This window comes from Caproiciproducens lactatisolvens (assembly GCF_052443335.1).
In the GTDB taxonomy this organism is placed as follows: domain Bacteria; phylum Bacillota; class Clostridia; order Oscillospirales; family Acutalibacteraceae; genus Caproiciproducens.
Genome location: NZ_CP195750.1, coordinates 1,611,403 through 1,669,073, shown reverse-complemented (window position 1 = coordinate 1,669,073; position 57,671 = coordinate 1,611,403). Strand labels below are relative to the sequence as shown.

Below are 57,671 nucleotides of genomic sequence, written 5' to 3'. Positions count from 1 at the left end.
GTGATTTTCAGTTATAATGAAGCAGGCATGCTTTTGACCCGCAAATTTATCGGCCGTTCGGACGAGGTCATCGTACTGATGCTCCTCGACAGCAAAAACCGGCTGATTTACTGCGGTGTGGTCAATGAAGGCACTGTCGCCACCGCCAATATTTATATCAAGAAGATTGTCCGGCTTGCGGTGGAATATAACGCGGCTTACGCGATTCTGTCACATAATCATCCGAGCGGAGACTGTCTGCCGTCAAAACAGGATTTAAGCTCCACACAGTGGGTCTATGAAGCGCTGAACATTGTGGAAGTGAAGCTTATCGATCATATTATCGTGAGCGGGAACGATTATTTTTCAATCGCGAAAAGCGGAATCATGCCGGGGATTTTTGATGTCGGATTTGATACGGAGTAAAAAATGGATTTTAAATTAGTTTCACAATATCAGCCGAAGGGAGACCAGCCCAAGGCGGTTCAGCAGCTTGTTCAGGGATTGCGGACCGGGTACCGTGAGCAGACGCTGCTTGGCGTGACCGGTTCCGGAAAAACCTTTACCATGGCGAATGTCATCGCGCAGATGAACCGTCCCACTTTGGTTCTGGCTCACAACAAAACGCTTGCCGCTCAGCTTTGTTCCGAGTTCCGGGAGTTCTTTCCGGAAAACGCGGTCGAGTATTTTGTATCCTATTATGATTATTATCAGCCGGAAGCCTATATTGCGACGACGGACACCTATATTGAAAAGGATTCCGCGATCAATGATGAGATAGACAAGCTGCGCCATTCGGCTACCTCGGCCCTTTCGGAGCGCCGGGACGTCATCATCGTTGCCAGCGTGTCCTGCATTTACAGCCTGGGCGACCCGATCGATTACCGTACCATGGTAATTTCCCTGCGCCCGGGGATGGAGAAGAGCCGGGACGACTTACTGCGCAAGCTCGTTGAGCTTCAGTATGAACGGAACGACATCAATTTTATCCGTAATAAATTTCGGGTCCGCGGCGACGTGGTGGAGATTTTTCCCGCTCAGTCGAACGATACGGTGATCCGTGTGGAATTCTTTGGCGACGAAATTGACCGGATCAGTGAAATCAACGCGCTGACGGGGGAACTCAAGGCTGTCTTAAAGCACGTTGCTATTTATCCGGCGTCCCATTACATTGTCCCGCGGGAAAAGATGCAGCGCGCCATCGGCGATCTTGAACGGGAAATGGAAGAACGGGTCGCGTTTTTCAAAGCCAACGGCAAGCTGATTGAGGCGCAGAGAATTCAGGAACGTACCCGGTACGACATGGAAATGCTGGCCGAAATCGGATTCTGCAAAGGGATTGAAAACTATTCGCGCGTTCTGTCCGGACGTGCGCCGGGCAGCTCGCCGTTCACCCTTCTGGATTACTTTCCGAAAGACTTCTTGCTGTTTGTGGACGAGTCCCACGTGACGCTGCCGCAGGTCCGCTCCATGTACGCGGGCGACCGGGCCAGAAAACAGTCGCTGGTCGATTTCGGTTTCCGCCTTCCGTCCGCGTTTGACAACCGTCCGCTGAATTTTGACGAGTTTTACGGCCATGTCAATCAGGCCGTCTTCGTCAGTGCGACGCCGGGCGATCTGGAAAAAGAAAAATCGGCTCAGGTCGTGGAACAGGTGATCCGACCGACCGGACTGGTCGACCCCGAGATTATCGTCAAACCGACGGATGGGCAGATTGACGATCTGATTTCCGAAATCAACATGAGAACCGCCGACGGAGAGCGCGTCCTCATTACCACCCTGACCAAAAAAATGGCGGAAGACCTCACCTCCTATCTGGAGGGAATGGGAATCCGCGTCAGATATATGCATCACGATATCGATACCGTGGAACGGATGGAAATTCTCCGTGACCTGCGCCTGGGAGAGTTTGACGTGCTGGTCGGGATCAACCTGCTGCGGGAAGGGCTGGATATTCCGGAGGTTTCGCTGGTAGCGATCCTGGATACGGACAAAGAGGGCTTCCTGCGTTCCGAGCGTTCGCTGATTCAGACAATCGGCCGCGCCGCGCGCAACGCAAAGGGACAGGTCATTATGTACGCCGATACGGTGACTCCGTCCATGGAGTCCGCTATCCGTGAAACGGAACGCCGCCGGTCCATTCAGACCGCGTATAACCGGGAACACGGGATTATTCCCAAAACCATCACGAAAAAGGTTTCCGATATTCTGGAAATCTCCACCCATAAAGAGGATGAGAAGGGAAAGAAGCAGAAGCGTCTGAGCCCGATCGAGAGAAAACAGATGATCGAACAGCTCACAAAGGAAATGAAGGCGGCTGCGAAGCTGCTCGAATTCGAGCACGCCGCTTATCTGCGTGACAAAATCAAACAACTGAACGGTGAAAAATAGCCGGCGAAACGCTACGGAGGAAATTATAATCAATGACAGCAAAGAACATTTTTGTTAAGGGCGCAAGGGAACATAATCTGAAAAACATCGATATCGAGATTCCAAGGGACAAACTGATTGTTTTCACGGGACTTTCCGGCTCTGGAAAGTCCTCTCTCGCTTTCGACACCATCTACGCGGAGGGGCAGCGCCGCTATGTGGAATCCCTTTCCTCCTATGCGCGCCAGTTTCTGGGGCAGATGGAAAAGCCGGATGTGGATTACATTGAGGGGCTTTCTCCGGCCATTTCCATCGATCAGAAGACAACTTCCAAAAATCCCCGTTCCACGGTCGGAACGGTAACGGAGATTTACGACTATCTGCGCCTTTTGTACGCGAGAATCGGAATCCCGCACTGCCCGATCTGCGGACGGGAAATCAAGCAGCAGACTGTTGACCAGATTGTCGACCGCATCCTGAATCTGGAAGAGGGAACAAAGATTCAGGTGCTTGCTCCCGTGGTGCGGGGACGCAAGGGCGAACATACCAAAGAGTTTGACGCCGCGCGCAAAAGCGGCTTTGTCCGCGTGCGTGTGGACGGCAGCCTCTATGATCTGTCGGAAACTATTCAGCTTGAAAAAAATAAGAAACATACGATCGAGGTCATTGTCGACAGGCTGGTCATCCACCCCTCGATTCACTCCCGCCTGTCCGATTCCATCGAGACGGCTTCCTCGCTTTCCGGCGGAATTATCGTAATCAATGTCGCCGGGGGAGACGATATCACCTTTTCCCAGAACTACGCCTGCCCGGAGCACGGCATCAGCGTGGAGGAGCTTACTCCGCGCATGTTTTCCTTTAACAATCCGTTCGGCGCGTGCCCAAAATGTACGGGACTGGGTGTCTTTATGAAAATCGATCCCGACCTGATTATCCCGGACAAGTCCCTTTCCATCAGCAAGGGCGGCCTGAAAGCCAGCGGATGGGCGATGGAAGGCAGCACGATCGCCTCCATGTACATGACGGCGCTGTCCAAACACTATCATTTTTCTCTGAATACGCCTCTTGGAAAGCTGCCGCCGGAAATCATCGATGTCCTCCTTTACGGTACGAAGGGCGAAAAAATACAGATCGAGCGCAGCAACGAATACGGAAGCGGAATCTATAAAACCGAATTTGAGGGAATCATCAATAATCTTGAGCGGCGTTTTCGTGAAACGCAGAGCAACTGGATCAAAGAGGAAATCGAATCCTATATGAGCGCGATTCCCTGCGATGCCTGCCATGGCAAGCGCCTTTCCCCAATCAGCCTTGCCGTAACCGTGGGCGGCATCAATATCAGCGATTTCTGCGACAAATCGGTCACGCAGGCGCTGGATTTCATCAATCGTCTGGAGCTTTCCGAACGGGACACGATGATTGCGAGCGCTATTTTGAAGGAGATCAGAAGCCGTCTTGGGTTCCTGCAGAGCGTGGGGCTGGAGTACCTTACCCTTTCGCGTTCGTCCGGTACGCTTTCCGGCGGAGAAAGCCAGCGTATCCGTCTGGCCACGCAGATCGGCTCGTCTCTGATGGGAGTCCTTTACATTCTTGACGAACCGAGCATCGGTCTGCACCAGCGCGACAACGATAAGCTCCTTGCCACGCTGAAGCGGCTGCGCGACCTGGGAAACACCGTCATTGTTGTAGAGCACGACGAGGACACCATGCGCGCCTCCGACCATATTGTGGATATCGGCCCGGGCGCGGGCATTCACGGTGGCCATGTGGTATTCAACGGGAGCGTGGACGATATTGTCAACTGCAAGGAATCCATTACCGGGCAGTATCTGAGCGGGGTGAAAAGAGTCGAGGTTCCCGCAGAACGCCGCAAGGGCAACGGAAAAAAGCTGAAAATCATCGGCGCGTCGCAAAACAATCTGAAAAACGTGAACGTGGATATCCCGCTTGGGGAATTTGTCTGTGTCACCGGTGTATCCGGTTCCGGAAAATCTTCGCTGATCAATGAAATATTATATAAATACCTGGCGGCGGAACTGAACGGAGCGAAATCCCGTCCCGGCGCTTTTAAAGAAATCAAGGGGCTCTCGGAGCTGGACAAGGTGATTGAAATCAACCAGTCGCCCATCGGCAGAACGCCCCGTTCCAACCCCGCTACCTATACCGGCGTCTTTACGGATATCCGCGAGCTGTATGCCTCCACACAGGACGCCAAGCTGCGCGGGTTCAATTCCGGCCGGTTCTCCTTTAATGTGAAGGGCGGCCGCTGTGAGGCCTGTCAGGGCGACGGTATTATCAAAATTGAGATGCATTTTCTTCCGGATGTCTACGTTCCCTGCGATGTTTGCAAAGGGAAACGCTATAACCGTGAAACGCTGGAGATCAAGTATAAAGGCAAAAGCATCTATGATGTGCTGGAGATGACGGTGGAAGAGGGTCTGGAGTTCTTTTCCAGCATCCCGCGGATTGCCCGCAAGCTGCAGACGCTGCAGGACGTCGGACTGGGCTATGTCAAGATCGGCCAGCCGGCGACGACCCTGTCCGGCGGTGAAGCGCAAAGAGTCAAGCTGGCCACAGAGCTTTCCAAGCGCTCCACGGGCAGAACGATTTATATTCTGGATGAGCCTACCACCGGTCTTCATATCGCGGACGTCCACAAGCTGATCGAAGTGCTGCAGAAGCTGGTGGACGGCGGAAACACCGTAGTGGTCATCGAGCATAATCTGGACCTGATCAAAACCGCCGACTATATCATTGACCTTGGTCCGGAGGGCGGGGACGGCGGCGGTGAGGTCATTGCAAAGGGAACCCCGGAGCAGATCGTAAAAGTAAAGGAATCCTATACCGGGAAATATCTGAAAAAATTGCTGTGAGCATAAAAAAGCCTTCCGCGGAGGATGAAAAATCCCCGTGCGGAAGGTTTTTTGTTTTCTATGGATTTATTCCGCGCTGTCTTCCTGCAGTTCCGTCCTTTTTTGATTCCATCTGAAAAAAGACGGCTTTGTTTCCGAAATCAGAATGGAAAGCAGAATCAGTAGAGATCCGGCTAAGATTTTGGGCGTCAGCGCTTCCTGTAAAAAGATAATGCCGAAAACCGAGCCGAACAGAGATTCCAGCGACATAATCAAAGAAGCTCTTGCGGGCGGGGTGTATTTTTGACAGACGGTTTGCAAAACCAGTGCGATCAACGTGCTGAATACGCCGATGTATAAAAGAGACAGGACGGAGTCGGTTCCCAGGCCGGCGGGGAACGTTTCCGTGCAGAGAGCCACTGCCAGGCCAATCACTCCGGTAACGGCAAATTGCGTGTAGGAGAGCAGAATAGGATCATTCTTTTCGGTTAAAATACTGGTACCTACGATCTGTGAAGCAAAAGCGATTCCGCACAGCAGAGAGAGAATATCCCCGATGTTTATGGTGAACCCTGCGTGCAGCGATAAAAGCCCGATTCCGGCAATGCATATTAATGCAGCCGCTATATTGTACAAATCCGGCTTTTTATTGCGCAGCAGCCAATAAAGGAACGGCACCACCACAACATAGACGGCCGTTAAAAACGCATTGTTGCCCGCCGTTGTATATTTTACGCCGGTTGTCTGCAAATAATAGGCGATAAAACTCAGGACCCCGAGGACGGCACCCGACTTGATACAGTCGGCGTCTATTTTTTTCAGCCTTTTGAAGAAAAAAACAGTCATGAGCAAAACGGCGATCCCGAAACGGATCGCAATGATGTAGCTCGTCGGAACGGCGCCGGTAGCGTTTTTTACGACGACAAAAGCGCTGCCCCAGATGATTGTGACGAAAACCAGCCCCAAATCCGCGGCCAGTGCCTTATTTTTAATTTTCAATAATGCCACCTCGTTTTTATGTTCCCGGATATTATAACATTATTCTGTTTTTATCGCAACAGAAAAGCGACCGATTCCGGCAGGACACAGCATGAATTTTGTATGTTCATAAATAATTTAGAATATTATTTCTTTGCTAAAGCAGAGGATTGTGATATAATAAAGCTTGATTTTAACCGAGTTTAATATGGAGATGAATAATCGAATGACAGAAATAGAACAGCGCTCCGTTTGTGACGGCGTCAACTTCAGAAGCGTCCGGGATATCAAATTCAAAACGGTGCGCATGTCCGTTAATTTTTTACTGCCCCTTCAAAAAAAAGCTGCGGCTTCCAATGCCATTCTGCCTTTCCTTCTCAGCCGCGCCAGCAGGGAATATCCCGACTTTACAAAACTGGGCGAACGTCTGGCCGAGCTTTACGGAGCGGATCTGAGTGCCGACGTTCAGAAAATCGGCGACGTCCAGATGCTGTCTCTTTATGCTTCCGGAATTGCCGACAGGTATGCTTTGCAGGGGGAGAGCACTTCGACTGAGCTCTCAAAGCTGCTGTGCAGCGTTCTGTTTGACCCGCCGTTTGAAGACGGCCTTTTCCCGAAGGACGGATTTGAGCAGGAACAGCGCCAGACCATTGAACTGATCGACTCTGAATTCAATGACAAGCGCACCTATGCCAGACAGCGCTGTGAAGAAATCATGTGTAAAAACGAGCCGTACGGCATCAGCCGTTATGGCAGCAAGGAAGATATCAGGAATCTGAAACGTGAGGAACTGACCGGAGTATGGCGCTATCTGATTCAGAACGCAAGGATCGAAATCATGGTTCTGGGCGACTGTGATCCCAAGCCCGTTTATGAAGGGTTTTATAACGCTTTTCAGAAGCTTGGCAAAAGATCCACGGTGGAGTGTCCGACTGTCAATGTCAAAAAAGCGGATCAGGCCAATGAAGTCACCGAAAAAATGGATATTGCCCAGTCCAAGCTCGTTCTCGGCTTCCGCACCGCGGCCTCCCTTCGGGATGTGCAGGTGGAGGCGGTCAAGCTGATGGTTGCCCTTTTTGGCGGCACCCCGAACTCCAAGCTGTTTCTGAATGTCCGCGAAAAGCTCAGCCTTTGCTACTATTGCAGCGCGCTGTACGTTTCCATGAAAGGAATCATGCTTGTACAGAGCGGCGTTGAGACGAAGAATATTGAAAAGGCCAAAGAGGAAATTTTATTCCAGCTGGAAGAAATAAAAAAGGGCAATTTTGACGATAATGAAGTCAATGCGGCAAAACTCAGCATGTGTAACAGCTACCGCTCTCTTTCCGATTCCCTTGGCGGGCTGGAGGCGTGGTACCTGTCGCAGACGTTTGCCAATTATGTCAAACGCCCGGAGGAAGCGGCGGCGCTGATCAGCGCCGTTACGCGTCAGCAGATTATCGACGCCGCTAACAATGTCACTCTTGACACGGTGTATCGCTTGGTCGGAAACGGGGTAGAAAAAGAATGAATGTAATGAAGGAAATCAAAAGCTCACGGATCGGCGACCGGTATTTTGAGATCAACCATTCGTCCGGGCTGAAAATCTTTGTATATCCGAAAGAGAATTACAGCTCCACTTATGCCGTATTCGGTACCAAATACGGTTCTGTGGACACCTGCTTTAAAACTTCGGAAGAAACCGAGCTGAATACGGTCCCCAACGGCATCGCGCATTATCTGGAGCACAAGCTTTTTGAAAGCGAGGATGGGGACGCCTTTGCCCGCTACGCAAAAACGGGGGCTTCCGCAAACGCCTATACTTCTTTTGACAAAACCTGTTACCTGTTTTCCTGTTCGGAAAAAGTATACGAATCGCTGGAAATCCTTCTGGATTTTGTTCAGTCCCCTTATTTTACCGAGCAGACCGTACAGAAGGAGCAGGGCATTATCGGCCAGGAAATCAGGATGTACGACGACGACCCGCAGTGGCGCGTGATGTTCAACCTTCTGCGCGCCATATACCATAAGCATCCGGTCAGGATCGATATTGCCGGAACGGTCGAAAGTATTGCGGAGATTACGCCGGAGTTGCTTTATAAGTGCTATCATACCTTCTATAACCTCAACAATATGGTGCTGTGTGTCGCGGGAAACGTCGACGTTTACAAGGTGCTGGAGCTTTGCGATAAAATGCTGAAGCCCTCTAAAAACGTCACCATCGACCGCTTTTTTGAAGAAGAGCCCGAGGGGGTTGTGGAGAGCAGGGTGGAACAGAAGCTTTCCGTGGCCGCCCCGATCTTTCAGCTGGGCTTTAAGGAAAAGGCGGGCAAGAACCGCCTGTCTGCCCGCGAAATCGCGGACACGGAAATCCTGCTGGAAATCCTGGCTTCCGACGCGTCCCCGCTGTTCCGCAGGCTGCTGGACGCCGGGCTGATTAATCAGTCCTCCTTCTCCTATGAATATTTTGAGGGACCGGGTTATGCGTCGGTGATCTTTTCCGGGGAATCAAAGGACCCCGATGCCGTTGCGCAGGAGATCAAAAAAGAGGTTGCCGGGCTGCGTGAACACGGACTGGACCCCGCGGCTTTTGAGCGCTCCAAAAAAGCGGTTTACGGCCGTATGGTCTCGTCTTTCAACAGTGTGGACAACATCGCCAATACCATGGCCTCACTGGCGTTTACCGGCCATGAACTGTTTAACTATATCGATACGATTGCTTCGGCGGATATTCAGTCCGTGCAGAACAGGCTCAATGTCCAGCTCAGACCGGAGTATTCCGCACTTTCCATTGTAAGACCGGTTGAAGAATAAGCTTTTCTTTATTCTTACCGCCAGAACATCCCACGCGAAGTTTTGGCCGGGGTCTAATCTGTTTTTGCGCGTGGAGAAATGGTGGAGTATATGTTAAATGTTCAATTTCCGGGACTAGGCATTCACTTTACAATCAATCCGGTTGCATTTTCAATCGGTTCGCTTACCGTCAGATGGTACGGTGTGATTATTGCGGTCGGTTTTTTACTGGCTTTCCTTTATGTGATGGCAAGCTGCAAAAAATTTAATATGGATCAGGACAGGCTCATCGACGCCGTGATTGTCGGTATTATCGGCGGAATCATCGGCGCAAGGGCCTACTATGTCATTTTCGATACCAGCGACCAGTATCTGAGAAATCCGATCAGCGCCCTTTATATCTGGGAGGGAGGACTTGGAATTTACGGCGGAATCATCGGCGGCCTGCTCTGCGGCGCGCTGATCGCCAAGCTGCGCAAAATCAGCGTTCCGGCCATGCTGGACCTGGCCTCGCTCGGCTTCCTGATTGGACAGACGATCGGCCGCTGGGGCAACTTTGTCAATCAGGAGGCGTTTGGCCGCGAAACCACTCTGCCGTGGGGCATGGTCAGCGAAAATACTTCCGCCATTGCGAACGGCCCTGTGCATCCCTGCTTCCTTTATGAATCCTTATGGTGCCTTCTGGGCTTTGTCCTGCTACATATTTTCAGCCGCAGGTTCAGAAGATATGACGGACAGGTTTTTCTTGGCTATTTAATCTGGTACGGCGTCGGCCGGTTCTTTATTGAAGGACTGCGTACGGACAGCCTGATTACCCCGGTTATTCCTCTCAGGGTCTCACAGGTAGTTGCTGTAATAACGGTTTTAACCGGTATCGCATTGTTGATTGTTTTCCGCAACAGAACCGCTCTTACCGGATGCGGTTCCCCGAAAGTCATGGCTCTGAATGCCGTGGTGGATGAAGTACCGGAAGAATTGATTGACGACGATACAAGCACTATTTTTGACACAGACGCTTCTGAAGATACGTCGGACGGCGCGGTACAGGAAGAGCCTGCTGCGTCCGAACCAGTCGCGGAGCCGGAAGAACCCGTTTCAGCTTCTTCCGAGGATACGGCGGAAGAAACCGAGAAATCATGATTTTGGAGGCAGGTTATGGCGAAATACATTGACGGGAAAGCGGTTGCGGCCGAAATTCGGGCTCAGCTGGCCCTTGAAGTTGAGAAAATGGTCCGGTTCGGCGTAACGCCGGGCCTTGCCGTGGTGATTGTCGGAGACGACCCCGCGTCAAGAACGTATGTAAACAATAAAAAAAAGGCCTGCGCTCAGGCGGGAATCTATTCCGAAGAATACGCCCTGCCCGCGTCCGCCTCTCAAAAAGAAATCATGGACCTAGTCGCGAAACTGAACGCTAAAAAAGACATTAACGGTATTTTGGTTCAATCCCCGCTGCCGGACGGATTGGATGAAAAGGCAGTGGTGGAAGCCATTGATCCCGAAAAAGACGTGGACGCTTTCCACCCTTCCAATGTGGGCAGAATCATGATCGGAAACTATCATTTCCTGCCCTGTACTCCCGCGGGGGTCATTGAGCTTCTCCGCCATGAAAAGATAGAGATCGAAGGAAAAAACTGTGTCGTAATCGGGAGAAGCAATATTGTCGGTAAGCCGATGGCCATGCTGCTCCTGCATCATAACGGGACGGTGACCATCTGCCACAGCAGAACCAGAAATCTGAAGGAAGTATGCAGACAGGCCGATATCCTTGTCGCGGCGGTCGGCAAACCGAAATTTGTTACCGCGGATATGGTGAAACCGGGTGCGGTGGTGATCGATGTGGGAATGGACCGCGACGAAAACGGAAAACTGTGCGGAGACGTTGACTTTGCCAATGTGGAGAAAACAGCTTCTTACATAACTCCTGTTCCGGGCGGTGTCGGTCCCATGACGATTGCGATGCTCCTTAAAAATACAGTTGCCGCGGCGAAGCGTCAGAACGGGATGACTCTGTAAAATGCGGAATCCCGGTATACTGCGTCCGGCGGCTGCCAGTTGAGGTACGGAATGGACAACCTTTTAAATCAAATTAATTTTCCGGAAGACTTGCAAAAGCTTTCCCTGGATGAACTTTATGAATTGTGCGATGAAATTCGCGAAAAAATCATTAAGACCGTTTCCAACAACGGAGGACATCTGGCTTCCAACCTGGGGGTCGTTGAATTAACGGTTGCGCTGCACCGTGTTTTCAGTTCCAAGGACGACAGGATTGTCTGGGACGTCGGGCATCAGGCCTATACCCATAAGATTCTGACCGGCAGGCGCGACACCATTTCCACCATTCGGATGCAGGGCGGTCTTTCCGGCTATCCGAACCGCATGGAAAGCAGTTACGACGCTTTTAACGCGGGGCACAGCAGCACCTCTATCTCCGCAGCGCTGGGAATCGCCAACGCAAAGCTTCTTGCCGGAGAGCCAGGCCACGTTATTTCTCTGATCGGCGACGGCGCGCTGACCGGCGGTCTGGCTTATGAAGGCCTGAACAATGCCGGACGCTTCAAGAAGAATTTTATTGTCATTTTGAATGACAATAAAATGTCTATTTCGCGCAATGTCGGTTCCATCGCCCGCTATTTGGCGCACATTCGCACAAAGCCCGGTTATTTCAAGGCAAAGGGCAATATTGAAACCGCGCTGAACCGGCTTCCTCACGTAGGAAAGCCGCTGCATCATTTTCTTTCGAAATCAAAGGCTGCTTTAAAGCAGATATTATATAACAGTACCATTTTTGAAGATATGGGCTTTTATTATTACGGGCCGTTTGACGGTCATGATTTGGGAAAGCTGATTGATGTTCTGGAAAATGCCAAGAATATCAATCATCCGGTTTTGCTCCATGTGATTACCCGCAAAGGAAAGGGCTATCCGTATGCGGAGCAGAATCCGGGAGCTTTTCACGGGATATCCAGCTTCGATATTAAGACGGGAAAATCCGCCCCCGCCGGTGAGAATTTTTCCAGTGTTTTCGGCAACCATCTTTGCGCGCTGGCAGGTAAGGATGAAAAAATCTGCGCGATTACCGCAGCGATGCAGATGGGAACCGGTCTGACGGGGTTTGCAAAGCAGTTTCCCGGCCGTTTCTTCGATGTGGGGATTGCGGAAGAGCATGCGGTAACCTTTGCCGGCGGTCTTGCCGCGGGCGGCATGCTTCCCGTATGCGCGATTTATTCCACGTTTTTACAGCGCGGCTACGATCAGATTATTCATGACGCAGCCATCCAAAGGGTAAAGGTGACGTTTGCCATTGACCGGGCGGGTGTTGTCGGCGACGACGGCGAAACGCATCAGGGTATTTTTGATGCGGCTTTTCTGAGCACCGTTCCCGGGATTACCGTTTATTCTCCGGCTTACTATGACGAGCTTTATTTTTCTTTCCAGCAGGCGCTTTACCAGTGCGAAGGCGTTTCCGCCGTGCGCTATCCGCGCGGAAAGCCAATGTTTAAGCCCTTCGACTTTGAGAGTACCGGGAAAGCTTACGACATTTACGGACAGGATGAGGCGGAGCTGGTGATTGTGACCTACGGCCGTTTGTTTTCCATGGCCTGCAAGGCCGTCACATCGCTGAAAGAGTCCGGGATCTCTGCGAAAATTATCAAGCTGAACCGGATTACTCCGGTGGACAGGGATGCGGTAGCGGAAGCTGCGGCCGCAAAAAAAGTCTTTTTCTTTGAAGAGGGAATCCAGCAGGGAGGAATCGGGGAGCATTTCAGCTATCTGCTGTCCCAGAGCGGGTACCGCGGCGAGTTCCGCTTACGCGCGATCACCAGCTTTGTTCCCCATGCGACAATGCTGCAGTCGCTCAGCGCTCTTGGCCTTGACGACAAGGGAATGGTAAATATGATATTGACGGAGTACAAAAAGTGATAGAGAAAAAAAGACTGGACTGCCTGCTGTTTGACCAGGGCCTTGCCGAAAGCAGGGAAAAGGCCAAGGCAATGATCATGATGGGCAATGTCTATATCGATCATCAGAAGTCCGACAAGCCCGGGACTATGCTTCCGGTCGATACGAAAATAGAAATCCGCGGGGAGACCATGCCCTATGTGAGCCGCGGCGGCTGGAAGCTGGAAAAGGCCATGTCTGTTTTCCCGATTGAACTGAAAGAGAAAATCACGATGGATATCGGCGCTTCTACCGGCGGTTTTACGGACTGCATGCTGCAGAACGGCGCGAAAAAGGTCTATTCCATCGACGTCGGCTACGGGCAGCTCGCGTGGAAGCTGCGTACGGACCCAAGGGTCGTGAATCTGGAGCGCACCAATGTCCGTTACCTTACACGGGAGCAGGTGCCGGACGACATCGATTTTTTCAGCGTGGACGTCTCTTTTATTTCCCTTTGCCTGGTCCTTCCCGTCGCAAGGGAGTTCATGGCGGAAAACGCGCAGGCCGTCTGCCTGATCAAGCCCCAATTTGAAGCGGGGCGGGGGAAAGTAGGCAAAAAAGGCGTGGTGCGCGATCGGGCGGTTCACCAGGAAGTGATTGAAAAAATAACCGGCTTTGTGCTGGAACACGGGTTTTCCGTTCTGGGCCTGACTTATTCCCCGGTAAAAGGGCCGGAGGGGAATATTGAGTATTTGGTTTACCTTCAAAAATCGGAGAAACCGGAAAGTGCTCCGTTGAACATAGAAGCATTGGTGGAAGAATCCCATCATACATTAAACGGTGGTGAATAATTTGAAAATAGCGATCATGCCGAACCTAAGCAAGCACAACGCACAGCTTCATACCACGCGGGTGGCGGAAACGCTGCAGAAATTCGGCGCGGAGGTATGCATGCGGTTAAACCTGAAAAGCTGTTTTCCAAATTCACACATTGTCTTTTACGATGACTTCGATAAAATGATGTCCGACTGCGACGCCGTCATCGCCGTTGGCGGCGACGGAACCATTATCCACTCTTCCCGGCATGCCGCCGTGGCGGAAAAGCCGATTTTAGGCATCAATGTGGGGCGGCTCGGTTTTGTCGCCGGGCTGGAAACGGACGAGCTTGACAAGCTGAAAAGACTGATCGACGGGGACTATACCATCGAAAACCGTATGATGCTGGAAATCCGGCTGGTCAATCAGGGGAAAGAGGAAACCCATTTGGCGCTGAACGACGCGGTAATCGCCCGCGGAGCGCTTTCCCGGATCCTGGATATCACCGTTCACTTCAATGATAAAAATGTCTGTGAATACAGGGCGGACGGCCTGATTATTTCCACTCCCACCGGCTCGACCGCGTATTCCCTTTCCGCCGGCGGCCCCGTGATCGACCCGAGCATCAACTGTATTCTGCTTTCGCCGATCTGTCCGCATTCCCTGCTGACAAGGCCGGTTATTTTCGGGCCGGACGCTAAGCTGAGCGTAACGGCGTGTTCCCACTATAAAAGCGAGATTATTTTGTCCGTGGACGGAGACACTTTTATTCGGATTGCGGATAATCAGAAAATTAATTTTTGCCGTTCGGAGCGTATGGTGAGAATTATTAAACTAAAAGACGATAATTTTTATGAGGTAGTGAACGAAAAATTAGCCGAGAGGAGAAATTGAATTGAAAACACGACGACACGCAAAAATCCTTGAATTGATTAACGAATACGCGATTGATACTCAGGAAGAACTGCTGCGCCGCCTGCGCGAAGACGGTTTTGAAGTAACCCAGGCCACCGTTTCCCGCGATATTAAAGAGCTCAGGCTGATCAAGACTCTGTCCCACGACGGAAAATACAGATACTCCACCGGCAGAAGCAACACGGCCGATTACTCCTCTAAATTTTATTCCCTCCTTTCCGATTCTGCAGTGCAAATTGACTACGCATGCAATCTGGTGGTAATCAAATGCCACGCGGGCATGGCGCAGGCTGTTTGTGCGGCAATGGACACCATGCACTGGCAGGGCGCCGTCGGCACTCTGGCCGGGGACGATACCATTTTTATTGCGATGAGGGACGAAGACCATGCACAGCAGCTGGTTGCTGAACTTAAAAAAATGGTTGGGTGATTGCAATGCTTTCTCAGCTTTACATCGAAAATATTGCTGTGATTGAAAAGACCGGGATCGATTTTCACCCCGGCCTGAACGTTCTGACCGGAGAAACCGGAGCCGGAAAATCCATTGTTATTGATTCCATCAACGCAATTTTGGGGGAAAGAACCTCGCGTGAGCTTGTGCGGACCGGGGCTCATTCCGCTTTTGTCACCGCCGTTTTTTCCGACCTTGGGGAACAGGCCGTCCATAAGCTGGCGGAATTCGGCTATGCGCCGGAAGAAGACGGTTCCGTCATGATTCAGCGCGAAATCCATACCGACGGCAAAACCGTGTGCCGAATTAACGGCCGCCCGGCAACCGTATCCGTTTTGAAAGAGATCGGGGTCGTGCTGATCAGCATTCACGGCCAGCACGAGAGCTACGACCTGCTGTCGCCCGATTTACATATCCGGTACATCGACCGCATGGGCGTGTCCGAGGCACTGCTCTCGGAGTATCGCGCCGCTTTCAGCAATATGCAGCATATCAAAAGCGCTTTGGACGCTTTTGATATGGACGAGGCGCAGAAAGCGAGGCAGATTGATCTGCTGACCTATCAGGTCAACGAACTGGAGGCCGCCGGTCTGCGGGCCGGCGAGCAGGAAGAACTGAATAAAACCCGTACCCGCTATTTAAACAGCGAAAAGATTGCCTCGGCGATTCATACGGCGCAATCGGCCCTGAACGGGGAAGAAAGCTTTGACGGAGCTTTGTCCGCTGTTGTTTCGGCTTCGGACGCTCTGTCCGAAACGGAAAAATACCTGCCGGAAATCCATGAGCTTTCCGAAAGAATCAAAAACATCCGCTACGATCTGGAGGACTGCGGCGAAGAGCTCCGCGGTTTTTCCTCGGAGCTGGAATATGATCCCGCAGACCTTGAAAGGATAGAGGACAGGCTGGACGTCCTTTATCGCCTTGGCCTGAAGTACGGCGGCTCCGTGGAAAATATGATCGGTTTTCTCGAAACATCGAAGGCCCAGCTGGAGGACATCCAGCTTTCGGATGAAAAAATCCTGCAGATGACAAAGGAATATCAAAAGGCGAAGGCGGAAGCGGAAAGACTTGCGAAAAAGATTTCCGGCTGCCGCAGAGAGGCGGCACGGGCCTTTACGAAAAGGGTAAAGGAAGAGCTCCGCTTTCTCGATATGCCGAACATCGATTTTCAGGTACAGCAGGAGGACTGCCCACTGAATCCGTTCGGCTGCGACAAGCTTCAGTTCCTGATTTCGGTGAATGCGGGCGAACCGGCCAAGCCGATCGCAAAAATCGCTTCCGGCGGCGAGCTTTCCCGCATTATGCTTTCCATTAAGACGGTGCTTGCCGGGAAAGACGACATTGACACGTTGATTTTCGACGAGGTCGACACCGGCATCAGCGGAAGCGCGGCGCAGAAGGTCGGTTTAAAGCTGCATGAGGTCGCGGGCCACCGTCAGGTGATCTGCGTAACGCATCTGGCGCAGATAGCCGCTTTGGCCGACACACAGTTCTTAATCAAAAAGCAGGTCCGGGAGAACAGAACCTTCACCGACGTGGCTGAGCTGGATTACGAGGGAAGGAAACAGGAACTGGCAAGAATTATGGGCGGGGCGCAGATCACGCCGCTGCTGCTGGAAAATGCGGCCGAAATGCTCAGGCTTGCCAAAAAGCATGGCTCGTCTTGACAATGCGGAGGGAATTGGGTATAATGCAGTATAATGACATTGATGGGAAGAAGTAAGCCAAAAAGACGGCAAAGAGAGCCTGCGGCTGGTGTAAGCAGGCGCGTGATTTGGCTGAAATACATCCCGGAGTCGCCAGATTGAACGGTTTCTATTAGATTTGGCCGTGAAAGCGCACGTTATAGCGCGTGGGTATTTTTGTACCCGTAAGGCCGTATCCGCGAGGCTACGGTGAACTGAGGTGGTACCGCGGTTGATTCCGCCCTCTGCAAATAAGCAGGGGGCGTTTTTTATCCCCCTGAAATGGAGGATTTTTTATGGGAGTTTTCGAAGAACTCAAAGCAAGGGGCTTGATTGCCCAGATGACGGACGAGGAGAAGATTCAGGATCTTCTCAACAATCACAAAACCACATTCTATATCGGGTTTGATCCGACAGCCGACAGCCTGCACGTAGGTCACTTTGTGCAGATTATGGTCATGGCGCACATGCAGAGAGCCGGCCATACGCCGATTGCGCTGTTCGGCGGCGGAACGGGCATGGTCGGCGATCCTTCCGGAAAATCCGATATGCGCAAAATGCTGACCAAAGAGGAAATCGACCACAATATCGCCTGCTTCCAAAAGCAGATGTCCCGTCTGGTTGATTTTTCGGAAGGCAAAGCGATTATGGCCAACAACGGCGACTGGCTTCTGAATCTGAATTATATTGAGTTTTTGCGTGATGTCGGCGTGCATTTTTCCGTCAACCGCATGCTTGCCGCGGAATGCTATAAGCAGCGTCTGGAAAGGGGACTCTCTTTCTTTGAGCTGAACTATATGATTATGCAGAGCTACGACTTTCTGGAGCTGAATCACCGGTACAACTGCCAGCTGGAGCTTGGCGGCGACGACCAGTGGAGCAATATTATCGGCGGCGTCGAGCTCATTCGCCGCAAAGAGGGGAAGGAAGCCTACGGCATGACGTTTACCCTGCTGACGACCAGCGAGGGCAAAAAGATGGGCAAAACCGAAAAGGGCGCCGTTTGGCTGGACCCCGAAAAGACCACGCCGTTTGACTTCTACCAGTACTGGCGAAATATCGGTGACGACGACGTTATCAAATGCCTGAAAATCCTTACGTTCCTTCCGCTGTCGGAAATCGATGAGCTTGCGAAGCTGGAGGGCGGGGAGCTCAACAAAGCCAAGGAAATTCTTGCGTTTGAGGTCACTAAGCTGATTCACGGCGAGCAGGAAGCGTTAAAGGCGCAGGAAGGTGCGCGCGCGCTGTTCGGCAGCGGGGAAAACACGGACAACATGCCTTCCACGGATATTACCGCGGCCGATTTTTCCGACGGGGAAATCGGCGTGCTTGATCTGCTGGTCCTGACAAAGCTGGCGCCTTCCAAAGGAGAGGGAAGGCGTCTGATCGATCAGGGCGGTATTTCAGTCGATAGCGTGAAGATCCTTTCCAGCACGGAGAAACTTTCCCTGAACCGTTTCGAGAAAAAATATGTGGTGATTAAAAAAGGGAAAAAGGTGTTCCACAAAGTCAATCTGGTTGATTAACGCAAAAATTTGCTTTGCCCGCCGCCGAAATTTCGGCGGCGGGCTGTTTTGATTGATTTTCATCCGGCAATTCCTTATAATAGGTACATTGACAAATGTTGGAGGATTCATCCAGATGAAAAAAAACGGCTCTTTGTTGTTGGCGCCCGCTTCGGTGGTGGTGATTATGCTTTCGGTGTTTTTTGTAAACAGGATGTTTCCTTTTGGAACTAACACTCTCTCGTGGTGCGACATGAACCAGCAGGTCATCCCTTTTCTGATGGATTTTCAAGATATCCTGTCCGGAAAAGCAAACATGTTTCTGAATTTACAGAACGCCGGGGGCATGAGCTTCTGGGGCGTATTCCTGTTTTTTATCAGCAGTCCGTTCAGCTTTTTGGTTGCCTTTGTCGATAAAGCCGATTTCTATCTCTTCATGAATATTCTGGTCCTGCTGAAAATGATGGCATGCGCGTTTACGGCAAGCGTCTTTTTTTGTTTTCAATTCAAAAGGCTCGGTGTGCTGCAAAACACGGCGATCTCCATGATGTATGCCTTCTGCGGCTATACCATGTTTTACTACCAGAACCACGTATGGCTGGACGTCATGTACCTTTTCCCGATTCTTCTGATCGGCCTGATCAAGCTGGCTGACGAAGGAAAAATCCTGTGGTATGTCCTGTCTTTTTCAGCGATACTGACAGTGAATTTCTATCTGAGCTATATGGTGTCGGTTTTTCTGGTGCTGGCATCCGGAGTCTATGTCTGTTTCTTCGCGAAAAAGGGGACACGCCGGAAAAATATTTTGCTTCTGGGAGTTTCCACCCTGATTACCGCTTTGATTACCGCCGTGGTCTGGCTTCCCTCCTTGATGCAGTATACGGCTTCCGCCAGAACCAGCGACCTGTTTACGAGCTTAAGAGTGGGTGGGCTGATTTCCAGACTGGACACGACGTTTACCGTGATTCTGTGCTCGGGCGCGATCTTTGCCGCGCTGATTGTCTATTTGTTTTTTGCGAAAAGGCTTCCGCCGAGTACGAACTTTGTGTTTTTCCTGTTTGTCCTGACTATGATACCGGTTTTCATAGAACCGATCAATAAAATGTGGCAGACCGGAAACTATCAGGCTTTTCCGGTCCGCTACGGATATATCACCATTTTTTTCGGCCTGATTCTGCTTGCCGCCGTATTATCGGAAATCAATCAGGAAAACCGCCTTACGTCAAGCAGCCCGCTGGCCGTATTTGGCGGGATGCTGGCGGTCAGCGCCGTATTCCTTGCGGAATGCCTGATTTTTTATAAGGAATATGATGTCGTCAGGATTTACACGGAAACCCTGTGGGGGAACAGCGCAAGCTTCCGGCTTCTGCTCCTGTTTTCTCTGGTCGCGGGACTTGCGTATCTCGTCCTTCTGCTGCTCTACCAGTTCAGGCTGCTGGGTAAAACCGCATTTTCCGTCCTGCTGTGCGTCATGGTTGTACTGGAATGCGTATTTAATTCCGGCGTTTACGTGGCTTCCGCCGCCAACAACGGGAAAACCGAGGCAGCCGTCATCGATCTGAGCGGCCGGATCGGGGATGACTCCCTTTACCGCGTAAAATCCGAAGAAAAATACTTCGACGTAAACCTGATGGGCAGCCTGGGGTACCATACACTGAGCCATTATACGTCGCTGACGGGCGAAAACTTTATGTATACCATGAAGAAGCTCGGCTATTCGTCCTACTGGATGGAAGTCAACTCAAACGGCGGCACCAAACTGACTGACGCCATAATGGGGAACCGGTACACGATTCTCCGCAGGGGAACTTCTTTCAGCAAGGAGCAGAAGGTTTTTTATCAGAATGAGAAATATGAGATCAGAGAAAAAGAGGACACTCTTCCCGTCGGATTTGTTGTTCATTCCGATGACATTCAGGCATTCAGCACTCTGCCGGACACGACCCGCCTCAACATTCAGCAGTTTGTCTTTGAATCCCTCTTTCATACACAGGACAAGCTGTTTACCTATTACGAGCCGACTCTTCTGAATAATATCGCCTATACTGCCGGCGAAAGATATTCTCTTACTTTTCCGGACAACAGCGCCGAGGGGTCGGTGGTTTACCGGATTCCGGTTCAGGGAACGGAAACGCTTTATTTCGACTGCTTTGACAGGCTGTCAAACAGCCTGATCGAGCATATCAACTCAAGCTTCAATATCCTAATAAACGGGATGACCGTACAGGACGATTATCCGAATCAAAGCAGTAACGGACTCCTGAATCTCGGCACCTTCCGCGACCAGACGGTGGAAGTGGAAATCCAGGTTTTAAAAGAAGTCGACGTGAAATCCTTTGGAATCGCCGGACTTAAGGACGATGTTTTAAAGAAAGCAGTCAGCGGTACCGCCGCCGCGCAGTTGAAGCAGTCCGGGAACCGGATTACCGGCACTGCGGACGCGGCCGACGACCAGTCCTATCTCTTCCTTCCGATTACGGACGGCAGGGGATATACCGCGACTGTAAACGGGAAAAAGACCGATATCAACTGCGTGCTGGATTCCATGATGGCGATCAGGCTGGACAAAGGGAAAAACGAAATCTCCGTTTCTTATATTCCGCCCGGGTTTTCCTTGGGAAGCTGTTTATCCGCCCTGGGAATCGCTGGTCTGATTCTTTTCCTGATATTTCTGAGAAAAGGACTCTACCGTAAAATTCGGTTTCTGGAACTGCCGGCGGTTGTTTTCTTTACGGTTTTGTTCATCGGCGTTTTTATCGCGGTTTATATTTTCCCCGTAGTCATCTATTACTGGAGATGAAAAAATCCCTTCCGCTGCCAGCAGATCATACTGCCTGACGGAAGGGATTATTATTTTATAGAAAACAGGAAGCAGGCTTTTATTTCTTCAGACACTTTTCGATTTCGTTCAGCGTCTGGTCAAAATCCGCCGCCGTAACCAGCAGGGAGATGTCTACCTCAGAGGTTGTGATAATCCGTATGTCCGTTTCGCTCTTCGCCGCCGCCGCAAAAACCTTCGCCGCCACGCCGGGAGTGTCCTTCATTCCCTGGTCATAGACGGAAATTTTGCAGTTTCCGCTGCTGACAATGGTCTTAATATTGGAATTGTCATGAAGATCGGATGTAAAGGTCAGAATTTTATCCAGATCGTTGTCGGAAATCGTAAAGGAAATGGAAGTGAAAGCCCCGTGCGTCGGCGCAAGCGAAATCATATCCACATTGACTCCGAACCCCGAAATTTTCTGAAAAACATCGGCGGTAAAGGTCAGCTCGGAAGGACAGTTCTGCAGCGTGATCAGGGTAATTTCATTTGAAGTGGTGATCATTGGTTCCGTACTCATCATGCTACCTCCTATTTTAATAAATCAGACATGTTATAAAGTCCTGCGGGCATCTTTGCCAGATAAACGGCCGCGTTGATCGCCCCGATGGCAAAAACCTCTTTTGACTGCGCGGAATGAGCAAGCGTGATCACTTCATGATGTCCGGCAAAAATCACTTCATGTTCGCCGACAATGGTTCCCCCGCGAACGGAATGAATCCCTATTTCGTTTGCTTCGCGCTTCTTCCTCTGGGAATGCCGGTCGTAAATATAGTGCGCATTTTCGTTCATGACGGATGAAATGCCGTCAGCCAGCATGAGTGCGGTGCCGCTCGGCGCGTCGACTTTCTGATTATGGTGTTTCTCTATAATCTCCACATCGAAGCCGCTGCCCAGCACTTTCGCCGCCTTTTTGGACAATTCGATCAGCAGGTTGATCCCCAGCGACATATTGCCCGAATAAAATACGGGGACATCTTCGGAAACACGGGTGAGCGCTTCCACCTGCGCTTTGTTATAACCGGTGGTGCACAGAACAAGCGGCGTTTTATGAATCTGCGCATACTGGAGCAGAGAAGCGAGAAGGGCGGGGTTGGAAAAATCGACAATGACATCGGCGTCGACATTGATATCCGCCGGTTTCGCAAAAACCGGATAATCCTCCTTCGCCTCCGTATTCATATCGATTCCGCCTACGACCCTGCAGTCGTCCCGCAGCGCCGCACAGGCCGAAACCTCACGGCCCATCTTGCCGTTGCATCCGCAGATAATCATCCTTGTCATTTTCACATTCCCTCCGGAAAGGTCAATTTATTTTAATAAATTATATTTTTTAAGAACCATTGCGAGTTTTACTTCCGCTTCTTCACTCATCGCCGTTAACGGCAGGCGGCAGCTTCCGCTGTTGAATCCGAGCATTTTCATGGCCGCCTTCACCGGGATCGGGTTCACATCCATGAACAGTGCGTCCATCAGCTCAAGGTATTTCAAAAAGGCCGCACGGCTGGCGGCAAGGTTGCCGTCAAAGAAATCCGCGCAGATTTGGTGCATTTCTTTTGGCATGATATTCGCGAATACGGAGATGATTCCCTTTCCGCCCAAAGAAAGAATGGGCAGCGTCTGATTGTCTTCTCCGGAGTAAATATGCAGCTCGTCGCCGCAAAGGGAAATGGTTCTCGCCAGAGCGGAAATATCCCCGTTCGCCTCTTTTGCAGCATTGATATTCGGGTGTTTGGAAAGCTCCAGATACGTTTCCGGTTTGATATTGCAGCCCGTTCTGGACGGTACGTTGTAGACGATGATCGGAAGCTTTACACGGTCCGCCACATAGTGATAATGCTTTACCAGACCCGCCTGAGAGGTTTTATTGTAGTAGGGTGTAACCATTAAAAGAGCGTCCGCGCCAAGCTCCTGAGCGGTCAGGGACAGCTCTGCCGCGTAGCGGGTGTCGTTGCTGCCGGAGCCCGCAATGACCGGAATCCGTTTCTTCGTCTTTTTAATGATGTATTCGATGACCTTGCAATGCTCTTCGTGGTCTAATGTTGCCGATTCCCCTGTTGTACCGCAGGCGATAATGGAATCCGTCCCGTTGGCGATATGAAATTCGACGAGATCGCCCAAAACGTCATAATTCACGGAACCATCCTCGTTCATCGGCGTAATGATCGCGACGCCGGAACCGCTGAAAATAAGCTTTTTCATGACACTTTACCTCCAAATTCGCAAATTCTTCAATCGATATAACCTTTTGCGCAAAGAAGCTCCGCCATCAAAACAGCTCCGCCTGCGGCTCCGCGCAGAGTGTTGTGGGACAGACAGACAAATTTTACATCGTACTGCGTATCCGGGCGCAAACGTCCGATGGAAACGGCCATGCCGTTCTCCAGATTACGGTCAAGCCTTGACTGCGGACGGTCGTCCTCGCGGAAATAATGCAAAAACTGCTTTGGGGCGCTGGGAAGCTGAAGCTTCTGAGGAACTCCCTTAAAGTTTTCCCATCTTGCAATAATTTCTTCCAACTCGACCTTTTTTTCATAGGAGAGAAAAACCGCGGCGGTATGCCCATCGGAAACGGGAACACGGAGACACTGGGAGGTAATGGACGGGGAAGTGGCGTTGACGATTGCGCCGTTTTCGACATGTCCCCAGATTTTCAGCGGTTCATTTTCAGATTTTCCTTCTTCGCCGCCGATAAAGGGAATGACGTTATCGACGCTTTCCGGCCACGTCTGAAAGGTTTTTCCCGCGCCGGAAATGGCCTGATAGGTGCAGGCGAGCACTTTCGTTACGTTCAGGTCCATCAGAGGGTGGATAGCCGGAACGTAGCTCTGCAGAGAGCAGTTCGATTTCACGGCGATGAATCCGCGTTTTGTGCCGAGACGTTTGCGCTGCGTGTCAATGACCCCGGCATGATCCGCGTTGATTTCCGGAATGATCATCGGTACGTCGGCCACCAGGCGGTTCGCACTGTTGTTGGACATCACCGGGCACTCCGCTTTGGCATAGGCTTCTTCCAGTGCTTTGATTTCCTCTTTTTTCATGTTGACCGCGCAGAACACGAAGTCAACAAGGGAAGTGATTTTTTCAATATCCTGCTCTGCGTTGAAAACGACCATATTTTCCATTGATTTCGGCATCGGTGTTGTCATCAGCCAGTGGTCCCCGACAGCCTCTTTATATGTTTTTCCGGCGGAACGCGCACTCGCTGCGAGCGCGGTAACCGTAAACCACGGGTGGTTCTCGATCAGCGTAGCAAATCTTTGACCAACCATGCCGGTTGCGCCGATAATTCCTACATGATACTTTTTCATTGGTAGCCCTCCTGTAATATATATGTTTGAAGAATGAGAAAATATATACATAAGAAAAAAACCGGTTGAAAACCGGTCATCAGGCAAATATAATAGGTAGTGTTCGACATTGATAGGGTCCGGCATCTGCCGAACCAAATGTTAGCCGATAGCGCTCCATCATATCAACATGATGACAGTTGTTCTGCTGTTCACAAAAACAACCAGGCGGTTCCCTGCCCCGAAACCCCCTTCGGCGAGTTTACCTTTCACGGACGATAAACGGCTTTGGCAGCCTGAGATCCGTTACTTTTTAAAATCGCGCCTCTATCTTTGAATTATAATAACATGGGTTGCTATTACTTGTCAATTTATTTATAATAAAGAATCGGTAGTATATTATGTGGGAGATATGGAAATGACATTGGATTTAAAAAATTTGCAGACAAAAGATTTTTTTTATGATTTACCGAGAGAACTGATTGCGCAGACCCCGATTGAACCGCGCGATTCCTCCAGACTTTTGACACTGAACAAGGAAACCGGCGAGATTACCCATAAACACTTTTTCAATATCATTGACTGCTTAAATCCCGGCGACTGTCTTGTTCTGAACGATTCGCGCGTTCTGCCGGCCCGGCTTTATGGAATCAAGAAAGGGACGGGGGCCCGCGTGGAGTTTCTGCTTTTAAACCACCGGGAAGGGGACGTATGGGAAGTTCTCTGCGGTCCCGGCAAGCGTGCGAAGCCCGGTTCCCGTTTCGTTTTCGGCGACGGCCTTCTCAGGGCGGAAGTGCTGGAAATTATCGACGAGGGCAACCGTCTGGCGCGCTTTACGTATGAAGGGAATTTCTATGAAATCCTGGATCAGATCGGGGAAATGCCGCTGCCACATTACATCACGGAGCATCTGAACGACAATGAGCGCTATCAGACCGTGTATTCCAAGGAAGTCGGTTCCGCGGCCGCTCCGACCGCCGGACTGCATTTTACGCCGGAGCTTCTGGAAAAGGTAAAGGCCAAGGGCGTGAAAGTGGTGTTTGTCACGCTGCACGTCGGGCTGGGCACGTTCCGCCCGGTCACGGCGGAAAAGGTACTGGATCACAAAATGCATTCGGAACATTACTATCTCCCGAAGGAAACGGCGGATGCCATCAATGAAACAAAACGGAACGGCGGCCGCGTCATTGCGGTGGGAACGACAAGCTGCCGCACGCTGGAGTCCGTCGGGACCGCGGAGGGCTGTATCAGGGAAAGCGCCGGATGGACGGATATTTTTATTTATCCCGGCTACCGGTTCAAAGTGCTCGACGGCTTGATCACCAATTTCCACCTGCCGGAGAGCACGCTCATCATGCTGGTTTCCGCCCTCGCTGGTTACGAGCATATTATGAACGCGTACCGAATCGCCGTTCAGGAAAAATACCGATTTTTCAGCTTCGGCGACGCGATGCTGATCATTTAACAGGCTTGAAACAAGGCATATGCATCGCGACGCCAGTCTTGCCTGCCATGCATATGGCCGACGCGATGTTCATTTACTGATACGAAAGGATAAACAAGGATTAAAATATGTATAAGCTAATCAGCAATACGGGAGCGGCAAGGCGCGGCGTAGTGAATTCGCCGCACGGGACGGTTCAAACTCCGGCTTTTATGAACGTGGCTACCTGCGGCGCGATTAAAGGCGGTGTGTCCGCGCTGGATCTGAAGGACCTGAAATGCCAGGTACAGCTCTGCAATACCTATCATCTTCATCTGAGACCGGGCGACGAAAATGTGAAAAAGCTGGGCGGCTTGCACCGGTTTACCCGGTGGGACGGGCCGATCCTGACCGACAGCGGCGGATTTCAGGTGTTCTCGCTGGCAAAGCTCAGGAATATTACCGAGGAGGGCGTGACCTTCGCTTCTCATATCGACGGCCATAAAATCTTTATGGGACCGGAGGAAAGCATGAGAATTCAGTCCAACCTGGCCTCTACCATTGCAATGGCCTTTGACGAATGTGTGGAGAATCCTTCGGAATACGATTACGCGCGCAGCTCCTGTCAGCGCACGGTTCGCTGGCTGTATCGGTGCAAGGCGGAAATGGACAGGCTGAACACGCTGCCGGACACGATCAATCCCCGCCAGATGCTGTGGGGAATCAATCAGGGCAGCACCTACGAGGACCTGCGCATCGAGAATATGAAGCAGATCCGCGAGCTTGACCTCGACGGGTACGCGATCGGCGGGCTGGCGGTGGGGGAGTCCGCGGAAGAGATGTACCGCATCATCGAGGCGGTGGAGCCCGAAATGCCGAAGGACAAGCCCCGTTATCTGATGGGGGTGGGAACCCCGGCCAATATTCTGGAGTCGGTCAGGCGCGGCGTGGATATTTTCGACTGTGTTATGCCTTCCAGAAACGCCCGTCACGGGCACACCTTTACCTGGGACGGCTGCCGGAATATGATGAACGCGAAATACACGCTCGATGAGAAACCGATTGACGAACACTGCGACTGTCCCGTTTGCCGCAATTTTACGCGCGCATACATTCACCATCTTTTTAAAAGCGGAGAGATGCTCGCTATGCGGCTTTGCGTCATGCACAACATCTATTTTTACAATTCCATTCTGGAACAGATCCGTCTTTCTCTTGATGAGGGTCGTTTTGAAGAATTCTATAGCAATAATATCTTGAAATTGAGCTTGAGGATATAAGAAATCCTTGCAAGACGACGAATAAGTTGCTATAATCATTATATTAAATTGGAGGTGCAGTTCTATAATGAATTTCAACACTTTGACAGGAACCACTGCGGCCGGAGGAAGTACATGGACCATCGTTCTCCTTTACGTGGCCATTATCGGCGCTTTTTATTTCTTTGGAATCCGTCCCCAGTCCAAGAAAAAGAAAAATGAAGAGAAAATGCGCAATAATATCCAAATCGGCGATGATATCACCACAATCGGCGGAATTGTCGGACGAGTAGTCGGCATTAAGGACGATTCCGACACCATCGTTATCGAAACCGGTACGGACCGCGTCAAAATCCGCATCAAGCGCTGGGCGATCGGAAGCATCGATACCGTTCACGCGGACGCCGAATAAGCCGAAAAAGCGGAATAATTAGTATATCTTCGGTGCCTTCTGAATATCTATGGTATTAGATATTTGAGGGGGCGCTGGTAATGAAAAGCAAGAAGCATTTAAAGCATTTAAATGAAAATCCGATGTTGGGAGCGCTGCGCTCCATTCTCCTCGGGACTGTCGTCGGGGCCGTACTTTGTGCTGCCCTGCTGGGTGTTTTTGCCTTGGCCTTTGTGTCGGCTGGACATATTCCGCAGAATCTGATTTCCCCTATGATGCTCGGATTGTCCGTACTCGCGTCCTTTGTGGCGGGGTTTGTCACAGCGAAAATTTCCCGTAAACGCGGTTTGGCCTACGGCGCTTTGTCCGGTTTGCTGCTGTTTGTATTGTTTCTTGTTTCCGGTATGATTGCGTCCCATGAGCCTGTTTCCCTTACGGCCGGAATCAGGATGCTGGTAATGGTTCTTTCCGGCGCAATCGGCGGGCTGCTTGCGGTCAGTAAGAAGTCAAAAGTAAAATAATACTTTTATTCTTTCCGTCAGTGTGATATAATCATGAAGCGAAAATGATCAGTAATATTGAAATGGAGGTTTCAAAAAATGAAACAGATTAAGACTTTGAATAAAGCCAATTTAAAAGAGAGCGCGGTCAAAGGCGGATGCGGCGAGTGCCAGGCGTCCTGTCAGTCGGCCTGCAAAACTTCCTGCACTGTCGCAAACCAGAAATGCGAAAACGCCGGCAGATAAATCAATTGATTTGAATTTCATTCAAACCTTAAGGGACAGTAATGTCCCTTAAATTTTGTGTAAACGGAGAAAATACATGATTCACAAGTATTCTTTAAATGGTTTTTATATCGTACTGGACACCAACAGCGGGGCAGTTCATCTTTTTGACGACGCGCCGTTTGATATGCTGGACTATTTAAATGACAGCGTGCCGGAGAATCCTCCCCGGGAAATGCTGAACGGCCTGAGCGGAAAATATGACGGCGAAACCGTTCGTGAAGCCTATGAGGAGCTGAAAGAGCTGTACCGGATCGGTCAGCTTTTTTCAACGGACGAATATGGAAAGTTCGCTGAAATGATGAAGGATGCCCCGGTAAAATCCATGTGCCTGAATATTGCCCACGACTGCAATTTAAGGTGCGAATACTGCTTTGCCGCCAAGGGAGACTTTGGCCGCGGCAGAATGCTGATGCCCTTTACGGTAGGAAAGAGAGCGATCGATTTCCTGATCGAGAAATCAGAGGGAAGGCATAACCTTGAAGTCGATTTCTTCGGCGGCGAACCGCTGATGAATTTTGAGGTTGTCAAGCAAATCGTCAATTATGCCCGCAGTATCGAAAAAGAACACAATAAAAGTTTCCGGTTCACCATTACGACAAACGGCATCTTGCTGACGGACGACAAGATCGATTTTATCAACCGGGAAATGTCCAACTGCGTGCTGTCCCTTGACGGAAGAAAAAGCGTCAATGATCTTTTGCGGGTCAGGGCCGACGGTACGGGCAGCTATGATACAATTGTTCCGAAGTTCCAAAAGCTGGTCGCGTCACGCGGCGACAAGGACTATTACGCCAGAGGAACCTTTACCAAACACAATCTTGATTTTACCAACGATGTGTTACATATGGCCGAGCTTGGCTTTGAGCAGATTTCCGTTGAGCCGGTGGTCTCGGACGTGAAGCTGGATTATTCGATCGGGGAAGAGGACTTGCCCCGCGTATTTGAAGAGTATGAGCGTCTGGCAAATACGATCATTGACCGCAAAAGGGCGGGGAAGGGGTTCAATTTCTTCCACTTTATGCTGGATCTCGATCAAGGCCCGTGCGCCATTAAGCGCCTTCGCGGCTGCGGCTGCGGCAACGAATACATCGCCGTAACGCCGGAGGGAGATATTTTCCCCTGCCATCAGTTCGTAGGGGACGAGAGCTTTAAAATGGGGAATGTCATGGACGGAACCTTGAATACCGATATGAAGCATTCCTTCGCGCTGGCAAACGTCTATTCAAAACCGGAATGCAGAAACTGCTGGGCCAAATTTTACTGCAGCGGCGGCTGCAACGCGAACAGCCAGCAGTATGAAGGGGATATCCATAAAGCCCATAAGATCTCCTGTGATCTTGAAAAAAAACGCCTGGAATGCGCCATTATGATCAAGGCGGCCATGGCTGAATAGCAAGAAAACGGATGAGCGGCGCACGCTTGCTTTAAAAATGTAAGCGTGCGTATTTTTATTTATAAGGTTTACATAACGTTTATTACATAATTTCTGTTAGTTTACATAATACAGTTTACATAAATTATTTGAAAATGCATAAAAATGGTTTTCTTGTATATTTTTGTATTGCTAACTGGTAAAAAATGTATTATAGTATATAGTTACAAGGCAGGTGTTTTTTTTGAGTGATAAAATACTGGGGTTTATCGGCGCCGGCAATATGGCAGGCGCTATTATTAATGGGATTGTCGGGACAAAAACCTTTCCGGCACAGCAGGTTTTTGTTTATGATATCAACCGGGAGAAACGGGAAGCGCTGCGGCAAAAGGCGGGAGTACGGACCGTTGACTCGATTGAACAGCTAATTGAAAAATGCGATATCGTTTTTCTGGCGGTCAAACCGCAGAATTTTGCTGAAGTATTGGCTTCGATAAAACCTGTTATAAATCAAAAAATTCTGTTTGTTTCTATTGCGGCGGGCATCTCGACCCACTATATCAACAGTGCTCTTGGCTGCCGGTGTCCAGTTATCAGGACCATGCCCAACACGCCCCTTTTGATCGGCAAGGGCGCAACCGCATTAAGCAGGACGGAAAATGTAACGGACGAAGATTTTCAGCTGGTTCTGTCATTATTCGGCGCCTGCGGAACGGTAACGGTTTTGGATGAAAGCCAGATGAACGCCGTCATTTCCGTAAACAGCAGCAGCCCGGCGTATATTTATCTGTTCGCCAAAGCGATGTTGGACAGCGCCGTTAAACAGGGGATCGCCGCCGACACGGCTTTACAGCTGATCTGCCAGACGCTGGAGGGCAGCGCGGGAATGCTGCGCCAGCCGGAACTGACCCCGGAAATGCTGATTAAAATGGTCTCTTCACCCGGTGGAACCACCTTAAAAGCACTGGATGTTTTTTATGAGCATCATTTTGAGCAAATCGTGGACGAGGCGATGAGGGCCTGTACAAAAAGAGCGGAAGAGCTGGGCAAGTAATCATATAACACAAATCATTCTCATACATTTATGAATGGTTCCTTATATCTGTTAAGGGGATGTTTGAGTATGATTGTTGTAAAACACAGCTTTCGGCACAGGCCTGTTATCAACAGCAGGATTCTTTTAAAAGCACTGCGTGAAAATTATGTTCTGGTGCTGTTCTCGCTTTCTTTAATCATCGGCATGATTTTTGGAGCGGTTTTCGCCAGAAATGCGGATTTCACAGCGTTAAATAAACTGGATTTTCTATTTTACAGCAATTATAAAGCCAGGGCTGTACAGCCGATTATCTCCATTTTCTCCGCTTCCTTTGCTTCCTCCTTTCTTTTTATACTGGCCTGTTTTCTTTGCGGGCTTTCCGTGTGGGGGATGTTTATCATCCCTGCGGTTCTGTTTTTCCGGGGTTTCGGCTTGGGGCTGACATCCGGATATCTGTATGCGGCGTATGGCTTTATGGGCGTATTATTTAATCTGGTGGTTATTTTGCCCGGGGCATTTGTGTGCTGCCTTGCAATTCTGCTTGCGGCAAGGGAGGGGACACGATTTTCCCGAATGATTGCGTCATGCAGTGTCGTGTCTCAAAGAGGGACAATCAGCCCGCCAAAAATGAAACCGTATTTACTGAATTTCGGTGCCATTCTGATGGTTGCTTTTCTGGCGGCGGTGATTGACGTTATATTTTCAGGATGTTTTGCGCGTATGTTTTCTTTTTAAAATAGAGGGGATAGGACAAAATGAAGGACTACTGTTCGGATTTCAGCAATTATCTGGTCAATAAAAAAGCTGTGTCTGCAAACACACTGGATTCGTATATTCGCGACGTCGGGCATTTCTTATCATTTCTGGATGAGAACGGGCCGGGCGATCCAGCTCAGGCGGATTCCGACTTTATCAATACATATGTTGCAAATCTGACAGAATTAAAAAAGTCAAACGCTACGATTACGAGAAATGTCGCTTCCATCCGGTGTTTTTATCAGTATCTGATTATTACCGGCCAGGCGGACAGCAATCCCGCAAAGGCCGTTAAACTGGAAAAGACGGTAAAAAAGCTCCCACAGATCCTGTCCGGCAAGGAAATTGAGCTTTTGCTGTCCCAGCCGGATACTCAGGAATCGAAGGGCTGCCGCGACAAAGCCATGCTGGAGCTTCTGTATGCAACCGGAATCAGGGCTTCGGAGCTGGTTGATTTGAATATTCAGGATATTAACATCCACACGGGGATGCTGAGCTGCAAAAATGACAAAAGCGAGCGGTTGATTCCGGTTTATCCCACGGCGGTAAACGCCATATCGGAATATATTATCAGAGTCAGGAGCCTGATCATCACGCCGGATGGGGGACAGGCACTCTTTACGAATCTGAACGGCCGCAGGCTTACCCGTCAGGGCTTCTGGAAAATTGTAAAAGGATATGCGGAAAAGGCGGGAATCGTCAAAGAAATTACTCCCCATACGCTCCGCCATTCCTTTGCACTGCATCTGCTGGAAAACGGCGCGGAGCTGAAAGATATACAGATGATGCTCGGCCACGCGGATATTTCCTCCACACAGGTTTACGTACACTTATTAAACGACCATTTTAAAAAAGTGTACAACAACTGCCATCCGCGTGCAAAGCTGGGTTAAATACAAAAAAGAACCGGTTATTCCGGTTCTTTTTTTATCGCCTTTTTTAAATCAGCGGAATTTTGCCGCCTTACCTTCGACAGAGGATTCGCCTTTGCCGCGTTGGCCATCTGTTCGTCGGACAAATGGGTGTAAATCTCTGTGGTACCCAGATTTTCGTGGCCTAAAATATCCTTTAAGACCCGGATGTCGACATGTCCGTGCTGATACATCAGGGTCGCCGCCGTGTGGCGGAGCTTATGTACGGAAAGGTTGCCGAGTTCAATTTCCGAAAGGTACTTTTTGACGAGATACTGTACGGTTTTCGGGCTGATGCGTTTCTTCTGCTTACTGATGAACAGCGCGTTTTTGTCTGTCAGGGCATCGTTGGGCCGCACCGCGACATAGCGGTCGATCGCGTCAAGACAGGCGTCGTTCAGATAAACGATCCGTTCCTTGTTGCCTTTGCCGACGATCCTGACCGTCGACGTGCCGTGGCGGACATCGCTCAGATTCAGGCCGACCAGTTCGGACAACCGCATGCCGCAGTTTAAAAACAGTGTAAGGATACAGTAGTCCCGTTCTTTGGCAGGGCCGTCCACTTTGGACAAAAGCTCCAGACTTTGCTCCAAAGTCAGATATTTCGGCAAAGCTTTCCTTTGCTTGGGCGTTTCCAGCTCCTGAACCGGGTTTACAGCCAGTTTTCCGGTCTTATTCGTCAGATATTTAAAAAAAGTCCGTAAACTGGAAACCTTTCTGGACCGGGTCGAAGCTTTGTTCTGGCGTTCTGTGGACAGATAATTCATGTACTCAAAAACATGCGTCAGAGTAATGGTTTTAATGAGATCGAGATCAATGTCGGAAATACTGATTTTCTCGAAATCGGTTTCCGGTGGCACAAGGTCCCGGGATTTTTTAATATACCTGAAGAACGTACGTAAGTCAAGATAGTATTCATCAACGGTTTTTGGAGATTTTCCTTTAATCGTCCCGACGTATCCCAGAAATTCTTTGATGATCGGCGGCGCTTCAGCCATCCATTCAGATTTTATTTCTGATTTCATGAGCCAATTCAAATCCTTTCTTTGGTTTTCCAGTCCCCTTAATTATACAAAATTTTTATTTTGTATAATTATATCATTTTTTTAGGGGACAGTCAAGGATTTCTATTTCTTTCTAAGGTTTCTTTTTCGATACGGTTTACGGTTTTTAACGGAAGGATTCCCCCAATGTCCAGCAGCGGACCGTCCGTCAGAGAAATCAATTCCACCTTTTTCTGATCACAGAAGCTTTTCATACCAGAATAATCAGGATGATTTTTGATGCTGCCTGTAAAAGCCAGTTTTCCTTTCCCGATCATTCCGCAGGCGCCTCCAAGAAACCCATATTCGTATCCCTCTAAATTTACATAGCCCGGCGTAATTTTCAGAACATCCATCCTCATTCTTTCCGCCGCTTCCGCTATGGACGGGTCCGCCGTGATCACAGACCGGCTGTCGACAATGATTGTGGAGCATTTCGCATATCCTTGCCTTACGTCCGTTATTTCTATCCGGTTCGCGCTGCAGTACTCATAAATCGTGCTGTCGATGGCCTTCCAGTTGGCCAATAACCGGTTTCCGATACGGGCGCAATTTAAAATGACATCCTGCGGATAAGAATTGGAAATACATTTGTTCGAATAGGATACCTCGAACCCTAATTGTTCCAGTTTTATTTTCAGATCCTCTTTCCCATTTGCCGCAACGATTCGATTGCCGCCCAGGTGGTGCAGCAGCATATCGGCATGACAGCATACCGGCACGCTCAAAGTCTTACACGGCTTTATCGGAAGAACTTCTATATTCCGCGCTCTGAGCGCGTCCGCAACTGCGGGATATGTACCGGACATGGCCGCTGCGGCCACGTCCGACTCCGGAAGGTTCGGAGTTTGGATAAAACCCATATTTTTACTCCTGTCTGAGCGCGTCGACGGGCTTCAGCCTTGACGCTTTATAAGCCGGATAAACCCCGAAAACAGTGCCGGATGCAAGGGAAAATTCTACTGCGATCATCATGATATCCGCTCTTGTACTCAGCTCTACGCCAAAATATTCAGCGCCGGCGAAGGAAATGACATATCCGGCCGCGATACCGCAGACGCAGCCGATCAGGGATATCAGAACGGCCTCGAACATAAATTCCAGCATGATGGAGCTTTGCTTTGCCCCAATCGCTTTCTTGATTCCGATTTCCCGCGTCCGTTCGTTCACCGAAACCAGCATGACGGTCATGATGCTCAGGCTTGCCACCAATAAGGAAACAGAGCCTACCGCGGAAAGAATCAGAGTAACAATTCCCAGCATATTGGTAAGGCTGTCCTTTTGCTTGGCAAGATTATTGGATACGAACGCGTCCGCTGTCCCGTTGTCGCGGTTGAGCGTGTCTACGATTGTTTTTCCGATGCTCTCTACATTGCCACCGGATTTCACTTTGACCACGATCTGGTCGAAATCGTTTCTTCCGGATGCGGCCTGAACAGTGGTGTAAGGAACATAGACGAAGGTGGGGATATAGTTTCCGATCATGTTCTGCAAAAGGCCGCTGCCCGTTTTAATAATCCCGATCACCTTATAATTTTCTTCGACTCCGCCGCTCATAATGGACACTGTTTTCCCGATGATATTGCTTCTCATATAGGTGCTTTTTGAAAAAGCTTCATCTACCAAACATACGTTTGCACCCGTGCTGATATCCTCCGAATTGAACAGCCGGCCGTACAGCAGATTAATGGAAATAATCTGGCTTGCGTTGGTGTCTATCCCCCACACCAGAGCTTTGGAACTCAATTTTCTGGCCGAGATATCCGTGCTTTCCACCATCACGGGAGCTGCCTGTTCCACCTGATCGCACCGTTTGATAATACTCAGGTCGTCTTCATTGAGAGAAACCGGGGCGGCGGTATCCGACGAAGAGGAAATGGTAAGACCGCTCAAGCCGAGGCTTTCCAGCTCGTTGCTGAGCGCGTTGGTTCCGCACTGGCTGATATTGCCGATAATCACGACGGAGGCCACACCGATCGCGATTCCCAGTATGGTAAGCACCGTCCTGACACGCTTTCTGCCCAAATTCTGAAACGCGGATTTTACATAGTCAATCATCGGAGCTCACCGAACTTTCTTTGGGGATGACGTGAGCCCCGTTTGACACGGAATCCGGGTTGGCGATGACTTCATCGTTTTCGGACAGGCCGCTGGTTATTTCAAAACCGTCGTCAAATTCTCTATCGGTCACCACAGGGGTTTTGACGGCCTTCTTTTCTTTTAACTTGAACACATATTCATTTCCGTTTTTATCGGCTCTGACGGCGTTGTAGGGCGCAATAAGGACATTGGGGTTTTCAGATGTAATAATTTTTGCCTTTGCGGTATAACCGGGCTTGATATCGCTCCCCGGTTTTTCGACGCTGACGATTACCTCTACCACCGTTTCCTGCCCTGTTGTGGAAACCATCTGTTTCGCTTCGGTGGAAATGCTTTTGACAGTGCCGGTATACGCCGTGTTTTTAAATCCTACACCGGTAATAATCGCCTTTTGCCCTTTCTTTATGTCGGAAATCTGCGATTCATTGACCGAAAGCCTTACCTGGAGCATATCGGATCTGTCCGATATGACCGCGACCGGGGTGCCGGCCTGGACGTAGCCCTGGTTGACAACCGAGAGCGACGTGATTTTTCCTTCGTACGGAGAAGTAATCGTCCTGGTCGTAATCTGGCTCTGTCCGCTGTATTGATTGAGAAGGCTTTCGTACGTTCCGTCCAATTCGGAATCGGAAGAACTGGAAGAATCGGAAGCGGAGGAAGGCACCTGAATGTCCATTAAGCGCTGTCCCTGGGTAACTTTGTCCCCCAGTTGGACATAAACCTGGCTGACAAAAGCCGCGGACGGCGAGTAGACGTTGTGCATCGAAACCCGCTCTACCCTGCCGCTGCACGTCACAGAATTTTCGACTGTAACCGGGTTTACCTTTACAATACTGACAGGAACGGCGGAATTTCGCGAAAAAACACCCCATGTGAGAATTCCTACGACCATCATAGCTGTAAAGGACAATAGCATTACATACTTCTTCATTCTCATTCCCCCATTCCTGTTTATTCTGTGATGGAAGAGGGAAAATATTAGCTCAATTTTAAGCAAATCAATGAATAATTTTCACGCTTATCCCCCAAAATATAATTGAGGTGAACATAAATGAGCATCATTCAATGTGATGAAGACTGTATTTATCAGCATGACGGCTACTGCAGTCTGGAAATGCCTTCCGCAATTACCAATTATACCGGCGACGGCTGTGTGCACTGCATCAAAGTCACTCCCCGGGCTCCTGTCAGCAACCAGATAAAGCCTCAAACGCCTCCCTCACGCCTTTGACCCCGATCAATTGAATGCCGTTCCCTTTGACGTTGACCTGCTTCAGGCTGTGAAAGGGTAAAATGCATTTTGTAAAGCCCAGCCGGGCAGCCTCGCTGATTCTGGCGTCGACATGGGTAACGGCGCGTATTTCCCCGGCAAGGCCGATCTCGCCGAACACAATGGCGTCGTCGCTGACGGGGATATCCTTCAGGCTGGATACGAGCGACATGGCTACCGCAAGGTCCGCCGCGGGCTCGTCCAGCCTTAATCCTCCTACAACATTGACATAAGCGTCCAGATTGGAAAAATAGTATCCCGCCCGTTTTTCAAGTACGGCAAGCAGCAGAGACATTCGGTTGTAATCAAAACCGGTTGACATCCTTCTGGGATTCCCAAAGCCGGTCGTCGTTGCAAGTCCCTGTATTTCGGCCAGAATCGGGCGGGAACCTTCTATTACGCAGGTGACGCAGGTCCCCGATACATTTTTCGGCCTTCCGTCCAGCAGAGCGAGCGAAGGGTTGTCCACCTGATGAAGCCCGTTGTCGCCCATATCAAACACGCCGATTTCATTGGTGGAACCGTACCGGTTCTTTGCGGCCCGCAGAATCCGGTAGGACATTTGGCGGTCCCCCTCAAAATAAAGCACCGCGTCGACGATATGCTCCAGCACCTTCGGCCCCGCGATGGCCCCGTCCTTATTGACATGGCCGACGAGAATGGTTGGGATCTCCAGCGCTTTTGCGGTGTGCATCACGGCATTGGTGCATTCCCGCACCTGTGTGACGCTGCCGGGCGACGAATTCAGATCGGTATCATTCATCGTCTGGATGGAATCGATCATCACCAGATCGGGTTTTTGGGCTCTCATTTGCTCTATAACGCATTGAATGTCCGTTTCGGTCAGGATATAGAGATTATCGCTTTGAACGCCCAGACGGGCCGCACGGAGCTTTATTTGCCGGTTTGATTCTTCTCCCGATACATATAGAATCTTCAGGGATTGCCCGAGATATTCGCAGATCTGCAAAAGGATCGTCGATTTGCCGATTCCCGGCTCTCCGCTGATCAAAATCAGGGAGCCTTTTACAATCCCTCCGCCGAGCACTCTGTCCAGTTCCGTTAAACCGGTATGATAACGGGCTTCCTCCGCGGTACTGATTTCATTGATGGAAACAGGGACGGTATTTTTACGCGCCGCACCCGCCGAATTCTTTTGGACGGCCGGTTCCCTGATTTCTTCTGTCATCGTGTTCCACTGCCCGCAGCCGGGACATTTTCCGAACCATTTTGCAGATTCAAACCCGCACTCGGAGCAGATATAAATACTTTTTGATTTGGAAGCCATTTTTTGTTCCTCTTATTTCCTGTTTTTTAAATTATAGCCCAACCTGTGGATGAATACAAGACGCTACTCCACGGAATGAAGGTAATCCAGCAGTCCGCTGTAGACGCAAAACGCCATTTCCTGCTGATAAGTTTTATCATTCAGTTTCGCGGCCTCGGAATCATTGGAAAGGAAACCGCACTCGACCAGCACAGCGGTAACTTTTGTGTTCCACAGGAGATAAATGGAACTGGTGGCCGGCTTTGTCTCCCGCTTGTTTTCCGGCTGAATCAGCTCTACAATCCGGCTTTTGATATTTTCGGCCAGAATTTTACTTCCGTCGGTATTTTTTGAGTAGAAGATCTGCGCTCCGCTGTAGCGGCTTTCCGTGAAATGGTTTTGATGAATGCTGATAAAGATGCAGTCGCCCTGCTCCTCAATGATTTTCAGGCGGTTATGGAGGTCGCTGACCTTTCGTTCCCTCACGGTGTCAAGGTGATCGTCACAAATGGAAGCATCCGTGGTCCTTGTCATCACGACACGCATTCCGGAGCTTTTCAAAAGTTTTTCCAGCTGCAGGGCAATTGCCAGGTTAATGTCCTTTTCAAGCGCGGAGTTTTTCCCCGCGGCTCCCCCGTCTTCCCCACCGTGTCCCGGATCGATCACAATAACGGGATTGCGTTTTTCCGCCAAGGCCAAAGCCATTTTATCGATTTTATGATAGGAGATGTAGGACAGCAGCAAAAAAGCAAGACAGCATAAAACCAGTACGGCTATCGGTATAAAATAGGTTTTGGCTTCTTTCTCGTTCAATGCAATCACCCCATGCAATCTATATGCATGGGGTGATTGCGATATTAAAAAAGTCCGTAAAACAAAACCTGTTTTACGGACTTTTCCCTTTGCTTGGAGGCGTCACCCAGATTTGAACTGGGGAATCAGGGTTTTGCAGACCCATGCCTTACCACTTGGCTATGACGCCAAAAATGGAGCGAACGACGAGGCTCGAACTCGCTACCTCCACCTTGGCAAGGTGGCGCTCTACCAGATGAGCTACGTTCGCATGCTTGGTGCCTCCGGGCGGAATCGAACCACCGACACGGGGATTTTCAGTCCCCTGCTCTACCAACTGAGCTACAGAGGCAAATGGCGACTCGGATCGGGATCGAACCGACGACCTCTAGCGTGACAGGCTAGCGTTCTAACCAGCTGAACTACCGAGCCAACTTTAAGTGGTGGGAACAATAGGACTCGAACCTATGACCCCCTGCTTGTAAGGCAGGTGCTCTAACCAGCTGAGCTATGCTCCCATTCGCGTGTGCCGCGTTCATCAGCGACGTGTTATATAATACTATATATTGTGCCAGTTGTCAACACTAAAATTACATTTTTTTCATTTTCCCCGGATTATTTTGCTTGCTTTTTTTTCCGCAAGCTCTTTCAATTCCTGTTCCGACAGCTGATAGGTATGACCGCAGTACTGACACTTCGCCTCGGCAAAGCCCTTCTCATCCGCCAGCGACAGGATATCCTCCGGTTTCAGTGTTGAAATCGCACGGAGCACACGTTCCTTGCTGCAATTGCAGACATAACCGATTTGAAATTCGTCCAGAATTTCCATTTCAAAGCCTTCCAGCGCGGTTTTACACATCTCTTCTATCGACATTCCCGCGGCCAGCATGGTCGTGACCGGTTTTAATCCGCTTACATTTCGTTCCAGCCTGTCTATTGCCGCCTGATCCGTCCCGGGCAAAACCTGTATCAGCATCCCGCCCGCAAGGAGCCGGCGGCTGTCCCCTTTGTCGAGCAGCACCCCCAGCGCGCAAACGGTGGGAATCTGTTCGCTGACGGCATAATAATTGGTAAGGTCCTCCGCGATTTCTCCTGATTTAATTTCCACATGGCCGATATAAGGGCTTCCCTCGCCAAAATCGCGTATCACACCCAGAATACCGTTCGCACCTACCGCCGTGCCGACATCAAGCTTTCCGTTTGGCTTGAGCGGCAGCTCAACGGCGGGATTGTCAACGCAGCCCCTGCAGTTGCCGTGGCTGTCCGCAATGGCGATCACTGTGCCCAAAGGTCCTCCCCCGTTGATTTTCAGCGTAAGCGAAGCGTCTTCCTTCTTCAGCATCGAGCCCATCAGGGAAGCGCCCGTGAGCAGCCTGCCGAGCGCCGCGGTTGCGACCGGGCTGGTGCCGTGAATCTGCTGGGCCGTGGCAACCAGATAGGTGGAATCGGCGGCGGCCATGATGCTGCCGTCGGAGGTAATGCATCTGATCATTCTATCCATATTAAAAATCCTTTTATTTTATCTTTCTTGCTGCAACGACAATTCGTTCCGTTTGATCGTCCGGTTCTTCAAAACTGAGTTCGCGAAACAAACCCACGGTTTCCAGTCCCGCTTTGGACAGCATGGAAACAATCCGCTCCGTATCGTAAGCGCGCTCATAAAAGTGCTCGGAACTTCTGTGGTAAGCCTCGCCCTCCCGGCCGAAAAAGTCCAGAGTGATTCCGACCCGGCCGGTCTTTTCTTCAAAACGGTTCTGCCAGACACAGTAAACATCGTCCGTGTCATAAACGTATGTCTGATTTCCGAGAATATACCGGTGCTTATACAGTGTATTCATATCAAAAATAAAATATCCGCCCGGATTCAGAAAAAGCGAAACACGTGAAAACGTCTTCATCACATCGCTTTCACGGGTCAGATGGTTGATGCTGTCCAGCATACAGATCACCGTATCGACCGTGCCGTACAGGTCGATACTCTGCATCTGCTGACGCAGAAAGAGGATATCCAGCCCACGGTCCGCCGCTTTTTGCTTTGCAACGGAAAGCATGGACTCGGAGCCGTCTATTCCGTAAATGTCGATTCCGCGCTCAGCCAGTTCAATGGTAAAGCTGCCTGTGCCGCAGGCCAAATCGAGCGTCAGTCCGGCCTTATGGTCCAGCCTGTCCAGCAAACCGATCAGATACTCCGCCCGTTCCGGATAACTGACATTTTGTGTAAGGCTGTCATAATAGAGGGCAAAAGACGAATAGCTCATTTGCTCTTTTCGTCTTTGTCGATCCTGTTAAATACCAGCTCATAGCCGTCGCAGCCGTAGTTCAGCGAACGGTTGACTCTGCTGATGGTGGCTGTGGAAGCGCCGGTTTTGGCAACAATGTCGCTGTAGACCCGTTTGGTGCTCAGCATATGGGCCACAAGCAGACGCTGCGACATTGCTTTGATCTCTGGTACTGTGCATAGGTCCTCAAAAAAATTATAACATTCGTCAACCGTCTTTAAAGAAAGAATCGCTTTAAACAAAAAGTCCACACTCTCATCTTTAATTTTTGAATTCAAACGGTTTCACTCCTTATTCATTTAATAGAATAAAATTCTAACACACAAAAGTCCAAAAGTAAAGCGAATCGGGGCGGACATTAGGACAGGAACCCTTTAAATATCATTCCGGATCAAATCTTCATACGTTTCGCGTTTTACGATCACTCGGGCCATTCCGTTATGTACCATTACGACGGCAGGCCTTGGAATACGGTTGTAGTTTGATGCCATAGAGTAATTATACGCGCCAGTGGAAAGCACGGCAAGCGTGTCGCCCGGCTGCGCGGGCTGGATCATTGTATTTTCCTGAATCAGGTCGCCGCTCTCACAGCATTTTCCGGCAATCGTGACTTCTTCCGCCGCCGCAAGGGACGCTTTGTTCGCTACCAGAGCGGTATAGCCCGCCCGATAAAGGGCATAGCGGGGATTGTCGGTCATTCCCCCGTCGACCGAAACATAGGTGCGCACATCGGGGATTTTTTTGACCGCTCCGATCGTATAGAGAGTGATCCCGGCTTCGCCGACGATGGAACGGCCCGGCTCAAGATAGAGAAACGGGATATCAAAGCCAAGGGCTTTACAGCAGGAACGAACCTCTTCCGATACGGTTTTCATATATTGATCGTACGCAACAGGGGTGTCGGAATCGGTGTATTGAATCCCGAAACCGCCGCCGAGGTTCAGTTCCCTTACAATGATTCCGGTTTCCCGTTTGATCCGGTCAATAAAGGAAAGCATCACTTCTGCGGCAAGCACAAACGGCTGAATGTCGAAAATCTGGGAACCGATATGACAATGCAGACCGGTAAGATTGATATTTTTGCACCGAATCGCCGCTTTCACGGCTTCCATCGCCTCCCCTGTTTCCAGCGCGAAGCCGAATTTCGAGTCGATTTGCCCTGTGCGTATGAATTCATGGGTGTGGGCGTCGATTCCGGGCTTGACCCGAATGGTAATGTCAGCGGTCTTCCCCATTGCCAACGCCATTTCATTCAGGGTATGAAGCTCCGTCAAATTATCTACGACGATATGTCCCACACCGGACCGTAAAGCAAAGGCAATTTCATCGGTGGTCTTATTATTTCCGTGAAAATGAATCCTTTCCGCGGGAAATCCGGCGCTGAGGGCGGTGTAAAGCTCTCCGCCCGAAACAACGTCCAACCCCAGCTTCTCTTCGTTGACAATCCGGCAAATTTCCTTACAGCTGAAGGCCTTGCTCGCGTAAAGCGGCATTCCGTGCCCGTTGTAGTACCTGTCAAACGAGGAACGGTACATTCTGCAGTTCCTTCTGATACTGTCCTCATCCATCATATACAGAGGTGTCCCGTATTCCTGAGCAAGCTCTACCGTATCGCATCCGCCGATAGTCAGATGTCCAAGCGTATTCGTGTTTAAACTCTCTTCATTCAGCATTTTATTACTCCATTTTTAAGAATGATCGCAAATCTCTGAAATCATATTCCGAATTTCCTCTACTCCTTCCCCGTTGACCGATGAAAAAGGAATCAGCTTCAGCCCTTCGGCCCGACTGAACATCTCCTGGAACAGCCGAAGCTGATTCATTCGTTCCATCTTGTTCAGCTTGTCGCTTTTTGTAGCGGCAATCAGAAAACGCGTGCCCGAATTGATCAGATATTCGATCATCTCCAGATCGTCGGCGGAAGGACTGTGCCTCATGTCGATAATCTGGATGACAAGCCCGACATTGCGCTGTGCGCTGAAATAGCCTTCGACCAGTTCAGACCAGCGCAGTTTTTCCGACTGAGAGACTCTTGCGTAGCCATAACCCGGCAGATCCACCAATCTGCAAGCCTGCAAATCGTAAAAGTTGATGGTTCCTGTTTTCCCGGGTTTCGCGCTGACCCTGGCAAGGGATTTACGGTTGACCAGTTTATTGATCAGAGAAGATTTTCCCACATTGGACCGTCCGGAAAATACGATTTCCGGGACGGTGGATTCTGGCAGCTGATCCGGTCTCCCCGCCGCGAATTCAAATAAAGCTTTATCAAAATTCAATGCTTCACCCCGTTACTGCGGAATGCCGGGCGTCAGAATCGCCGGCTGGCTGGAAGCATTCATCGGAACAAGCGAATCCGTGTTCTCTTCCTTTTTATTTTCCGGCATCTTGGTTAAAGCCGCTTCAAGCACCTGGTCGATTTTCTCAACCGGCAGAAAATCCACCGCGTTTTTTACCGCAGCGTCAATTTCAGCTAAATCGGAAACGTTGTCGGCTGGAATAATGACCGTCTTGATTCCCGAGCGGTAAGCGGCCATCGTCTTTTCCTTTAACCCGCCGATAGGAAGCACCCTGCCCAGTAAAGTGATTTCCCCTGTCATTGCGACGTCGTGCCGGATTGGGATGTTGGTCAGCGCAGAGGTAATCGCGGTCGCCATTGCGGTTCCGGCGGACGGTCCGTCCTTGGGAATGGCCCCCTCCGGCGCGTGGATGTGAATATCGTATTTGCTGTAGAAATCATGGCAGATGCCGAACGAATCGGCTCTGGTCCGGATACAGCTGATCGCGGTTCGGGCAGACTCCTTCATCACGTCGCCCAGCGAACCGGTCAGCTCGATTTTTCCCGTGCCGTCCATGACCGCCACTTCAATTGGCAGAAGCTCGCCGCCGACGCTGGTCCACGCAAGACCGTTGACCAGGCCGACCATATCGGACTTCACAAGTTCGTCTTTTTTGAACCTCTTCGGACCTAAAAGGTCCTCCAGATTCTCCGGCTTGACAACGATTTTCGTCTGGTTGTCTCCCACGATCTTTTTCGCGCATTTTCTGCAGATGGAAGCGATCTGACGTTCCAGATTACGCACGCCGGCCTCTCTGGTATAGCCGTCAATCAGCTCGTGAACGGCGGCCGGAGTCACTTTCAGCATTTTAGAATTGATCCCGTGTTTCTTGAACTGCTTCGGAATCAGATGCTTCAGGGCAATGTTGTATTTTTCCTCATGGGTATAGCTTCCAAGGGTAATCACGTCCATTCTGTCCAAAAGGGGCTCCGGAATGGCGCTGTAATCGTTGGCGGTGGTAATGAACATCACCTTGCTCAGGTCAAACGGCATATCGATATAGTGATCGAAGAAGGAGGAATTCTGCTCCGAATCCAGCACTTCCAGTAAAGCGGAAGCGGGATCGCCGCGGAAATCGTTTCCCAATTTATCGATTTCATCCAGCAGGATCAGCGGATTGTTTGTGCCGGCCTGTTTCATGGCGGAGATAATCCGCCCCGGCATGGAACCCACGTACGTCTTCCTGTGTCCCATGATATCGGACTCATCCCTCACGCCGCCGAGCGATACGCGCACATAATTTCGCCCGATGGCTTTGGCGATCGAACGGGCAATGGATGTTTTGCCGACGCCCGGAGGACCCACCAGACAGATAATCTGCCCTTTGATATCGGGGGCAAGCTTTTTGACAGCCAGAATCTCAATAATCCGTTCCTTTACCTTTGTCAGACCGAAATGGTCGCGGTCAAGCACCTTCTGTGCTTTTGCAAGGTCGATATGCTCACGGCTCGCGGCGTTCCACGGCAGTTCCAGACAGGTTTCCACATAGCTGACGATCACGCTTGCTTCGTGGGAACCGTAGGGCATTTTGGAAAGCCGGTCGCATTCCTTCAGCAGCTTCTCATTCTGGAGCTTGGGAAGCTTCATCTTCATAATGCGCTCCCTCAGATCGTCGGCCTCGCTCAAGGGGCTGTCGTCGTCTCCAAGCTCGTTGGAGATGGCTTTCATTTGCTCGCGCAGGAAATATTCGCGCTGATTTTCGTCAATCTGTTCCTTTGCCTTTTCGCTGATCTGGCTCTCAATGGAGAGCACCTGAATTTCATTCTTTAAAATCTCATTCAGCTTTTCCAGCCTTTTTACCGGATGGAGCTCTTCCAGAATCGCCTGTTTCTGCTCATAGTCGAGCATGATGTTGGAGGTGATATAATCCGCAAGCTCTCCGCAGTTTTTCTTTTGCACCACGCCAATGATAATATCCGGAGGGATACGGCTGTAATTCTGAATATATTCTTCAAAAAGCGTCTGCGTGTAACGGATCAATGCCTCGGTCTTATGGCTGGTCCGGTATGGTTTGGTTTCGCATGGAATGATGTCGGCGAGAATAAAAGGGTTTTCGCTGACAACGGAGGAAATTTCAGCGCGGTACATTCCTTCCGCGAAAAGCCGCACACCTTCGTCGGTATGGCGAATCACCTGTTTGATTTTCGCCACGATCCCCATTTTATAAAGATCCTCGCCGCCCGGTTCGTTTGTATTTAAATCCTTTTGGGCAACCAGGAAAATCTGCTGGTTTTCTTCCATCGCCTGGGAAAGAGCCAGTATGGACTTTTTTCTTCCCACATCAAATTGCAGAAGCATGCCCGGAAAAATAACCAGTCCCCTGAGCGCAAGCACAGGGATGGAACTATTTTCAATTTTCTTCAGTTCTTGATTTGTACTCATAGTTTGCTCCTTGGCAGAAAAGGCTGTTGCAAGTGGACAACAAAAAGTCTGCCACGTGCAACAGCCAAGATTTCTATCGTTATGACGCTGTATCCTTACGGCCGCGCTTCCTGGGAGTTGTTATTTTAATCCTGACCGGTTTACGGTCCTGATTATACACGATCTCCGGTTCCGTGCCCTGATTCACCGTATCCGCGGTAATGGTGACCTTTTCAACGGTGTAGTCAGACGGGACCTTATACATGAGATTGGTCAACAAATCCTCCATGATGGATCTCAGCCCTCTTGCGCCCGTGCGGCGGTCAATGGTCCTTTTGGCAATTGCTGTCAGTGCTTCGGGTTTGAATTCCAACTCAACCTTATCCAGCTGAAACAGCTTCTTGTACTGATTGATTAAGCAGTTTTTCGGCTCAGTCAAAATCCTTACAAGAGCATCCTCATCCAGTCCGTCGAGCGCGGCAATGACAGGCAAACGGCCGACCAGCTCAGGAATCAATCCGTATTTCACCAGATCATGCGGCACGACATCCTGCATCCAGGCTGTGGAGTCAAGCTCCACCTTGCTTTTGACCTGTGCGCCGAAGCCCATAGCGGAGGACGCCGTGCGCTTCTGGACAATTTTATTCAGGCCGTCGAAAGCTCCGCCGCAGATAAACAGGATATTGGAGGTATCAATCTGCAAAAATTCCTGCTGGGGATGTTTTCTGCCGCCCTGCGGGGGAACGTTGGAAACAGTTCCTTCCAGAATCTTCAGAAGAGCCTGCTGTACTCCCTCTCCGCTGACGTCACGTGTAATGGAGGGATTTTCGGACTTTCTGGCGATCTTGTCGATTTCATCGATATAGATAATGCCGCGTTCGGCTTTTTCAATATCGAAATCCGCGGCTTGGATCAGGCGCAGCAGGATATTTTCAACATCCTCACCGACATAGCCGGCTTCCGTCAGTGTGGTGGCGTCTGCAATCGCAAACGGAACATCCAGTATCTTTGCCAGCGTCTGTGCCAGCAGGGTTTTTCCCACACCGGTCGGACCGAGCAGCAGCACGTTGCTCTTTGTCAGTTCTACGTCGTCTTTACCGTAATAGATTCTTTTATAGTGGTTATAGACCGCAACAGAAAGCGCAACCTTTGCTTTTTCCTGTCCAATGACGTATTCATCCAGCTGCTTTTTGATCTCGTGCGGTTTGGGAAGTTCGGCCGAAGCTTCACTGTAGCTGGATTTTCGGTTGGACAGGTTTTTTTCGTCGTCAAGGATCGACATGCACAGCTCTATGCATTCATCGCAGATATAAACACCGGGGCCTGCAATCAGACGGCGAGCTTCGTTCTGCGGCTTTCCGCAGAACGAACAGCAGATTCCCCTGTCCTTGATATCGTCATTATTTGGCATCTAATTAATCACCAACCTCAACTCATCGAATTGTAGATGACCTTGTCGATCAGGCCATATTTCACGGCAGCCTCCGCCGTCATAAAGTTATCGCGCTCGGTATCTTTCGCAATCACTTCAATCGGCTGCCCCGTTCTCTCAGCAAGGATTTCGTTCAGCTTCTTTTTGGTAGCAATAATGTGGTCGGCGTGGATCATCACATCAGTCGCCTGACCCTGTGCGCCGCCGCTCGGCTGATGAATCATAATATCGCTGTTGGGAAGGGCGCACCGTTTGCCTTTGGTACCCGCCGCAAGCAGGAACGCGCCCATGCTGGCAGCCATGCCCATGCAAATAGTGGAAACGTCGCATTTAATATACTGCATCGTATCGTAAATTGCCAATCCCGCGGTTACGGACCCTCCTGGGCTGTTGATATAAAGACTGATATCCTTCGACGGATCCTGGCCCTCCAGATATAAAAGCTGAGCAACCACCAGACTGGAAGTGGTATCGTTTACCTCTTCCGTAAGCATTACGATTCTGTCATTCAGCAGGCGTGAAAAGATATCATAGGAACGTTCTCCCCTGTTTGTCTGCTCAATAACATATGGGACTAAACTCATTATTGCGTACCTCCAATAAAACTAAACAATAAATTAATAATTGGCAGGAAGGACTTTTCTTATTCAGCAGCTTTTGCAGTTTCGGAAGGATCTTCTTTTTCCGTTACGACCGCGCTGTCACGAACGAGGTTGATTGCTTTTTCAACAGAGATGTCTTTTGCCAGTTCCTCTTTGGGAATAAAGGTCTTCACCTTTTCAGCGTCGATTTCATAACCCTTGGCAAGCTTTTCAAACTCTGCCTCGATTTCTTCCTCGGTCGGATGAATGTCTTCCAGCTGGGCGATCTTTTCGAGCGCCAGACGGACCTTTACCGCTCGTTCCGCCTGCGGCTGGAACTGCTTGCGGATAGAATCCTTGTCCATACCCGTGTACTGCAGGTAGGTATCGAGGTTCAGGCCCTGGGACTGAAGACGGTACCCGAATTCGCGGATATCCTCGTTGATTTTGTTTTCATACATTGCCTGCGGAATTTCGGCTTTGAGATTTTCCACCAGCTTATCGATCAGCTGGTTTTCCACATCGTCTTTCGCCTTTTTTTCCTCGGCTTCGGTCAGCTTTGCTTTCATGTCTTCCCTGTATTTATCGAGCGTATCGAAATCGCTGACATCCTTGACAAAGTCGTCGTCAACTTCCGGCAGCTCCTTCATTTTGATTTCATGCAGCTTGATTTTGAAAACGGCGTCCTTACCGGCCAGATCCTTCGAGTGGTAATCCTCCGGGAACTTTACGTTTACATCAAATTCGTCGCCTGTTTTATGGCCCACAACCTGCTCTTCAAAGCCCGGGATAAACTGGCCCGCGCCGAGAGTCAGGCTGTAGTTTTCCGCTTTGCCGCCGTCAAAAGCAACGCCGTCCACGGAACCGTCAAAATCAATGACGGTGATGTCGCCGTTCTGAGCCGCTCTGTCTTCTACGGTCACCATTCTCGAATTGCGCTCCTGAACCTTTTTGATCTCCGCGTCAATGTCCTCATTGGTTACCTTAACCGGTTTTTTGGTTGCGGCCAAGCCTTTATATTCATCAATTTCCACTTCCGGCTTTGTTGTGATGGTCGCCTTAAAAACAACGCCCTCCTTGCCGGCGGAAACCAGATCAAAATCAATTTTATCCTCGATCATTTCGAGTTTCGCCTCGTTGATCGCCGCATCCAGCGCATCAGGGTAAACCGCATTGATCGCATCCTCATAAAACACCTGCTCGCCGTAATACTTCTCAACAAAAGCACGGGGAGCCTTTCCCTTCCGGAAGCCGGGAATCGCAATCTTTTTGTTTTCTTTATGATATGCCTGATCAAGCGCTTTTTCAAATATAGCAGCGTCTACTGCAACCTCAAGCTGGTAACGGTTCGTATCAACCTTATTGGACGATTGTAAGCTCATTATTAACTTCCTCCTGCAAAATGCAAATTATCTAAATTATTATAGCACATGGAAAATAAATATTCTATATATTAGATAAAATATTCAAAAATTGTTCACTTCACCAGAACAGGCATGAATTTCAGATAGTCACAGGAAATCAAATGCATTTTGATGCCGTCGTAAACCCCGGTGATCGCCCGCCGGGCCGCCTGATTCCCGTGAATGTGCCCGAAGTAGCATTCCGTGATGCCGTGCGACTTTAACACGCCGAGGATCTCTTTGCACTCCGCCCCGTCGTAGACGGGCGGGTAGTGCAGAAACACAACCGGCTTTACCCCCATCCTTTCCGCCTCGTTAATCGAGGTATTGAGGCGGCCGGCCTCGCGGTTGACAATCTTGATATCCTCCGCGGTTTCGGAATTGTACAGCCATCCGCGCGTACCGCAGACTGCAATATCGCCGACGGCCACCGCATTGTTGTGAATGATGCCGATGGAATCCAGCCCGTGCAGCTTCAGGAAATCGTCGATCTTCTTTTTTGTGGTCCACCAGTAATCATGGTTACCCTTCAAAAACAGCTTGCGTCCGGGCAGGGAGTGGATAAACCCGAAATCCTTCACCGTTTCCTCAAGCTTCATCGCCCATGAAATATCCCCGGCGACGACGACGGTGTCGTCTTCGCCGACCACGGCGCGCCAGTTTTTTTCAAGACGGACGGTATAGTCCCGCCAACCTTCAAATACATCCATCGGCTTATCACAGCCAAGGGACAGATGCAGGTCTGCAATAGCAAATAGTGACATGTGATCCTCTCTTAGACAGTATACTTTATTCCGGCTGTTTTCAGCACAGCTTCGCCCATTTTATCTTTCGGGCAAATTTCAGTAAATCTGACTTTTCTTGATTCCAACTGTGCAATCGGCGTCGGAATCGGGGTGCCTGTGACAGCGGAAAGCGCCTGAACCTTTTCAAACTCAGAGGCATCCGCGCGGTAATCAGCCGAAACGGCGCTCAACACACTGTCGGCGAATTTATACGGGCTGGCCGTAGATACGACGATCGCCGGCGTTCCCGTATCGTTTTCCGCTTCGACATACTGCTGATAGACGTTGACCGCCACCGCCGTGTGGGTGTCGCAAAGGTAATTTTCCGCCCGGTAGATTTCCCGGATGGTTTCCTTTGTCGCGTCGTCGCCGCAGAACCCCGCCCAGAACAGCTCGTGAAGCCGGCTCAGGAGATCGCCATCGACCTGATACCTGCCGCCTGACGCCAGTTCGTCCATCCACCCAGCCACTCTTGCGCTGGAGTTTCCGGTCAGGTCATACAGCAGGCGCTCCAGATTGCTGGACACCAGAATATCCATGGACGGGGAAATGGTGGTATGAAAATCTCTGTTGCGGTTATAAACGCCCGTGTTCAGGAAATCGGTCAGCACATTGTTGGCGTTGGACGCACAGATCAGCTTTTTCACCGGCAGGCCCATCTTTTTGGCGTAATAAGCGGCCAGAATATTTCCGAAATTGCCCGTCGGGACAACGATATTGACCTTTTCGCCTTCATGGGAAATTTTCCCGTTTGCCATCAGGTCGCAGTACGCGGAGAAATAATAGACGATCTGCGGCAGCAGCCTGCCCCAGTTGATGGAGTTCGCGCTGGAAAACATAATATCGTTCTGTTCAAGCAGACGGTTGATTTCGGGATCGGTAAAAATCTTTTTCACGCCGGTCTGGGCATCGTCGAAATTGCCTTCGATCGCACAGACCGCCACATTGTTCCCTTCCTGTGTGTTCATCTGTCGCTTCTGCATGGGGCTGACTCCGTTTTCCGGATAAAACACCTGAATGCGGGTTCCGTCCACATCTTTAAAGCCTTCCAGCGCCGCTTTTCCCGTGTCGCCGGAAGTAGCGACCAGAATCAGAGCGGTCTTGGAGGACTGAATCTTTTTCAGCGATTTGGTAAGAAGGTGCGGCAAAAGCTGCAGCGCCATATCTTTGAACGCACATGTCGGACCGTGCCACAGCTCAAGCAGGTACACCTTCATTTTCCCGTTCTGAAGATAAGAGAGCGGAGCCGGCCTGTCCTGCTCAAATTTTCCGCCGGTGTAAGCGTTCCCGACGCATTCCGCAATTTCTTCTGCGGTAAAATCGGAAAGAAAAGCCGATAAAATGCGGACTGCGCGCTCTGTATAGCCGCAGTGCTGCAGTTCCAGCAAATCCGAATATGAAAAGCAGGGCAGCTTTTCAGGAACAAAAAGCCCACCTTCGCTGCTGATGCCCTGCGAAATTGCCTGAGCAGAGGATACACTGACGCTGCTGTTTCTTGTGGAGTGATAGTTCAAGTTTTTTCCCCCTTCGCGTTGTCTGTTTTTTAATCATATCATACTTTCCAGGAAAGAGAAACAAAAAAATGATAGGCATTCCTAAATAATATCGAATCAAATAGAAAATGCGTTTTCGATGTGTTCCAAAGAAAGGATGGAGAAAGGGTCCGGCCTGGTAACAATGCCGATGACGTCAAACCGAGGTTGCAGCTCTGTTTCATGCGACTGCAGATAGTTAAGGGCGGTCTTGATAATTTTCTTCTGCTTTCCCGCCGTGACCGCCTCCAAAGGACTGACGCAGTAATGCTCGTCCCGTGTTTTGACCTCTGCAAAGACAATATAGTCTTTGTTTTCGGCAATCAGGTCGATTTCCCCAAAACGGGAATGGTAGTTGCGCGCAACAATCCGGTACCCCTTCTGTTCCAACAGCCGGGCCGCGCGTTCCTCCCCGATTTTTCCGGATGAATTGTTCATGGGGTCTCCCCCAGTATTTTTTTTAAAAACGTTTTTCTGTGAACCGGGCTGGGCCCGTACTGTTTCAGCAATTCCCTGTGTAAAGCGGTGCCGTAGCCCTTATGTTTCGCGAACTGGTACTCGGGATAAATCCGGTCGATCTCGGTCATCAGCCGGTCACGGCTGACCTTCGCAAGGATGGAGGCGGCCGCGATGCTTGCGGAAAGCGCATCTCCTTTAATAATGGTCTGCGTATCCACCCCGAGCCGCGGCATCCGGTTTCCGTCCACCAGCGCCAGGTCCGGCCTGACGGAAAGCCCGTCGCACGCGCGCTTCATCGCCAAAAAGGTCGCCTGCAATATGTTGATCTTATCGATTTCCTGCTCCGTTGCGAATCCGACGGCGTAGACGATTGCAGTCTTCCTGATTACATCAAACAATGCTTCGCGTTTTTTTTCACTGAGCTTTTTGGAGTCGTTCAGCCCCTCGATCATCTGACCGGGGGGCAAAATAACAGCGGCAGCGAACACCGGGCCGGCCAGCGGGCCGCGTCCGGCTTCATCGATGCCGCAGATCATCCGGTATCTTTTTTTCAGCGCCATATTTTCATAGGCAAACCAATCCATACTTATCAACCAACCTGTTCCAGAGTAATTCTGCCTAATTTCGCACTTCGGAATTCATCCAGTATCATAATCGACGCGCGTTCCAGATCGATTTCCCCGCCGGAAATCAGCATCCCGCGTTTCCTGCCAATCAGCTCCAGCATTTCATAGCCTTTCAGATCGGCTATGTCGGCGCCCTCCAGCTTATATCTTGCTTTCAGCTCCCTGGGATAGCTGTCGCGGAGAACCTCCAGCAGACGGGAAGCCAGATGCTCCGTGTCAACCACTTCGTCTTTGACCGCTCCGGTAAACGCCAGCCTTTCCCCTACGGCTTTATCTTCAAATTTAGGCCACAGTACCCCCGGCGTATCCAAAAGCTCAAATCCCTTTCCAATGGTAAACCATTGGTTGGACCGCGTTACGCCCGGCCTGTCCTCAACATTTGCCTTGCCGTTTTTGGCAAGACGGTTAATCAGCGAGGATTTGCCCACATTGGGAATCCCGACGATCATGACGCGAATCTGCCGTCCGACCATCCCTTTTGCTTCCCAGGAGGCAATCTTGTCGCTCAGAACCTCTTTCACGAGGGGAATAAAGCCGTTCAGCCCTCTTCCGGTGCGGCAGTCGATCGCGATGGCGGGGATGCCCTGTGTTTGATAATAATCGATCCATCTGCCTGTCTGCACCGGATCGGCCATATCGCATTTATTCATTAAAATAACGCGGGGTTTCGTTTGGATCAGTCCGTTTAAAACCGGGTTCCGGCTGCTGACCGGAATCCGGGCGTCGATAATCTCAGCGGCAACATCGACAAGCTTTAAACTTTTTTCAATCTGCCTTTTGGTTTTGGTCATATGACCGGGGAACCATTGTATCGTTTGTGCTTCGCTCATTTTCGTTCGTCCCTGTATCTTTATTGTTATTTGATTGTGCCAAGTCTGTTAAACGGAAAGACAATCATTTCCGCTTTTCCAAGAATATATCTCTCGTCCACCATACCCACGTCAATAAACCGGCTGTCGTTGGACACGGAACGGTTGTCCCCGAGAACAAAGACATGCCCCGGAGGAACCTGAAGCGGATAATGGAAGTCCGAAGGCTGTGTGGTAATACCGTTTTCAATATAGGCGGACTCATCCAGCGCAACCCCGTCCACAGAAACGACGCCGGTTTCAAAATCAATATCCACAACCTGATTTTCCAGCGCGACGACCCTTTTGATAATCGGTTCCTTCAACTTGGTAGTGTGGGTGATTACAATCACGTCCCCCCGGTGCGGTTTGTAAAAAAAGCTGGACAAGATCACGCGGTCATTGGATCGCAGAGTCGGCAGCATGGAGGGGCCGCTCACATTGACCACCCTGAACAGAAACATGAATACCACGATCACGGCAATTAAAGAAGAGATCAGGGCTTCCACCCATTCGTAACTGTTGATGATAAAATTTCTTTTTTTCTCAGTTAGCGCTTCTTGCCAGGAAACACTGTTTTCGTGATCCAATGAAGGAACAACTCCTTTATAGAAAAAGGCAACGCCTTATAATTGACCGAATTTCTCAAACGGCATAATGATAAATTTGACCTTGCCGATAATATAGCGCTGGTCGATCATGCCGACCTCACTGAAACGGCTGTCCTCCGAAACCGTGCGGTTATCGCCCAAAACGAAAACATGGCCGGCGGGGACCTTCTGCGGGAAAGTAACGTCATACTCGTCCTTGGTAATCCCATTCTCGATATAGGCGGACTCGTCAAGCGCAGCGCCGTCAACGGAAACGATTCCGGTATGAAAATCGATATCGACCGTCTGCCCTTCCGTAGCGATCACTCTTTTTACAATGCGCTTCTCCAAAGACGTTCCTTTGGCGTCGATCACGACAATGTCCCCGCGGACGAGGCCCGGCTCAGCACAGGCTGTAAACAGCTTATATCCGTCCACTAAATTGGGTTCCATGGAAGGCCCGTTTACAACGATATTTACCCTGAACAGGAATGTGAAAAAAATCATGATAATGATCAGTGCGGGAATCAGAGCCTCCATCCACTCGAAGCAGGCGCGGACGACACTGTTTTTTTCTTTTTCCGGGGACGCTGGTTCCATATCCGCCTGAATTTCATTTGCGTTCAAGAGGAATACAACTCCTTTTTTCAAATTGCTGTGTTTATATGGTTCCGAATTTTTCGTAAGGTATGAGAACGGTTTCGACTTTGCCGATAATATAGCGCTGATCGACCATACCGACGTCGCTTGAACGGCTGTCGTCCGAGAGCCTGCGGTTGTCGCCAAGCAGGAACACATGCCCTTTTGGGACAGTCTGCGGAAAACGGAGGTCGTACTGATTTTGGGTAATACCGTTTTTAATATAAGTCGATTCGTCCAGCGCAACGCCGTTGACAGAGACGGTTCCCGTCTGAAAATCGATATCCACCGTCTGGCCCTGGGTTGCAATGACCCTTTTGATAATCACCTCGTGAAGCGCGGTGGCCTTTGCGTCGACCACAACGACGTCTCCCAGAGAAAATGTCCGGTCAAAACATGATACAAGCACTTTATAGCCGTCCGTAAAATTGGGCTGCATGGAGGGCCCGTTGACCGTTATGATCCGGAACAGAAAAACAAATACCGCCATAATTACAAGCAGCGCGGGGATCAGGGCTTCCATCCACTCATAACAGCTCAAAACAACACGTTCCGGCGTTTTGCTGTCAGCCAGGGATTCCGCAGAAGGGCAACTTTTCAAGAACGGACACCTCTTTTGGGACCTGAAAATATTGCAGTAGCAAAAAAGGGACACCTACATGTCCCTTTCAATCGCTATCTGATTCCTTATCTGAGCTGTTCCTTTACCTTTGCCGCCTTACCGACTCTGTCACGCAGATAGTAGAGCTTCGCTCTGCGCACACGGCCCTTGCGGACAATTTCAACACTCTTTACATTTGGAGAGTGAATCGGGAAAACTCTTTCTACGCCTACGCCGTAGGAAAGGCGCCTGACGGTGAAAGTTTCGGAAATGCCGCTGCCCTTACGAGCGGTAACGGTACCCTCGAAAACCTGAATTCTTTCTCTTTCGCCTTCTCTGATATTTACGCTCACCCTTACGGTGTCGCCAACTTCAAATACGGGAACTTCTGTTTTTACGGAATCTTGCGCAATCAGTTTTAACGCATCCATGGATATATTTCCTCCTTAAAATTCAGACATTCATGCCGCAGTGGCAGAGGACTGTCCGCTTCAATGTCACGGTACAACCGGGCATTAAACCCCACCAAAATCAATCAGCGGATTCCAAATGCCTATACATCATACCATAATCCTGAAAAAGGTGCAATATTTATTTTTATTTTACTCAAATATTTTAAAATCCGCGTCGTAAAGGTTGATCCTTCGGATATCGCTGAATAAATCCAGCAACAGGTATTTTTTCATCGCGTCGCATAAAAGCGAAGGGTTTACGTTCATGGTGCTTCCCGCGGGGAGCATCGCGCTGATTTCCACTCCGTCGTCCCGGGCAATGACTTCCGTCCTGTCAAGGTACGGTCTCAGATCCAGATCGATCATCCCGTTTTTTGTATGCTTGGGAACGACCACCGTTTCCCGGCTGAACAGTTCCCGGATGGCGGCGGCTGTTTCTTCGGGAGGGTGTCCCTGCGTCTCCAGCTTCATCAGGTAAGAGGCGTAGGCGATCTGCCCCGGCTTCATCACCGGCTCGGTAACGTCAAACACGGGGATGTCGTCCGGCAGAGCCGCGTTCAGCTTCTCGATCAGCCCTTCGCGCGTAATACCGTCGTCGTCCAGCCGGATATCCATGCTTTCCCGTTCTCCCCCGATACCGAGCGACAGCGGAAGCGCAAACGTAATGAACGCGTGGGGATTATAGCCCTGGGTATACCACAGGGGAAGTTTCGCCTTGTGAATCGCACGCAGCATGCAGCGGTTTAAATCAAGATGCGAAATATACCGCGCCGTTCCGATCTTTTTAAACCAGACCCTGACGTTTTTCATAGCAGATTCCTCCTTTGAAGCAGGACGCGCCGCAGGAAGAGCACTGTTCCCGGCAGTTGGGGGTGGTGACGTTTGCGTAAGCCTTTTTGCATTCGTCAATCAGGAAGGATTTTTTGATCCCGTAATCAATGTGGTCCCATGGCAGCACTTCGTCGAAGCTTCTCCTGCGGTTCGCGTAAAAGGCCGGGTCGATTCCGCACCTCTCGAAAATTTCCATCCATTTCGGAAACGAGAAAAAGTTCTGCCAGCCGTCCATTTTGCATCCGCTTCGATGCGCTTCCAGCAGGACGCCGCATAAGCGCCTGTCCCCGCGCGCAAAAACAGCCTCCAGAAAGCTGGTGTCCGCTTCGTGCCAATTGGGTTCCACCTTTCTGGTTTTGACCGAAGCGACCAGGTGGCGCTGCTTTTTGCGGAGCGTCTCCATGGTATCCTGCGGTTCCCACTGAAAAGGCGTGAACGGTTTCGGAACAAAGGAGGACGCGCTGACGGTGACTTTTACGCCTTTCCCCTTCGGTTTGTCAGGATTTGCGTAAAAGGCGTCGACCACCTTCTGCCCCAGCTCCGCGATCCCGGCAACATCATCCAACGTTTCCGTCGGTAGCCCGATCATAAAATAGAGCTTGATGGTCGTCCAGCCGCCCTTGAACGCGGTATTGACGGTTTTCATCAGCTCTTCTTCCGTGACGTTTTTATTGATAACGTCCCTCAGACGCTGCGTTCCCGCCTCCGGCGCAAAGGTAAGACCGCTGCGGCGGACGGATTTGATTTTGGACATCAGCTCCGGGGAAAAATTATCGACCCGAAGGGACGGCAGTGAAATGCCGGTGTTCTCTTTTTCCGTCCATGTATGGAGCCGGTCGATCAGCTCGTTCAGCCTGGAGTGGTCGCTCGTGCTGAGCGAGGAAAGCGAAATCTCATCATAGCCCGTGTTGTCGCACAGATCGTGGCACTGCCGGTCAATGACGTCCACTGATTTTTCACGGAACGGGCGGTACAGGAAGCCCGCCTGGCAGAAGCGGCAGCCGCGGATACAGCCGCGCAGGACCTCCGCCACTGTCCTGTCGTGCACGATTTCAATGTAGGGCACCACAAATTTATCCGGAAAATAGGACTTGTCCACGTCCATCATAATGCGTTTTTTCACGGGGAAGGGCGCGTCCTCTTTCGGAACAATCGCCTTTACCGTATGATCTTCATGATAATCAATATGATACAG

54 protein-coding genes, 5 tRNA genes, 1 riboswitch and 1 other annotated feature (2 of these 61 only partly in view) are annotated in these 57,671 nt (G+C 50.3%); of the genes, 23 read left to right on the top strand and 36 right to left on the bottom strand.

Going from position 1 to position 57,671, the window contains the following annotated elements; genetic code table 11:
• The 3 genes in view from ACRQV7_RS08230 to uvrA are tightly spaced (at most 32 nt apart) and all read left to right on the top strand, a layout consistent with a single transcriptional unit that may run on beyond the window.
• A protein-coding gene (locus ACRQV7_RS08230; RefSeq protein ID WP_444657778.1) for a JAB domain-containing protein crosses the window boundary here: on the top strand, positions 1–405 show its 3' portion. Its footprint begins 357 nt before the window's first position; 405 of the gene's 762 nt are visible here — the last part of the coding sequence; the start codon falls outside the window, past its left edge; the stop codon is at positions 403–405.
• A gap of 3 nt (positions 406–408) precedes the next feature.
• Positions 409–2,370, top strand: a complete 1,962-nt coding sequence (gene uvrB / locus ACRQV7_RS08225) for an excinuclease ABC subunit UvrB (RefSeq protein WP_444657777.1) — start codon at positions 409–411, stop codon at positions 2,368–2,370.
• A gap of 32 nt (positions 2,371–2,402) precedes the next feature.
• Positions 2,403–5,222, top strand: coding sequence for an excinuclease ABC subunit UvrA (uvrA, locus tag ACRQV7_RS08220; RefSeq protein WP_444657776.1), 2,820 nt, complete (start codon positions 2,403–2,405; stop codon positions 5,220–5,222).
• 66 nt (positions 5,223–5,288) lie between these two features.
• Here the strand turns inward: uvrA and ACRQV7_RS08215 are convergent, their stop codons facing one another.
• Positions 5,289–6,200, bottom strand: a complete 912-nt coding sequence (locus ACRQV7_RS08215) for a DMT family transporter (protein WP_444657775.1) — start codon at positions 6,198–6,200, stop codon at positions 5,289–5,291.
• Between the two features lie 205 nt (positions 6,201–6,405).
• Between ACRQV7_RS08215 and yfmF the strand changes: the two genes are divergently transcribed.
• From yfmF to ACRQV7_RS08160, 11 genes are all read left to right on the top strand, one after another.
• Positions 6,406–7,689, top strand: coding sequence for an EF-P 5-aminopentanol modification-associated protein YfmF (yfmF, locus tag ACRQV7_RS08210; RefSeq protein WP_444657774.1), 1,284 nt, complete (start codon positions 6,406–6,408; stop codon positions 7,687–7,689).
• Positions 7,686–8,972, top strand: coding sequence for an EF-P 5-aminopentanol modification-associated protein YfmH (gene yfmH / locus ACRQV7_RS08205; protein ID WP_444657773.1), 1,287 nt, complete (start codon positions 7,686–7,688; stop codon positions 8,970–8,972). The genes yfmF and yfmH overlap by 4 nt, the downstream gene beginning before the upstream one ends.
• A gap of 90 nt (positions 8,973–9,062) precedes the next feature.
• Positions 9,063–10,091 (top strand): prolipoprotein diacylglyceryl transferase, encoded by a 1,029-nt coding sequence (gene lgt / locus ACRQV7_RS08200; RefSeq protein ID WP_275715892.1) that lies wholly within the window; start codon positions 9,063–9,065, stop codon positions 10,089–10,091.
• A gap of 15 nt (positions 10,092–10,106) precedes the next feature.
• Positions 10,107–10,964 carry a bifunctional methylenetetrahydrofolate dehydrogenase/methenyltetrahydrofolate cyclohydrolase FolD gene (gene folD, locus ACRQV7_RS08195; protein WP_444657772.1) on the top strand — a complete coding sequence of 286 codons (858 nt, stop codon included), beginning with the start codon at positions 10,107–10,109 and terminating at the stop codon, positions 10,962–10,964.
• 51 nt (positions 10,965–11,015) lie between these two features.
• Positions 11,016–12,872 carry a 1-deoxy-D-xylulose-5-phosphate synthase gene (dxs, locus tag ACRQV7_RS08190; protein WP_444657771.1) on the top strand — a complete coding sequence of 619 codons (1,857 nt, stop codon included), beginning with the start codon at positions 11,016–11,018 and terminating at the stop codon, positions 12,870–12,872.
• Positions 12,869–13,681, top strand: coding sequence for a TlyA family RNA methyltransferase (locus ACRQV7_RS08185; RefSeq protein WP_444657770.1), 813 nt, complete (start codon positions 12,869–12,871; stop codon positions 13,679–13,681). Before dxs ends, ACRQV7_RS08185 begins: the two co-directional genes overlap by 4 nt.
• Before the next feature lies 1 nt (position 13,682).
• Positions 13,683–14,540, top strand: coding sequence for an NAD(+)/NADH kinase (locus tag ACRQV7_RS08180; RefSeq protein ID WP_444657769.1), 858 nt, complete (start codon positions 13,683–13,685; stop codon positions 14,538–14,540).
• A 1-nt stretch (position 14,541) separates the two neighbouring features.
• Positions 14,542–14,991 carry an arginine repressor gene (locus tag ACRQV7_RS08175; protein ID WP_141825245.1) on the top strand — a complete coding sequence of 150 codons (450 nt, stop codon included), beginning with the start codon at positions 14,542–14,544 and terminating at the stop codon, positions 14,989–14,991.
• A gap of 5 nt (positions 14,992–14,996) precedes the next feature.
• The gene (gene recN, locus ACRQV7_RS08170; protein ID WP_444657768.1) at positions 14,997–16,679 is read left to right on the top strand and encodes a DNA repair protein RecN; all 1,683 of its coding nucleotides are present in this window, start codon (positions 14,997–14,999) and stop codon (positions 16,677–16,679) included.
• A gap of 30 nt (positions 16,680–16,709) precedes the next feature.
• Positions 16,710–16,946: a binding site (T-box leader), on the top strand.
• 47 nt (positions 16,947–16,993) lie between these two features.
• A complete protein-coding gene (gene tyrS, locus ACRQV7_RS08165) occupies positions 16,994–18,223 on the top strand; it encodes a tyrosine--tRNA ligase (RefSeq protein ID WP_444657767.1) in 1,230 nt (409 codons plus the stop codon).
• 115 nt (positions 18,224–18,338) lie between these two features.
• Complete coding sequence (locus ACRQV7_RS08160) at positions 18,339–21,002, top strand: YfhO family protein (protein ID WP_444657766.1); 2,664 nt, start codon at positions 18,339–18,341, stop codon at positions 21,000–21,002.
• Positions 21,003–21,081: 79 nt separating this feature from the next.
• Here the strand turns inward: ACRQV7_RS08160 and ACRQV7_RS08155 are convergent, their stop codons facing one another.
• Genes ACRQV7_RS08155 through asd form a run of 4 tightly spaced genes read right to left on the bottom strand, consistent with a single transcriptional unit; the run spans position 21,082 to position 24,334 of the window.
• Positions 21,082–21,543 carry an ACT domain-containing protein gene (locus ACRQV7_RS08155; RefSeq protein WP_444657765.1) on the bottom strand — a complete coding sequence of 154 codons (462 nt, stop codon included), beginning with the start codon at positions 21,541–21,543 and terminating at the stop codon, positions 21,082–21,084.
• Between the two features lie 11 nt (positions 21,544–21,554).
• On the bottom strand, positions 21,555–22,307 hold the full coding sequence (dapB, locus tag ACRQV7_RS08150) for a 4-hydroxy-tetrahydrodipicolinate reductase (RefSeq protein WP_444657764.1): 753 nt from the start codon (positions 22,305–22,307) through the stop codon (positions 21,555–21,557).
• Between the two features lie 27 nt (positions 22,308–22,334).
• A complete protein-coding gene (gene dapA / locus ACRQV7_RS08145) occupies positions 22,335–23,225 on the bottom strand; it encodes a 4-hydroxy-tetrahydrodipicolinate synthase (RefSeq protein ID WP_275715869.1) in 891 nt (296 codons plus the stop codon).
• Positions 23,226–23,254: 29 nt separating this feature from the next.
• Positions 23,255–24,334: an aspartate-semialdehyde dehydrogenase gene (gene asd, locus ACRQV7_RS08140; protein WP_444657763.1), complete on the bottom strand. Its 1,080-nt coding sequence runs from the start codon at positions 24,332–24,334 to the stop codon at positions 23,255–23,257.
• A gap of 141 nt (positions 24,335–24,475) precedes the next feature.
• Positions 24,476–24,651, bottom strand: a riboswitch (Lysine riboswitch).
• An 80-nt stretch (positions 24,652–24,731) separates the two neighbouring features.
• On the opposite strand from asd, the gene queA reads away from it, so the two are divergent.
• The 9 genes from queA to ACRQV7_RS08095 all read left to right on the top strand — a co-directional run bounded on the left by queA (position 24,732) and on the right by ACRQV7_RS08095 (position 32,231).
• A complete protein-coding gene (gene queA / locus ACRQV7_RS08135; RefSeq protein WP_444657762.1) occupies positions 24,732–25,778 on the top strand; it encodes a tRNA preQ1(34) S-adenosylmethionine ribosyltransferase-isomerase QueA in 1,047 nt (348 codons plus the stop codon).
• Between the two features lie 107 nt (positions 25,779–25,885).
• A complete protein-coding gene (gene tgt, locus ACRQV7_RS08130; RefSeq protein ID WP_444657761.1) occupies positions 25,886–27,016 on the top strand; it encodes a tRNA guanosine(34) transglycosylase Tgt in 1,131 nt (376 codons plus the stop codon).
• A gap of 67 nt (positions 27,017–27,083) precedes the next feature.
• Entirely contained in the window at positions 27,084–27,407 is a 324-nt protein-coding gene (yajC, locus tag ACRQV7_RS08125; protein WP_275715863.1) for a preprotein translocase subunit YajC, read from the top strand.
• Between the two features lie 80 nt (positions 27,408–27,487).
• Positions 27,488–27,907: a TIGR04086 family membrane protein gene (locus ACRQV7_RS08120; protein ID WP_444657760.1), complete on the top strand. Its 420-nt coding sequence runs from the start codon at positions 27,488–27,490 to the stop codon at positions 27,905–27,907.
• Between the two features lie 78 nt (positions 27,908–27,985).
• Complete coding sequence (scfA, locus tag ACRQV7_RS08115; protein WP_081928276.1) at positions 27,986–28,132, top strand: six-cysteine ranthipeptide SCIFF; 147 nt, start codon at positions 27,986–27,988, stop codon at positions 28,130–28,132.
• 76 nt (positions 28,133–28,208) lie between these two features.
• Complete coding sequence (gene scfB / locus ACRQV7_RS08110) at positions 28,209–29,567, top strand: thioether cross-link-forming SCIFF peptide maturase (RefSeq protein WP_444657759.1); 1,359 nt, start codon at positions 28,209–28,211, stop codon at positions 29,565–29,567.
• Positions 29,568–29,790: 223 nt separating this feature from the next.
• Positions 29,791–30,600: a pyrroline-5-carboxylate reductase gene (gene proC / locus ACRQV7_RS08105; RefSeq protein WP_444657758.1), complete on the top strand. Its 810-nt coding sequence runs from the start codon at positions 29,791–29,793 to the stop codon at positions 30,598–30,600.
• 30 nt (positions 30,601–30,630) lie between these two features.
• The gene (locus ACRQV7_RS08100; RefSeq protein ID WP_444657757.1) at positions 30,631–31,317 is read left to right on the top strand and encodes a stage II sporulation protein M; all 687 of its coding nucleotides are present in this window, start codon (positions 30,631–30,633) and stop codon (positions 31,315–31,317) included.
• Positions 31,318–31,337: 20 nt separating this feature from the next.
• Positions 31,338–32,231 (top strand): tyrosine recombinase, encoded by an 894-nt coding sequence (locus ACRQV7_RS08095; protein ID WP_275715853.1) that lies wholly within the window; start codon positions 31,338–31,340, stop codon positions 32,229–32,231.
• Between the two features lie 17 nt (positions 32,232–32,248).
• Here ACRQV7_RS08095 and ACRQV7_RS08090 read toward each other — a convergent pair whose 3' ends face one another.
• The 31 genes from ACRQV7_RS08090 to ACRQV7_RS07940 all read right to left on the bottom strand — a co-directional run.
• Positions 32,249–33,274 carry a tyrosine recombinase XerC gene (locus tag ACRQV7_RS08090; RefSeq protein WP_444657756.1) on the bottom strand — a complete coding sequence of 342 codons (1,026 nt, stop codon included), beginning with the start codon at positions 33,272–33,274 and terminating at the stop codon, positions 32,249–32,251.
• A 92-nt stretch (positions 33,275–33,366) separates the two neighbouring features.
• Entirely contained in the window at positions 33,367–34,155 is a 789-nt protein-coding gene (locus tag ACRQV7_RS08085) for a DUF6873 family GME fold protein (protein WP_444657755.1), read from the bottom strand.
• Positions 34,156–34,159: 4 nt separating this feature from the next.
• Positions 34,160–35,350, bottom strand: a complete 1,191-nt coding sequence (locus tag ACRQV7_RS08080; RefSeq protein ID WP_444657754.1) for an ABC transporter permease — start codon at positions 35,348–35,350, stop codon at positions 34,160–34,162.
• On the bottom strand, positions 35,343–36,323 hold the full coding sequence (locus tag ACRQV7_RS08075) for an efflux RND transporter periplasmic adaptor subunit (RefSeq protein WP_444657753.1): 981 nt from the start codon (positions 36,321–36,323) through the stop codon (positions 35,343–35,345). Before ACRQV7_RS08075 ends, ACRQV7_RS08080 begins: the two co-directional genes overlap by 8 nt.
• A 256-nt stretch (positions 36,324–36,579) precedes the next feature.
• Complete coding sequence (gene radA, locus ACRQV7_RS08070) at positions 36,580–37,950, bottom strand: DNA repair protein RadA (RefSeq protein WP_444657752.1); 1,371 nt, start codon at positions 37,948–37,950, stop codon at positions 36,580–36,582.
• Between the two features lie 63 nt (positions 37,951–38,013).
• Complete coding sequence (locus tag ACRQV7_RS08065; RefSeq protein ID WP_444657751.1) at positions 38,014–38,742, bottom strand: N-acetylmuramoyl-L-alanine amidase; 729 nt, start codon at positions 38,740–38,742, stop codon at positions 38,014–38,016.
• Positions 38,743–38,836: 94 nt separating this feature from the next.
• Positions 38,837–38,911, bottom strand: a tRNA-Cys gene (locus ACRQV7_RS08060).
• Positions 38,912–38,916: 5 nt separating this feature from the next.
• Positions 38,917–38,992 (bottom strand) — tRNA-Gly (locus ACRQV7_RS08055).
• Between the two features lie 5 nt (positions 38,993–38,997).
• Positions 38,998–39,073, bottom strand: a tRNA-Phe gene (locus tag ACRQV7_RS08050).
• A gap of 3 nt (positions 39,074–39,076) precedes the next feature.
• Positions 39,077–39,153: transfer RNA gene (locus ACRQV7_RS08045), tRNA-Asp, on the bottom strand.
• A gap of 9 nt (positions 39,154–39,162) precedes the next feature.
• Positions 39,163–39,239 (bottom strand) — tRNA-Val (locus ACRQV7_RS08040).
• Positions 39,240–39,322: 83 nt separating this feature from the next.
• On the bottom strand, positions 39,323–40,222 hold the full coding sequence (gene hslO / locus ACRQV7_RS08035; protein ID WP_444657750.1) for an Hsp33 family molecular chaperone HslO: 900 nt from the start codon (positions 40,220–40,222) through the stop codon (positions 39,323–39,325).
• A 13-nt stretch (positions 40,223–40,235) separates the two neighbouring features.
• Positions 40,236–40,979, bottom strand: a complete 744-nt coding sequence (locus tag ACRQV7_RS08030; RefSeq protein WP_444657749.1) for a class I SAM-dependent DNA methyltransferase — start codon at positions 40,977–40,979, stop codon at positions 40,236–40,238.
• Positions 40,976–41,278 carry a YerC/YecD family TrpR-related protein gene (locus ACRQV7_RS08025; protein ID WP_038324176.1) on the bottom strand — a complete coding sequence of 101 codons (303 nt, stop codon included), beginning with the start codon at positions 41,276–41,278 and terminating at the stop codon, positions 40,976–40,978. Before ACRQV7_RS08025 ends, ACRQV7_RS08030 begins: the two co-directional genes overlap by 4 nt.
• Before the next feature lie 96 nt (positions 41,279–41,374).
• Entirely contained in the window at positions 41,375–42,673 is a 1,299-nt protein-coding gene (gene lysA / locus ACRQV7_RS08020) for a diaminopimelate decarboxylase (protein ID WP_444657748.1), read from the bottom strand.
• Positions 42,674–42,688: 15 nt separating this feature from the next.
• On the bottom strand, positions 42,689–43,276 hold the full coding sequence (gene yihA, locus ACRQV7_RS08015; protein ID WP_275715831.1) for a ribosome biogenesis GTP-binding protein YihA/YsxC: 588 nt from the start codon (positions 43,274–43,276) through the stop codon (positions 42,689–42,691).
• Positions 43,277–43,288: 12 nt separating this feature from the next.
• Positions 43,289–45,718, bottom strand: a complete 2,430-nt coding sequence (gene lon / locus ACRQV7_RS08010) for an endopeptidase La (protein ID WP_444657747.1) — start codon at positions 45,716–45,718, stop codon at positions 43,289–43,291.
• Between the two features lie 79 nt (positions 45,719–45,797).
• A complete protein-coding gene (gene clpX / locus ACRQV7_RS08005) occupies positions 45,798–47,108 on the bottom strand; it encodes an ATP-dependent Clp protease ATP-binding subunit ClpX (protein WP_275715827.1) in 1,311 nt (436 codons plus the stop codon).
• Positions 47,109–47,125: 17 nt separating this feature from the next.
• The gene (gene clpP / locus ACRQV7_RS08000; protein ID WP_444657746.1) at positions 47,126–47,713 is read right to left on the bottom strand and encodes an ATP-dependent Clp endopeptidase proteolytic subunit ClpP; all 588 of its coding nucleotides are present in this window, start codon (positions 47,711–47,713) and stop codon (positions 47,126–47,128) included.
• A 59-nt stretch (positions 47,714–47,772) separates the two neighbouring features.
• Positions 47,773–49,092, bottom strand: coding sequence for a trigger factor (gene tig / locus ACRQV7_RS07995; RefSeq protein WP_444657745.1), 1,320 nt, complete (start codon positions 49,090–49,092; stop codon positions 47,773–47,775).
• Positions 49,093–49,187: 95 nt separating this feature from the next.
• Positions 49,188–49,877, bottom strand: a complete 690-nt coding sequence (locus ACRQV7_RS07990) for a metallophosphoesterase (RefSeq protein WP_444657744.1) — start codon at positions 49,875–49,877, stop codon at positions 49,188–49,190.
• 11 nt (positions 49,878–49,888) lie between these two features.
• A complete protein-coding gene (gene thrC, locus ACRQV7_RS07985; protein WP_444657743.1) occupies positions 49,889–51,412 on the bottom strand; it encodes a threonine synthase in 1,524 nt (507 codons plus the stop codon).
• A gap of 96 nt (positions 51,413–51,508) precedes the next feature.
• Entirely contained in the window at positions 51,509–51,868 is a 360-nt protein-coding gene (locus ACRQV7_RS07980; RefSeq protein WP_444657742.1) for a YraN family protein, read from the bottom strand.
• Positions 51,865–52,473: a ribonuclease HII gene (locus tag ACRQV7_RS07975; RefSeq protein ID WP_275715815.1), complete on the bottom strand. Its 609-nt coding sequence runs from the start codon at positions 52,471–52,473 to the stop codon at positions 51,865–51,867. The genes ACRQV7_RS07980 and ACRQV7_RS07975 overlap by 4 nt, the downstream gene beginning before the upstream one ends.
• Before the next feature lie 5 nt (positions 52,474–52,478).
• The gene (gene ylqF / locus ACRQV7_RS07970; RefSeq protein WP_444657741.1) at positions 52,479–53,345 is read right to left on the bottom strand and encodes a ribosome biogenesis GTPase YlqF; all 867 of its coding nucleotides are present in this window, start codon (positions 53,343–53,345) and stop codon (positions 52,479–52,481) included.
• 26 nt (positions 53,346–53,371) lie between these two features.
• Positions 53,372–53,953 (bottom strand): signal peptidase I, encoded by a 582-nt coding sequence (gene lepB, locus ACRQV7_RS07965; RefSeq protein WP_444657740.1) that lies wholly within the window; start codon positions 53,951–53,953, stop codon positions 53,372–53,374.
• Positions 53,954–53,989: 36 nt separating this feature from the next.
• A complete protein-coding gene (gene lepB / locus ACRQV7_RS07960) occupies positions 53,990–54,580 on the bottom strand; it encodes a signal peptidase I (protein ID WP_444657739.1) in 591 nt (196 codons plus the stop codon).
• A 34-nt stretch (positions 54,581–54,614) separates the two neighbouring features.
• Positions 54,615–55,193, bottom strand: coding sequence for a signal peptidase I (gene lepB / locus ACRQV7_RS07955; protein WP_275715806.1), 579 nt, complete (start codon positions 55,191–55,193; stop codon positions 54,615–54,617).
• Between the two features lie 86 nt (positions 55,194–55,279).
• Positions 55,280–55,624: a 50S ribosomal protein L19 gene (rplS, locus tag ACRQV7_RS07950; RefSeq protein WP_275715804.1), complete on the bottom strand. Its 345-nt coding sequence runs from the start codon at positions 55,622–55,624 to the stop codon at positions 55,280–55,282.
• A gap of 171 nt (positions 55,625–55,795) precedes the next feature.
• The gene (locus tag ACRQV7_RS07945) at positions 55,796–56,455 is read right to left on the bottom strand and encodes a TIGR03936 family radical SAM-associated protein (RefSeq protein ID WP_444657738.1); all 660 of its coding nucleotides are present in this window, start codon (positions 56,453–56,455) and stop codon (positions 55,796–55,798) included.
• On the bottom strand, positions 56,430–57,671 hold the 3' portion of the coding sequence (locus tag ACRQV7_RS07940; RefSeq protein ID WP_444657737.1) for a TIGR03960 family B12-binding radical SAM protein. It continues 615 nt past the right edge of the window; 1,242 of the gene's 1,857 nt are visible here — the last part of the coding sequence; the start codon falls outside the window, past its right edge; the stop codon is at positions 56,430–56,432. The genes ACRQV7_RS07945 and ACRQV7_RS07940 overlap by 26 nt, the downstream gene beginning before the upstream one ends.

Coding starts and splice junctions, on each gene's coding strand:
- uvrB (WP_444657777.1), top strand. CDS start 409: ATGGATTTTAAATTAGTTTCACAATATCAGCCGAAGGGAGACCAGCCC.
- uvrA (WP_444657776.1), top strand. CDS start 2,403: ATGACAGCAAAGAACATTTTTGTTAAGGGCGCAAGGGAACATAATCTG.
- yfmF (WP_444657774.1), top strand. CDS start 6,406: ATGACAGAAATAGAACAGCGCTCCGTTTGTGACGGCGTCAACTTCAGA.
- yfmH (WP_444657773.1), top strand. CDS start 7,686: ATGAATGTAATGAAGGAAATCAAAAGCTCACGGATCGGCGACCGGTAT.
- lgt (WP_275715892.1), top strand. CDS start 9,063: ATGTTAAATGTTCAATTTCCGGGACTAGGCATTCACTTTACAATCAAT.
- folD (WP_444657772.1), top strand. CDS start 10,107: ATGGCGAAATACATTGACGGGAAAGCGGTTGCGGCCGAAATTCGGGCT.
- dxs (WP_444657771.1), top strand. CDS start 11,016: ATGGACAACCTTTTAAATCAAATTAATTTTCCGGAAGACTTGCAAAAG.
- recN (WP_444657768.1), top strand. CDS start 14,997: ATGCTTTCTCAGCTTTACATCGAAAATATTGCTGTGATTGAAAAGACC.
- tyrS (WP_444657767.1), top strand. CDS start 16,994: ATGGGAGTTTTCGAAGAACTCAAAGCAAGGGGCTTGATTGCCCAGATG.
- ACRQV7_RS08160 (WP_444657766.1), top strand. CDS start 18,339: ATGAAAAAAAACGGCTCTTTGTTGTTGGCGCCCGCTTCGGTGGTGGTG.
- ACRQV7_RS08155 (WP_444657765.1), bottom strand. CDS start 21,543: ATGAGTACGGAACCAATGATCACCACTTCAAATGAAATTACCCTGATC.
- dapB (WP_444657764.1), bottom strand. CDS start 22,307: ATGACAAGGATGATTATCTGCGGATGCAACGGCAAGATGGGCCGTGAG.
- dapA (WP_275715869.1), bottom strand. CDS start 23,225: ATGAAAAAGCTTATTTTCAGCGGTTCCGGCGTCGCGATCATTACGCCG.
- asd (WP_444657763.1), bottom strand. CDS start 24,334: ATGAAAAAGTATCATGTAGGAATTATCGGCGCAACCGGCATGGTTGGT.
- queA (WP_444657762.1), top strand. CDS start 24,732: ATGACATTGGATTTAAAAAATTTGCAGACAAAAGATTTTTTTTATGAT.
- tgt (WP_444657761.1), top strand. CDS start 25,886: ATGTATAAGCTAATCAGCAATACGGGAGCGGCAAGGCGCGGCGTAGTG.
- yajC (WP_275715863.1), top strand. CDS start 27,084: ATGAATTTCAACACTTTGACAGGAACCACTGCGGCCGGAGGAAGTACA.
- ACRQV7_RS08120 (WP_444657760.1), top strand. CDS start 27,488: ATGAAAAGCAAGAAGCATTTAAAGCATTTAAATGAAAATCCGATGTTG.
- scfA (WP_081928276.1), top strand. CDS start 27,986: ATGAAACAGATTAAGACTTTGAATAAAGCCAATTTAAAAGAGAGCGCG.
- scfB (WP_444657759.1), top strand. CDS start 28,209: ATGATTCACAAGTATTCTTTAAATGGTTTTTATATCGTACTGGACACC.
- ACRQV7_RS08100 (WP_444657757.1), top strand. CDS start 30,631: ATGAATGGTTCCTTATATCTGTTAAGGGGATGTTTGAGTATGATTGTT.
- ACRQV7_RS08095 (WP_275715853.1), top strand. CDS start 31,338: ATGAAGGACTACTGTTCGGATTTCAGCAATTATCTGGTCAATAAAAAA.
- ACRQV7_RS08090 (WP_444657756.1), bottom strand. CDS start 33,274: ATGAAATCAGAAATAAAATCTGAATGGATGGCTGAAGCGCCGCCGATC.
- ACRQV7_RS08085 (WP_444657755.1), bottom strand. CDS start 34,155: ATGGGTTTTATCCAAACTCCGAACCTTCCGGAGTCGGACGTGGCCGCA.
- ACRQV7_RS08080 (WP_444657754.1), bottom strand. CDS start 35,350: ATGATTGACTATGTAAAATCCGCGTTTCAGAATTTGGGCAGAAAGCGT.
- ACRQV7_RS08075 (WP_444657753.1), bottom strand. CDS start 36,323: ATGAAGAAGTATGTAATGCTATTGTCCTTTACAGCTATGATGGTCGTA.
- radA (WP_444657752.1), bottom strand. CDS start 37,950: ATGGCTTCCAAATCAAAAAGTATTTATATCTGCTCCGAGTGCGGGTTT.
- hslO (WP_444657750.1), bottom strand. CDS start 40,222: ATGGATAGAATGATCAGATGCATTACCTCCGACGGCAGCATCATGGCC.
- ACRQV7_RS08030 (WP_444657749.1), bottom strand. CDS start 40,979: ATGAGCTATTCGTCTTTTGCCCTCTATTATGACAGCCTTACACAAAAT.
- lysA (WP_444657748.1), bottom strand. CDS start 42,673: ATGCTGAATGAAGAGAGTTTAAACACGAATACGCTTGGACATCTGACT.
- lon (WP_444657747.1), bottom strand. CDS start 45,718: ATGAGTACAAATCAAGAACTGAAGAAAATTGAAAATAGTTCCATCCCT.
- clpX (WP_275715827.1), bottom strand. CDS start 47,108: ATGCCAAATAATGACGATATCAAGGACAGGGGAATCTGCTGTTCGTTC.
- clpP (WP_444657746.1), bottom strand. CDS start 47,713: ATGAGTTTAGTCCCATATGTTATTGAGCAGACAAACAGGGGAGAACGT.
- tig (WP_444657745.1), bottom strand. CDS start 49,092: ATGAGCTTACAATCGTCCAATAAGGTTGATACGAACCGTTACCAGCTT.
- ACRQV7_RS07990 (WP_444657744.1), bottom strand. CDS start 49,877: ATGTCACTATTTGCTATTGCAGACCTGCATCTGTCCCTTGGCTGTGAT.
- ACRQV7_RS07980 (WP_444657742.1), bottom strand. CDS start 51,868: ATGAACAATTCATCCGGAAAAATCGGGGAGGAACGCGCGGCCCGGCTG.
- ACRQV7_RS07975 (WP_275715815.1), bottom strand. CDS start 52,473: ATGGATTGGTTTGCCTATGAAAATATGGCGCTGAAAAAAAGATACCGG.
- ylqF (WP_444657741.1), bottom strand. CDS start 53,345: ATGAGCGAAGCACAAACGATACAATGGTTCCCCGGTCATATGACCAAA.
- rplS (WP_275715804.1), bottom strand. CDS start 55,624: ATGGATGCGTTAAAACTGATTGCGCAAGATTCCGTAAAAACAGAAGTT.
- ACRQV7_RS07945 (WP_444657738.1), bottom strand. CDS start 56,455: ATGAAAAACGTCAGGGTCTGGTTTAAAAAGATCGGAACGGCGCGGTAT.